We start from the raw sequence: 57,671 nt of genomic DNA, 5'->3' as shown, positions 1-57,671 counted from the left end.
GCCGGAGGCCGAGAGCAGGCGCTCATACTGCAGGGAGGTGATCACGTCGGGGTAGGCTCCGCCGCCGTATTCCTGATAGACGGTCCAGTCCATGAGGTCATACCCTGTGGCGGCGACAATGCTGCCCACCTCCTCGGTGACGATCTCGTCCTCCATGTCATACCTGATGGCCCCGGTGGGGCAGATTTTGGCACACACGCCGCACTTGCCCTTGACAAACTGGCGGCAGTGCGCGGCGTTGATAACGGCCTTCTTGGGAATGGCCTGGGGAAAGGCAATGGTGATGGCCGTGGTGTTTCCGGTCAGTTCGTTGAAGGCATCGGGCGTTTTCTTGCTCGGGCATTTTTCGGTGCAGGCCCCGCAGCCCGTGCAGAGGCTCCAGTCCACATAAGACGCGCGCTTGCGTATCTTGACCTGAAAATTGCCCACATAGCCCGAAATGTCTTCCACTTCCGCATAGGCGTAGAGGGTGATGTTGGGATGCTGGGCCACGTCCACCATTTTGGGGCCCAGAATGCAGGCCGAGCAGTCCACGGTGGGAAAGGTTTTGTCCAGCTTCGCCATTTTGCCGCCGATGGTGGCATCCCGCTCCACCAGCACCACGGGCACGCCGCCGTCGGCGCAGTCCAGAGCGGCCTGAATACCGGCAACGCCCCCGCCGATAACCAGCACCCGCTTGGTCACGTCAAAGCTCTTGGCCTGCAGGGGCGCGTTGCGGCGCAGCTTTTCCACGGCCAGAAGCACCAGTTCCGCGGCCTTGTTGGTATTGGCCTCCATGTCTCTGCCGATCCACGAAACATGCTCGCGGATATTGGCCATTTCCAGCATGTAGCGGTTGAGCCCCGCCCGCTCCACCGTGCGGCGGAAGGTAGGCTCGTGCATGCGCGGCGAGCAGGAGGCCACTACCACGCCGTCCAGCTTGTGCTCGTGAATGGCGGCCTCAATGGCGGCCTGCCCCGGTTCGGCGCAGGTATACATGGGGTCGTCGGCATACACCACATCGGGGTAGGCGCGGGCGATTTCGGCCACAGCGCCGCAGTCCACGGTTCCGGCAATGTTGCTGCCGCAGTGGCAGACAAAGACGCCTATTCTCATGACCTGCCTCCTTCACCGGCCCTGTTTTTCGCCGTCTGCGTCACGGCATCGGCGCGGCGCAGGTCTTTCAGTTTCGCAATGAGGGGGTCGGCGCTGACGCAGAGTTTGTTCAGGCCGAGTTTTTCCCAGGGCAGATCAAAGGCCAGGCCCATCACCTGGGTGTAGTAGAGCACGGGCAGATGGAAAGCGGAGCCTGTTTCTTTGGCCGCCTGTTTCTGGCGCAGGTCAAGGTTCATCTGGCACAGCGGGCAGGCCACCACCACGGCGTCCACACCAAGGCGGGAGGCCAGTTCCAGAATACGGCCGGAGTTGCGCGCGGTCATGGGCCGTTCGGGAATGCCGAACGATGCGCCGCAGCAGGCGGTCTTGAGGGGAAAATCCACCATTTCCGCGCCACAGGCGCTCAGCAGGCTTTCCATGAGAGTGGGATTTTCCGGGTCGCCAAAGTCCATGACTTCGTGCGGGCGGCTCATGAGACAGCCGTAGTAGGCAGCCAGGCGCAGGCCCTTGAGGCTGATGCGTACCCGCTGCGTGATGGCCGGAATGTCCAGATGCTGGGCCATGCCCTGCATGACGGACATGACCTGGGGAAAGGCCGCGGCCGAAGGGCCGTCCAGCAGTTCGTCCACGCGTTGCCGGAATTCCGGATTTTCCATGCGTCTGGATGCCAGCCGCAGATTGGAAAGGCAGCTGGGGCAGGGGGTGAGCAGGCATTGGGCGTTCTGGCGGGCGGCAATGTCCAGATTGCGTGCGCAGAGCGCGGCAGAAAGCTCCGTGTCCACGGCGTGCGCCGGGGTCGAACCACAGCAGTTCCAGTCGGGAATATCTTCCAGAAGGATGCCGAGAGCCTTGCAGACGGCCTGGGTGGACATTTCGTAATCCGCCGAGGATCCGTGGGCGGAACAGCCCGGATAATAGGCAAATTTCATGGCCGCACCCCCTCGCGTCTGGCCCGCTCCCTGTAGCGGCGGAAGATGCGCGAAACCTGATCCGCCCCTCCGGGCAGCACATGCGGCTTGAGGCCCAGCTTGCCCTTGGCCAGCGCCTGGGGGGCCAGATCCAGATCCGTGAGAACACGCAGAGAGCGCATCATGTACAGGGCCATGGTGCCGATTTCGTGCGTCCGGCCGAAGGCGCGCACCGTGTCCAGAAAGGAGAACCAGAATTTTTCCACCTTGGGCACGGTCACCACGCCTTCCTTGCGGGCCATATGGCGCAATGTCTCCATGACTCCGGCCACGTCGATCCCGTTGGGACAGCGCAGGCTGCATGTGGAACAGGACAGGCACATCCAGATGGAGCGGGAATGCAGCACCTGATCTTTCAGGCCCAGTTGCACGGCGCGCATGATCTGGCTGACCTGGAGGTCGTAGGTGAAGCCCGCCGGACAGCCTGCCGTGCAGTTGCCGCACTGGTAGCAGGTGGACACGTTCTGGCCGCTCTTTTCCTCCACATGGGCGGTAAAGGCGGGTTCGCGCATCCGGTTCAGGAGAATGGCGTCGCTCATGGAGAATGCTCCGGGTTGCAGAAACTGGGGCATCGTTCCGGATACCGGACGCAGCACAGGCGGCGTCCCCGCGATGCTCCGAACAATGTAATGAAAGGCAGCGATATATCAGAACATGGAAAAAGTCCAGAGTGCCCCCTTGCGCCCGCCAATGGCGTGCTGCAGGGCTTTGCATCTGTTCCGTTCTGGCATAAGAAAGGGCGGTATGGCTTTGCGCGCCAACGCGCGCGGAGGTACTCCGTCTGCTCATCGAAACAGCGGACTGGAACGGACTGCGCGCCAACGCGCGCGGAGGTACTCCGTCTGCGAGGTAGACATGAAAAAATTTCTCCGCTTCCGTTTGTGGCTGTTTTTGTGCACCCTGCTTGGGGGAGCGTGCGTCATGGCTTCCGGCCCGCAGCAGGCGCTCAACCGGATGGCCGATGCTCTGACCCAAAAAGACAGCGCGTCCTTTCTGGAACACATGGACATGAAAGCCTTTGCCGTCAATGCCGTCAAAAACATGACCAGGGAGGATCAGGCCCTGGGCGTCCTGGACTCTGTGGGAAAACTGCTGGGGCTGGGGAGCATGGAAAAGCTGCTGGGCAATGTTATTGACATGGAGGCACGCCAGCACGCGCAGTTTGTGCGCGGCGTATCAACAGGAGAGCTTGTGGCGCACTGCACCAAGGCCGATACTCCGGATTGTCCGTGGGTGCCGGAAAGCCTGCGCAAGGCAAAAATTGTGGAAGTGGATGCCGATGCCGCCGTGGCCCGCGTTACCACACCGGCCAACATGGCAAGCTGGCTGGCCCTGCGCAGGGTGGACGGGCACTGGCGCGTGGTGGGGCAGGCAGCGATGGAGAGCGCGGCCAGGGAGTATGCCGGGCAAAAAAATGTTCCCAACCCTGGGGAGTCGGGGGCAGGACAGCCCAAGGCCGCCCCTGTTCCGGAGAAAAGGCAAAGCCCTCCGGGCGCAACAACAATCTGAGGGCAGGCTCACTGCCGGGGCATGGCGTTTGTCGGGCAGGAAATCTTGCGGGGAAGGAGCAATTGTTCCAGTTCTTCCAGCAGCGCCTTGCAGCCTTCACCTGTTGTGGCTGAAAGGGGCAATGCCGCAGGAAAGGTATCAGCCAGTTCGGCGCGGGCATGCACGGCAAGCAGATCCCATTTGTTGAGGATGAGAAGGCGCGGCAAATGCGCCAGTTCCATGTCTTCCAGAATATTTTCCACCGCGCTGATCTGCAGCAAAACATCGGGGTGGGAGGCATCGGCCACATGCAGCAGAATGTCGGCGGCCTCCAGTTCTTCCAGCGTTGCCCGAAAAGCCTCGGCAAGCTCCCTGGGCAGATTGCGGATGAATCCCACAGTGTCAGCCAGGATGATTTCCCTTACCGCGGGAAAGCGCAGCCTCCGGGTGGTGGGATCCAGAGTGGCAAAAAGCCTGTCCTGCGCGAGCACTTCGGAGTGGGTGAGGGTATTGAGCAGGCTGGATTTTCCTGCATTGGTATAGCCGACCAGCGCGGCCAGGGGGATTCCCTGACGCGAGCGGCGGGCACGGGTGGCGGAACGCTGCCTGCGCAGCAGATCCAGATCCTTGCGCAGGCGGGTCACGCGCTCGCGAACCTTGCGCCGGTCTGTTTCCAGCTTGTTTTCGCCGGGGCCGCGTCCGCCGATTCCGCCCATCAGGCGGTCCATGGCGCGGTTTTTTCCCACCAGGCGCGGCTGGGTATAGCGCAACTGGGCAAGCTCCACCTGAAGTTTGCCCGCGCGGCTGACCGCGTGCTGGGCGAAAATATCAAGAATAAGCTGGGTGCGGTCAATGACCTTGCGCTCGGTGATGTCCGCAAGATTGTGCAACTGGGCGGGGGAAAGCTCGCCGTCAAAAACAAGCATGTCGGCCCGTGTCTGCAGGGCCAAGACTTCCAGTTCGGCCATTTTGCCCTTGCCCAGAATGAAACGGGGGTCTGCCCGGGAAAGCCGCTGGGTCATGTGCCCGACCACGGTCAGGCCCGCTGTCCGGGCCAGTTCCGCCAGTTCTCCGATATTGCGTTCCTGCACGGCGGCGGGCAGCATGCTTGCGGAAACCAGCAAGGCCCGCGGGGCATCGCCCGCGTCGCGGGCAGCCCCGGCAAGGGCGTCCATCTCGTCTTCCAGAGCTTTTGCCGTGGCGGCAAGCTGCGCCTGAGTGTGGTTCCAGGGGCGGAGTTCCCCCACATGGCAGTGCTGCCCGTTGACGTTTTCGGGCAGGAGGTGCGCCGCCTGCCACTGCACAGGTTCTCCTGCGGGGCTGACCGTGAGTGCGATGACGGCATCCAGGCGCAGAAAGAGCATGTCCATCAGGTCTTCCTGGCTCAAGCCGTCTGCGGTCAGGTGCGTGTGCACAAGGCGCAGGCCCCGCAGCCGCCCCGCGCCGCCGCGCATGCGCGGCAGTTCCGGAATCAGCAGGCCGCCCGTCTCTCCCACAATGACCGTCTGTACCCGGCCCTTGCGGTCCACAAGAAGCCCGATCTGCCTTCCCACAGCGCGGGAAAGCTGCGCGATTTCCCGCGCCTGCTCCAGGGTATAGACGTCTTCCGCAGGAAAACGCCGGTTGAAAAGCCTGGTGAGCGCAGCGAGCTGGCTTGGCTTCAGCCCCTGCAAATTGCCTTCGGGTTTTGGAATGGCCGCCTCCGAAAAAGACAGTCGTGCGTATCGCGGCCCGTTTTCACGGGCGCAGGTAGGAGGTGATCAGCGCGTCATACCTGGAAGTGGCCTCAAAAGCCCGGGAGGCCATGGCCTGACGGAATTGCAGGCTGACGCTCATGGCATTGCCGCTCATTTCGGAAATGGCCGTGGCGTACCACTGGGGAGAGGGCAGCACCAGAACGCTGTGGAAATTCTTGGCCGCAGCGCGGAGCATGCAGGGGCCGCCGATGTCGATTTCTTCCACGGCCTGCTCCAGAGAGAGCTTTCTTTCCACTGCTCCGGCAAAGTCGTACAGGTTCACGCATACGAGATCAAAAGGAAGAATGCCCGCATCCTCCAGTGTGCGCATGTGCTCGGGATCGTCCTTGCTGGCCAGTATCCCCGCGTGGATTTTGGGGTGCAGGGTTTTGACGCGGCCTCCGAGAATTTCGGGAAAGCCCGTAACCTCGCTGACGGCGGTCACCGGCAGCCCGGCTTCCTTCAGCGTTTTCCATGTGCCGCCGGTGGAAACCAGTTCAACGCCGTTTTCCACAAGAAAGGCGGCAAAATCCGTCAGGCCGCTTTTGTCCGTGACGCTGAGAATGGCGCGACGAATGGGCAGGTTTTCCATATGGGGCTCTCCTCAAGGTGTGAGCTGTAGCGTTGCTGTGCGGGTGCACTGTTTTTGTAGCCCAGAATGCCCGTTCAGGCAATGTGCGGCTTGCCCTGAACCTCCGGGAAGGCTATGCTTTTTTCGGTTGATGGCGGGGTTTTGCCGTGCGGGCGGTGCGCCCGCGAAAAACCGCTGCAACGGCGCGGTAGGGCTGTATCCCGGTTCTGGTGTTTTTCGCGGCAACCGTGTGCCGTGACGGGGAAGGTCGTGCCGCCCTGCGGGAGGATCTGTGCTGTTCAAATGTGTTTCGTGGAATGTTAACGGCCTGCGGGCTGTTTCCGGCAAGCCGGAATGGGAGTGGTTTGCGCGTACGGACGCGCAGGTGGTGGCCCTGCAGGAAACCAAGGCCCACCCGGAACAACTGAACGAGAGTGTTCGCAACCCCGGGGGATGGGAGGCGCACTGGTCATGGAGCACCGGAAAAAAAGGGTATTCCGGGGTTGCCGTGTTCAGCAAAGCGCCCGCACTGCACGTGCAGGCCGAACTGCCGCAGGAGGAATTTCAGGGAGAAGGCAGGCTGCTGCACCTGGAGTATCCGCAATTCCATTTTTTCAACGGCTACTTTCCCAACGGCGGCGCGGAAATTCTGGACGAAAACGGCAAGCCCACGGGAAAATTCAAACGTGTCCCGTACAAAATGGGATACTTCGAGGCTTTTCTGGCCTACGCCGAAAAGTGCCGCAAGACAAAGCCGATAGTGGTCTGCGGCGACTTCAATATCGCGCACAGGCCCATAGACCTTGCCCGCCCCAGGCAAAATGAAAAATATACCGGGTTCCTGCCGGAGGAGAGGGCATTTCTGGATCGCTTCACGGCCATGGGCTATGCGGACACCTTCCGGCATGTCCATGGCGAAACGCCGGGGCACTATTCCTGGTGGTCCTACAAGAGCCGGGCGCGGGAAAAGAATCTTGGCTGGCGTATCGACTATTTTTTCGTTTCACAGGAGTTATTGCCCGCCGTGCGGGATGCCTGGATCGAAAGCGATGTCTACGGATCAGACCATTGCCCGGTGGGCCTGAGCCTGGAACTGTAACCCTGTTCCCCGCATCCCGTTGGCGAAAGCGAGCCGGAAACCGTGTTTTGGGATTCAGCGATCCTCATCAACCGCAATGACCGGGTGATGTACTGCGCGTTAGTCCAGCAACCCCAGAAGCCGGGCAATCCTCTGCTCGTTCAGGCCCGAGTGCGCCAGAATCATTTCCTGACTGTGCTGGGCGGCTTCGGCTTCAACCTGGGCGAGAGCCTGCTGCATTTCTTCGGTATTGAGCATGCGCGGCGTTGCGGGGGGGGACTGCTCCAGAACGGGCGCTGCGGCTGATGCGGTTTTGTCTGCAGGGGCCGCGGGTGCCGCGGGCGCGGCCGCCGCACGGTTGGCCGGCAGCATGGCGTTGACCCTTTCCTGAAATGTGGGCAAAAGCGGGCCTCTGTCATTGTTGCGGAAGCGGAATTCCAGTTCCATATTGTTTCTCCTTGCCCTTCGTGCGCTTGGCGCACGGAAAAAAGCCCTGCGGAAAATTTGGCCTTCGTGTCTTGCTGTGCAGAGAACAAGCAAAAAAAGTGCCATACCTTTCGGTTTGCGCGCGTCCTTTTTGGGGGAAATGCCGGTTCTTTACTTTTTTGCGCGCATGGCGCATGCTGCCATAATTTGCAAACAGGGGGCAGGCAGTTCGCTCATGATCCAGACCGTCGGGCTCGGCAAGTCGTACGGAAACCATCCCGTCCTGCATGACATTGATCTGCATGTGCACGAAGGAGAAATTTTCGGCATCGTGGGGCATTCCGGTGCCGGAAAATCAACCCTTCTGCGCTGCTTCAACGGTCTTGAGCCGTACCAGCGGGGCAGCGTGCGGGTGATGGGCGTGGAAGTGTCCTCTCTTGGCGGGCGCCGCCTGCGCGAACTCCAGAGCTCCATGGGCATGATTTTCCAGACTTTCAACCTGATGGCCCGCAAAAATGTCTTTGACAATGTGGCCTTTCCTCTGGATTTGTGGGGGAGTGCGCGGCGGCGGGAAAGAGTGATGGAACTTCTGGAACTGGTGGGCCTTGCCGACAAGGCCGGGCAGCGGGTCCAGAGTCTGAGCGGCGGCCAGAAGCAGCGTGTGGGCATTGCCCGCGCCCTGGCCCTGAATCCCAGAGTGTTGCTCTGTGACGAGGCAACATCCGCTCTGGACCCCAAAACCACATCCTCCATTCTCGACCTCCTGGAAGACATCAACAAAAGGCTCAACCTGACCATCGTGATGGTCACCCACCAGATGGAAGTGGTCAAACGCCTCTGCCACAGTCTGCTTTTGCTTGACGGTGGCAGAACTGTGGCGCAGGGCAGGACAGAGGATCTTTTTCTTGCTCCCACCAAGGCCATGCAGGCCATGGTGGAAAACGAATACACGCTTCTGCCGGGGGGAACCAACATCCGCCTCATGTTTCCGCGCGAGATCTCGCAGCAGAGCGTCATCACGCGCATGGCCAGGGCGCTGGACCGCGATTTTTCCATTGTCGGCGGAAAACTGGAACGCTATCTGGACGACGTGTTCGGCTTTCTGATCATCAATGTTCCCGACCCGGATATGGATGCCGTGCTGCGCTACCTGAAAGAACAGCGCCTGTTCTGGGAAATTCTGGAGTATGCTCCGCAAGCTACGGATGTGCGCCATGAGTGAAGCTTGGGGAGGGGTTGATGCCTTTCTGCCGTTGTGGGAGCGCCTGCAGGACAAGCTGCCCGAAATTCTTGCCGCCACTTGGGAAACCACCCATATGGTGCTGCTTTCCACGCTTTTTTCGCTGCTGATCGGCTTTTTTCTGGCCATCCTGATGATCGTGACCAACCCCATAGGCCTGCGGCCGTGGCGCGCGGTCTATCAGGTTGTGGACTTTGTGGTGAACTTGGGGCGCTCGTTTCCGTTCATCATTCTGCTTATTGCCATCATCCCCTTCACCCGTTTTGTGGTGGGCACGTCCATTGGCAGTGCGGCGGCCATTGTGCCGCTGACCGTGGCTGCGGCTCCTTTTGTGGCCCGGCTCATCGAAACCTGTTTTCTCGAGGTGGACAGGGGCGTGGTGGAAGCCGCCAGATCCTTCGGGGCCAGCAATGTGCAGATCATTTTCCGGGTGCTCATTCCCGAAGCTTTGCCGTCCATCATTCTGAACGTGGCGGTCATTGCCATCACGCTGCTGGGCTATTCGGCCATGGCCGGAACCGTGGGCGGGGGCGGACTGGGAGACTTGGCCGTAAAATACGGATACAACCGTTTTCAGGTTGATATCATGGTCTATTCCGTCATCATTCTCTGTGCCATGGTGCTGCTGATTCAGGGTATCTGCAACTTTTTGTACAAAATCCTGCGGTAGGTTCCGCCATACCGGCGAACCCCGCGCACATGTCAGAAGGAGTCCATCCATGAAACGTCTGTTCCTGTCGCTGGTCATGATTCTTGCCCTTGCCACACAAGCCTTTGCCGCCGAAGACCTGGTCGTGGGCGTGACGCCCTTTCCCCACAAGGACATCATGCTTGTGGCCAAGCCCCTTCTGGCGAAAGACGGCTACAATCTGGTCATCAGGGAGTTCACCGATTATGTGCAGCCCAACATGGCCCTTGCGGGCAAGCAGTTGTTTGCCAATTTTTTCCAGCACGAGCCGTATCTGGACAACATGAACACGGAAAAAAATCTCGGACTGGTATCCATCGGCAAGGTGCACATTGAGCCACTGGGCATTTATTCCAAAAAAATCAAAAAGCTTTCGGACCTCAAAAAGGGCGACACGGTTTCCGTGCCCAATGACCCCACCAATGAGGCCCGCGCCCTGCGCCTGCTGGAGGCCAACGGCGTCATTGCCGTCAAGCCCGGCGCTCTGGTGACGGTGGCCGATATCATTTCCAATCCGCTCGACCTGAAGATTCACGAGCTTGACGCGGCGCAGTTGCCCCGCACGTTGGCGGACGTGACGTGCGCTGTCATCAACACCAATTTTGCGGGAGAAGCCGGCCTTGTGCCTGCCAAAGACGCCCTGACGCTGGAAGGCAAGGACTCGCCCTATGCCAATATTGTTGCTGTGCGCGCGGACGACAAGGACAGCCCCCAGGCCAAGGCCCTGATGAAGGCCGTGCAGTCTGCGGAGGTCAAGGCCTATATTGAGGAACATCTGATTCCCAAGGGGATCATGCCCGCTTTTTAGACGCGGCTCCTGACACGCTGCTGTCTGCCAAAGCCGTTTTTTCGCAGGGGGGGCCGGGTTTCGTTTCCGAACCTGGCTCTGCCTTTTCTCCCGTTGCTTTTCGTCCATGCGGGGGCCGTGCTCCCGGCGGACGCTGAAAAAAATCAGAGGAAGTACATGTTGGTACGCATCTTTTTGCTGCTTGTGGCACTGACCGGCCTGCTTGTGGACGGTACGCAGGCCGCGCCCGCCGAACAGAAAGTCCTGACGCGCCTGCCCAACGGGCTGCGGGTGGTCATTGTCAGGGACAGCCGTTTTCCGCTGGTTGCCACACGCCTTTATGTGGGCGCTGGCTCCGCCAATGAGCAGGCTGCGCAGGCGGGTATCAGCCATCTGTTGGAGCACATGGTTTTCAAGGGCACAGAATCCCGTCCCAGAGGGGAGGCTGCCCGTCAGGTGGAATCTCTGGGCGGGTATCTCAATGCGGCCACCAGTTTTGACAAGACCTGGTACATAACCGACATGCCCGCTGCCCATTGGCGTATCGGCATGGAAATTGTCAAGGACATGGCTTTCCATCCCTCGCTGGATCCCGAAGAACTGGAGTCGGAAAAAAAGGTTGTCATCTCCGAACTGGAGCGCGGGCAGGATTCGCCCATGAACCGGCTTTTTGAGAGCCTCCAGACATCCGCCCTGCAAAACACCGTATACAGTCGGCCCATCATCGGCTTCAGGGAAAGCGTGCTGTCCATCACCGCCGAGGATTTGCGCGCCTATGTGCGGCGCTGGTACCAGCCACAGAACATGCTGCTGCTGGTGGCGGGAGATATTGAGCCGGCGGCGGTGCTGGCCCATGCCCAAACCCTGTTCGGATCTCTTTCCAATACCGCCGACATGCCTCTCCCGCAGCCTGCGGACATGGCGCTTGCGCCCGGCGGGTCGCGCGTGGAGGTCATCCGGGGGCCCTGGAACAAGGCATACCTCGGCCTGGCTTTTCCCGCGCCGGACCAGCGCGACCTGCGCTCTGTCGACCTTGACGTGCTCTGCTATCTGCTGGGAGGGGACGACTCCTCGCTGTTGCAGCGCCGCTACCAATATGAAAAAAGGCTGGCGGACACCGTGGATATGGGCAACATGAGTCTGGCGCGGGGGGGGATCGCCTACCTTACCATCCAGACGGATGCCGACAAGCTGGAGGCACTCTGGCAAGGACTGACAGCCGACTTCGCCGCGCTCCGTTCAGCAGAGTTCAGCCCTGAAGCACTGCACCGGGCCCGCCTGAATCTGGAAGACAGCATGGACCGTTCTGCCGAAACGCTCAACGGCCTTGCCTCCTGGCTGGGAACCGTGCACTTTGCTCTGGGCGGAGAGGCGGCATTGCAAAACGTCCGTTTTGCCCAGCAAAAGGCAGGCATGCCCGAAGTGCGGCAGGCTGCCGCTGCGTGGCTTGATCCGGAGCGCATGCGTGTGCGCCTGCTTGTTCCGGAAGATGCTGCCGTGCCGGATCTGGAGGGCATTCTGCAGAAAAACTGGCCTTCTTCCGCCTCTGCTGATCCCAAAAACGCGAATCAGGCACAGGCCGGAAAGCGGGAAACCGTGGACCTGGGACAGGGGCGTATTCTTGAACTTCTGCCCGATCCCACCGTGCCCTATCTGGCGCTGGAATTCAAAATGCCCGGCGGCAACGCCCTGCTCACAGAGCAGGAGCAGGGGCTGGCCGCCCTTGTTGCGGGCAGCCTGACTTCCGGAAGCGGAGATCTGGACGCGCAGGGCGTCAAACGCTTTTTTTCCGACAGGGCGGCATCTCTGGAGGCCGAGGCGGGCCTGCAAACCTTCACCCTGTCTTTGAGCGGCCCCAAGCGTTTCAGCGCGGACTATTTTTCCGCGCTTTCCGATATTGTGCAAAAGCCGCGCTTTGCTCCGGAAGATGTCCGGCGGGAAGCGGAAAACCTGAAGGCCTCCATCGGGCGGCGTGCTGACAGGCCCACGGCTTTTCTGTTTGCCCGCCTGAACGGATTCCTTTTTCTGGGCGGCCATCCCTACGGGCATGACCGCCTGGGCAGCGTGGAAAATCATGACCGCTTCCGGGCGGAGGATGTTCGCGCTTTTTGGGAAAAGCAGGCTCGTCAGCCTTGGGTTCTTTCTGTCGCGGGAGATTTTGACCGTGATGAGGTTTTGGCCTTTGCCCGCTCCCTGCCCCTTCCCCGTGACGTTGCGCACAAGACTGTGCCGCCCATATGGACCCGGGAAAAAAAGCTTGACCTGCACCTTCCGGGCCGCAGTCAGGCCCATGTCTTGCAGGTGTACAGGGCTGTACCCCCTGCCCATGCCGATGCGCCCGCCATGCTGCTGTTGCAGGCAGTGCTTTCCGGGCAGAGCGGGCCGCTTTTCGCACGCCTCAGGGATGAACAGGGGCTGGGCTATAGTGTGAATGCCCTTTACCGCGCTTTCCCGGAGGCAGGTTTTCTGGCCTTGTACATCGGCACAACGCCGGACAAGGTGGAAGCGGCGCAACAGGGTTTTGCCGGAGTCATTGCGGATATCGCGGCCAAGCCCCTGCCTCCGGCTCTGCTGGAGGCCGCGATCAACCGTCTGTGGGGAGAGTATTACCGTGAGCGGCAGAGCCTTGCCTCGCGGGCAGAGGAGGCTGCCGTCAATGCCGTGCTGGGACGCGTGCAGGATTTCGACAGAAGCCTCATCGAACAAGCCGCCCGCGTCACTCCCGTCCAACTGCAAGACGCTGTGCGCAGGTATCTGGTTGCTGACAATCTGTACAGCCTGACGCTGTTGCCCTGACACCGCGCTCCGCTGTGCCGCGTGTGCTCCCGATGGGGCGGGGCACGGCGGAGCGCCGCTTCCTGAAACCGGGCCGCAACGGCCCGCAAAAAACAGGCGCACGACCATGCACAGCCCCGCCGGTTTTTCGTCTCTGCCCGTGATGGACTATGCTTATGTTCACGAGCAGACAGAGGCCACCACCGGCTATTTTTCCTGCGTTCCGCCCCAGTCCCTGGACTTTGATGCGGCTCTGGCCCGTCTGGAAGCCGCTCCCATGGACGATTTTCTGCATCTGCATCTTTTGCGGCAGATTGGCGCGCGCGCAACAGAAGAACTGGACAGTCTGGCCGCAACGTGCCGTGACCCCACCGACGGGCGCATTGTCCGCCCTGTGCTGGCGGCTCTTCTGGCGGAATGTTCCCTGTTGCTTCCGGCCCACCGCAAGGACGGCAATATTTTTTTTGCCGGGGCCACAAAAGATCTGGCCGCTTACAGCCCGGCAGTCTGCCTGCGGGCGGCCAGCAGGCCGGATCACAGGGTAGCGGCGGCATGGAGTGCGCTGTTTCGCGCCAATATCTGCGACCACCGCGCCCTGCCCCGCCCGGAAGATGTTGATATTGCCCCCCTGTTTTCTCCCGAGGCCATTACGGACTCCGCCAGACACATGGCCTCCCGCGCGGGCGCTCTGCACCACTGGCACCAGCGCCTTCTGGCGGAAAATCCGCCCCGCTGGGAGCGTCCGCCCCCGCAGGAAACCTTTTTGCGCGCTCTGGACGCCCTGCTGGAGGCGGGTCTGGTGAGCGGGCCGGAGATGCGGCACGAGGCTTCGCTCTCGCCTGTTGCGCTTCTCCGGGAATGGCGCGTGGATCTCAGCGTGCGCAACGGAGCCCTTGCGCATACTTTGCGCGGTACGGCCAGAGCCTACGGGCGCGGTCTTTCCCTGGCTGCCGCCAGGGCATCGTATGCCATGGAAATTGTGGAGCGGGCCAGCGCCTATGCCAGTGTGGAGGCGGAGCCCTGCGGTGGGGGCGAAGTTGGCCAGGTGCTGGATCGCAAATATCCCCTGCCCCTGATCAGGGCGTGTTTTGCGGATCTGCGGGAGCAGGGCAGGGCGGCGCTGGCTCCGGACTCTCTGCCTCTGGAAGCTCCTTTCCCCGATGTGCCCCTGCACTGGCTTCCGGCACAGGATCCTGCGGGAGGGGAAGTGCTGGTTCCGGCTCAGGCTGTGTTCCTGTTCTGCAATCTTGACGAGCCGTCTCTCTTTCTGGCTGCTTCGTCCACAGGGCTTGCTTCGGGCAATACTGTGGAAGAAGCCCGGTTGGCGGCCCTGACCGAAATTGTGGAACGTGATGCGGAAGCTACCACACCCTACAAGCGCAACCGCTGTTTTGTGTTGCGCAGTCGTGACGCGCGCATCCAGTCTTTGCTGGACGATTATGCGGCCTGCGGCATCCATGTCCAGTTTCTTGACCTGACCACAGAACTGGGCGTGCCCGTGTACCAGTGCTTTGTTCACAGCAGAGACGGCTCTGTGGCGCGGGCCACAGGGGCCGGCCTTTGCGGCCCGCGTGCCGCTCTGGCTGCGCTCACGGAAACACCCTGGCCCTATTCGCTGGCGCAGGGGCATCGCCCCCGGCCTTCGGGCGCGGGGCTGGGCGGTTTGCCAGTGCGCTTTCTCGAGGACCTGCCGGACTACAGCCTGCCTTCTCCCCAGGCTTGCTGTCGCCTTTTGGAAAATACGCTGGCCGAACACGGAATCCCCCCCCTCTATGTCAACCTCACCCGCAAGGATCTGGACATACCCGTGGTACGGGCGCTGGTTCCCGGCTTGTGCCTGGCGTCGGACTGGGACAATTTTTCGCTCCCGGCTCTGCGCCTTTTTGCCCGCTACTGGGCATCCGTTGAAGTGTAGGACCGCGGCTTTTCGCATTCCTGCGGCGTGGCTGCTTTTGCCCCTGCCGTACAGTGGCTCCGGTTTTTTTGGCATATTCAGAATTGCAGCCGGAGCTCATGTTGTTTATACTGTCTGCTTGCAGGTCGGCCACACACAGAATGGCCCCTGCCAAACCCACAATCCCTGGAGGGTCACGGATGAAACTGAAAAAAATTTTTGTTGCTCTGGCCGGACTGGCGTTGGCCTTTGGCGCTGCCGGGCAGGCTTTTGCCGCTGAGGATGGTCCCGTCAAGATCGGCGTGTATTTGCCCCTGACCGGGCAAAATGCCTTTGGCGGCCAGTTGGAACTGGAAGGTGTGCGCCTTGCGCACAAGGAAATGCCCTCTGTTCTGAACCGCCCTGTGGAACTGGTTGTGGTGGACAACAAGTCCGACAAGGTGGAAGCCGCCAACGCGGTGAAACGCCTGGTGGAGCGTGACAAGGTCGTGGCCCTCATCGGCACCTACGGTTCCTCCCTGGCCATGGCCGGAGCGGAGGTTGCCGAAAAGGCCGCTGTTCCCGGCGTGGGCACCTCCTGCACCAATCCTCTGGTGACCCAGGGCAAAAAATACTACTTCCGCGCCTGCTTCATTGATCCCTATCAGGGTGCGGCTGCGGCCACCTACGCCTTCGAGAACCTCGGGTTCAAGAAAGCGGCGGTTCTCATGGACATGACCAATGACTACGCCGTGGGGCTTTCCAGCTTTTTCAGCCGCTCTTTCAAGAAACTGGGCGGCGAGGTGACGAGCACCCTCAAGTACAGCTCCGGCGATCAGGACTTTACCGCCCAGCTTACGGAACTCATCTCCCAGAAGCCTGACATTGTCTTCATGCCCGCCTATTTTGCGGAAGGCGCCATCATCATGAAGCAGGCCCGCGAGTTGGGTGCCAAGTTCCGCCTGATGGGTGCCGATGCCATGGACAATCCCGATACCCTCAAGCTGGGGGGCAAGGCTGCGGAAGGTTTTTTGCACACCACCTTTCCCTATGATCCGGCCATGCCCAACATGAGCCCTGCCGCCAAGCGGTTTACCGAAGCCTGGAAGGCCGCCTACCCCGACAAGGAAACCAACGTCAACGGGGCGCTGGGCTACAACACCTACTTCCTGATCATTGATGCCATCAAGCGCGCCGGAACCGCGGAATCCAAGGCCATTGCCGCGGCCCTCGCGGAAACCAAAGATCTGCCGACGGCACTGGGAATGCTGACCATCAACGAGTCCCATGATGCGGAAATGCCTGTGGGCATTATCGAATACAAGGACGGCAAGCGCGTTTATGTGGGTGAAGTCACACCCAAGTAAGGGTTTGTGCCCCGCAGTCACAAGACCTGCGGGGCACTTTTTCCCTCTTTCGTTGCAGGGACGGTCAAGGTCCTTTTTTTGACCGTCATGAGGTGTTCATGAACCCCGACATGTTTTTGCAGCACTGCTTCAACGCCCTGACTCTGGGCTCTCTGTACGCCCTGATCGCCATTGGCTACACCATGGTCTACGGCATTTTGCGCCTGATCAATTTCGCGCATGGCGACATCCTGATGGTGGGCGCGTATTTTGTTTTCTTCGGCACATTCGCCTTTGGCTGGCCCTGGGGTGTGGCGGCGGTGATTGCCGTGCTCGGCGCAAGCGTTCTCGGGGTGGCTGTGGAAAAAATCGCCTATCGCCCCCTGCGGGATGCACCGCGCATATCGGCCCTGATCAGCGCCATTGCCGTATCGTTTTTCATCGAAAGTCTGGCGGTGGTCGTTTTTACCGGGCAGCCCCGGCCTGTGCTCCAGCCCGAATGGCTGGTTTCGGAGTGGCAGGTGGGCGGTGTGCGCATTCTGCCCCTGACGGCCTTTGTGCCGGTCATGACCATCGTTCTTGTGGGGCTTTTGCTCTACACCGTATACCGCACCAAGCCCGGCCTGGCCATGCGGGCGATATCCAAGGATATTGAAACCACGCGCCTGCTGGGCGTGCGGGTTGACAATATCATTGCCCTGACCTTTTGCATCGGTTCGGCGCTGGCGGCCGCATCGGGCATCATGTGGGCTCTGCGCTATCCGCAGGTGCATCCCTATATGGGCATCATGCCCGGCCTCAAGGCTTTTATTGCGGCGGTATTCGGCGGCATCGGCTCGATTCAGGGCGCGGTGATCGGCGGTGTGGCCCTGGGCTTTGTGGAAATCATGACCGTGGCTTTCATGCCGGATCTCTCGGGCTATCGCGATGCCTTTGCCTTTGTGCTGCTGGTGCTGGTGCTGCTCTTTAAACCCACCGGTCTGCTGGGCGAGAAGATGGAGGAAAAAATCTGATGCGTCTGAACGGCAGCAATCTCCTGAACATCCTGCTCATGGGACTCGGCGGCCTGGCGCTTTTTTATGCCGAGGCGTTTTTGGGAGATTACCAGATCTATATCGCCAAGCTGATTTTCATCAATATCATTCTGGCGCTCTCCCTCAACCTGATCTACGGCTTTACCGGACTTTTTTCTCTGGGGCATGCGGGCTTCATTGCCATCGGGGCCTATGTGTCGGCCTTGTGCATCCTCACGCCGGAGCAAAAGGAAATCATGTGGATTCTGGAGCCGATCATCTGGCCGGTTTCGGAACTCTTCACGCCCTTCTGGGTGTCTGTTCTGGCCGGGGGGCTGGTGGCCGCGCTGCTCGCTGTGCTGATCGCCGTGCCCGTCCTGCGCCTTGGCGACGATTACCTGGGCATCGCCACCTTGGGCTTTGCGGAAATCATCCGGGTACTCATTGTCAACGCCACGCCCATCACCAACGGTTCTCTGGGCATCAAGGGTATCCCGGCGCACGCCACGCTGCTTTCCTGCTACGCCTGGATGCTGTTCACTCTTGTGGTTCTGGTCAGGATTGTTTTCAGCAATTACGGCAATGTGCTGCGCTGCATCCGCGATAATGAGATTGCCGCGCGCGTCATGGGCATCAATGTGTTTCGCTACAAGGTGCTCTCGTTCTGCCTCGGCGCGTTTTTCGCAGGTGTGGGCGGTGCCCTGCTGGGCAGCCATCTGTCCACCATTGACCCCAAGATGTTCAACTTTCTGCTGACATTCAATGTCCTGATGTTTGTTGTGGCCGGGGGGCTTGGCTCCTTTACGGGCAGCATTCTGGGGGCCACTGTTATCACTATCCTTCTGGAATGGCTGCGCGCCATCGAGGAACCCATGAATCTGGGATTTGTGGAACTGCCCGGAATTCCCGGCATGCGCATGGTGGTTTTTTCTCTGGTGCTGCTGGCCATCATTTTGTACCGGCGTGAAGGCATCATGGGCACACGGGAACTGACCTGGAAGGGAATCCGTGCTTTGGCGCAGAGGGGGAGAGCATGAGCCGCTGCCTGCCCCTGACTCCGGACAGCGGGGACGTGCTGCTGTCGGCCAGGGATGTGAACATGCGCTTCGGGGGCATCACCGCGGTCAGCGACCTGAGCCTGTCGTTGCCCAGAGGTTGTATCGCCGGTATCATTGGCCCCAACGGAGCAGGAAAAACAACCCTGTTCAACGTATTGAGCGGTTTTTACACTCCGCAGGAAGGTGAAGTGGTTTTTGACGGCAGGAGCATCAAAAATCTGCCTCCCTCGGAGATATGCGCTCTGGGCATGGCCCGGACGTTCCAGAATATCCGCCTTTCCCAGCAGATGACGGTTCTTGAAAATATCACCGTGGGCTGTCATGTACGCCGCCAGTGCCCGTGGTGGCTGGCCCCGCTGGGGCTCCCCGTCTTTTACCGGGAAGAGGCAGCCATTGTGGAAAAAAGTCGGCAGCTTGCAGAACGCGTACAGTTGAGCGCCTATCTGAACGATCAGGCGGGCAGTTTGCCCTACGGCGCGCAACGGCGGCTGGAAATCGCGCGCGCACTGGCCACGGAGCCGCGCCTGCTTTTGCTGGACGAGCCTGCGGCGGGCATGAATCCTCAGGAAAGCCTGGAGCTCATGCATTTCATCGGGCATATCCGGGACGAATTTGACCTGACGATTCTGCTCATCGAGCACGACATGAAGGTCGTCATGGGCGTATGCCAGTACATCTGGGTCATGGAATACGGTGCCCTGATTGCCGAAGGCCTGCCTGCCGATGTGCGCAGCAATCCTGTGGTGATTCGCGCCTATCTGGGCGAGGATGCTTCGTGTGAACATGTGTGAGGCGCGCGACGGGAAAAGCGGCGTGCCCGGCCCGCAGGGGAGCAGTATGCTTGAAATTCGAGATCTTCATGTGCGCTACGGCGGCATCCAGGCTGTACAGGGCGTGAGCCTGAACATTCCGCGCGGCAGTATTGTAACCCTTATCGGTGCCAACGGCGCGGGAAAGAGCAGTATCATCCGCTCCATAGCCGGTTTGAACAAAACCGTGAGCGGAGAAATTCTGCTGACGCGCCAGCAGGGAGAAAAACCCGTTTCGCTCATGGGCCTGAATCCCGAAGACATGGTCTTGCAGGGCATTTCCCTTTCGCCCGAAGGGCGGCGCATCCTGCCGCACCTGACGGTGGAGGAAAACCTGCGTCTGGGTGCGTACACCCGCTCGGATCAGGATGCCATCGACAAGGATATTCAGCATGTGTACAGCCTTTTTCCCCGGCTTATGGAGCGGCACTGGCAAAAGGGCGGCACCCTCTCCGGCGGCGAACAGCAGATGCTGGCTGTGGGGCGCGCGCTCATGAGCCGACCGGAGATGCTCATGCTGGACGAGCCTTCTCTGGGGCTGGCGCCTCTGCTTGTGCGGGAGATTTTTGAAATCATCAAGCGTATCAATGCGGAGGGCCGGACTGTTCTTTTGGTGGAGCAGAATGCCTTTGCCGCCCTTTCTGTGGCGGACTATGCCTATATTCTGGAAGTGGGGCGCATTGTTCTTGAAGGTCCCGGCAAGGAACTTCTGGCAAACCCCAAGGTGAAGGAAGCCTATCTTGGCGGGTAATGTTTTTCTGATGTGCCACTTTGCCAAACATTTTTGTTCCGTACCATTTGGTACGGACTTTTTTTTTCGCCTGAACTAATTTTTGCACACACAATGAAGGAGGCAGCATGAACGCCATCATCAAAAATCTGGAACAGGCCGCACCCCTGCCACTGGCCGCGCAGGTGAACTGCCAGCCCGGGCAGATTGCAAGCAAAACCCTTGTGCAGAATTCCGCCGTGAGCGTAACCCTTTTTGCCTTTGATCAAGGGGAGGAAATCAGCGCGCACACGTCCCCTGGCGATGCCTTGGTGTATGTTCTCGAAGGCCGGGCAGAAGTGCTCATTGAAAACGCAAGCCATACCGTGCACGCCGGAGAGGCCATTGTCATGCCTTCCGGGCGGCCTCATGCCGTGCGTGCCCCGGAGCCTTTCAAGATGCTGCTGACAGTGGCTTTTGCCACGAAATAATCCCTGCCCCTGCTTGCGCAAGAGCAGGGGCACAACCTCCGCCACGCGGAGAAGAAAGGACAAAAAAATGAGTACCGCCATGTTTTGCTATCAGTGTCAGGAAACCGCGGGCAACAAGGGCTGCACCCAGGTGGGTGTTTGCGGCAAAAAGCCGGAAACCGCTGCCTTGCAGGATCTTCTCCTGTATGTGACCAAGGGACTTGGGCAGGTGACCACGCGCCTGCGCGCCGAAGGCAAAAGTGTTGACCACAGTGTGGACCGCATGGTCACGGCCAATCTTTTTGCCACCATTACCAACGCCAACTTTGACGACGATATTCTGGCCGAGCGCGTTCGCCTGACCTGTGCCGCCACGCGCGACCTGAAAGACAAGCTCGGCTCCACCCAGGGGCTGACCGATGCCGCCATGTGGGGAGCCGACAGCAGGGACGCCATGTTGGCCAAGGCGGCCACTGTGGGCGTACTGTCCACGGCGGACGAGGATGTGCGCTCCTTGCGCTCCATCATCACCCTGGGGCTCAAGGGCATGGCCGCCTATGTCAAGCATGCCGATGTACTGGGCAAGCACGATCCCGCTGTTGACGCCTTTTTGCAGGAAACCCTGGCCAAAACTCTGGACGACAGCCTGGGGGTGGCCGATCTTGTGGCCTTGACGCTGGAAACAGGCAGCAAGGGCGTAGCCGCCATGGCCCTGCTGGATGCGGCCAATACCGAAGCTTATGGCCATCCCGAAATCACCAAGGTCAATATTGGCGTGAGCAAAAATCCGGCTATCCTTATTTCCGGGCACGATCTGCGCGATCTGGAAATGCTGCTGGAGCAGACCAGGGACACGGGTGTGGACGTGTATACCCACTCTGAAATGCTGCCCGCGCATTATTATCCGGCTTTCAAAAAATATCCCCACCTCAGGGGCAACTACGGCAATGCGTGGTGGCGGCAGAGAGAGGAATTTGAAAGCTTCAACGGCCCCATCCTCCTGACCACCAACTGCCTTGTGCCCCCCAAGGACAGCTACAAAGGCAACATCTTCACTACGGGTGTGGCGGGATTTCCGGGGTGCGACCACATTCCCGGAGAGCCGGGCGAGCACAAGGATTTTTCTCCGATCATCGAACATGCCCTGACCTGTCGCGTGCCCAAGCAGATCGAAAGCGGCGAGATTGTGGGCGGCTTTGCCCACAATCAGGTACTGGCCCTGGCCGACAAGGTGGTGGAAGCCGTCAAGTCCGGCGCCATCAAGAAATTCATTGTCATGGCCGGGTGCGACGGACGCCAGAAATCTCGCCAGTATTACACCGATTTTGCCCAGGGTCTCCCCAAGGATACGGTCATCCTGACGGCGGGTTGCGCCAAATACCGGTACAACAAGCTCGCCTTGGGCGACATCGGCGGCATTCCGCGTGTGCTGGACGCCGGACAGTGCAATGACTCCTATTCGCTGGCGCTCATTGCCCTCAAGCTCAAGGAAGTTTTCGGGCTGGAAGATATCAATGACCTGCCCATTGTCTACAATATCGGCTGGTATGAACAGAAAGCCGTTATCGTTCTGTTGGCCCTGCTCTCGCTGGGCGTCAAGAACATCCACCTCGGCCCCACCCTGCCCGCCTTTCTCTCTCCGGCGGTAGCCAATGTGCTGGTGGAGCAGTTCGGAATCGGCGGTGTGGGTGACGTGGCCGAAGACCTCAAGGCTTTTGTGGGCTGAACTTTTGCATGACTGCCTGCCACGCAGGCGCAAAACCGAAACCTTGCTGCGAGCGGGCTGTGCCCGCTCGCAGCTTTCACTGTGTGTGGCGGGAATGCGCGGACAGGCGCAACAGGCGGCCACATTTTGCCACAACAAGGCCCGGACGCGAAAAATCACGTCCGGGCCTTGTTGTGGCTTTTGGGTTGCGCGGCTTATTCCAGCGCGCTGTCCATATCGACCATCTGCCCGATGTTGCCGGACAAAAATCCGGTAAGAAGCACGTTGGCCAATTCGTGATCGTAGAGGTTCTGGCTTCCGGCCAGTTCCTTGGCAGCGACAACAATGTCCTTGCCCTTGCGGTACGGCCTTTCACAGATCATGGCGGCAAAGGAGTCCGCAACAGCGGTGATGCGCCCCACACGGCTGATCTGGGAACCCTTGAGGCGCTGCGGATAGCCGGAGCCGTCCATGCGCTCCTGATGCTCGAAACAGGCGCGCAAAAGTTCTTCAAAGGCAACATCCATCTTTTGCATGAGCTTCACGCCCACAATGGGGTGGGGCAAGATTTTTTCCCGCTCGTCCGGTTTGAGGGGGCCGGTTTTGTTGAGCAGAAAGGCGGGCACCTTGAGCATGCCCACATCATGCAGCAACAGGGCCAAGGCCATGCGATCCAGGTCTTTGGGGCGCACTTCACTGGTGGTCTGGAGCCAGAGCCACAGGCCCGTGATCATGGTATTGATGGCATGGCGCGCCGCGTCATTCTTGCGGAACAGGCGGCGCATGAAGGTATTGATGCGGTATTTGTCGCCCCGGAGATATTCGGTGACTACCATGACGTCGCGGTACAGGGGGTCCAGCACCGCCTTGACGGGCTGCTCGCCGAACTCGCAATACCGCATGTGCAGAGCACGGATGCAGATGTCCGCGATTTCCGAATCCTTGAGGTTGCTGTCCTGCAGGACCAGGTCAAGCTGTTTGACGATATGGCGCGAGTAGATGTGGTGGTCCGAGCGGGAGACAAAGAGATTGCCCTCCGCACACAGGGCGGCCACTTCTTCCACCTGTTCGTTGGTCAGCCGCATTTCTTTTCTGCAGTAGGGGGCCAGAACCAGAATGTCTTCACGAAAGCGGAAAAGATCCACCGGCGGCCGGTACTTGGGAAAGCTTGAAAGAATTTCCGCGCTGATCTGGTAGTATTCTTCATCAATGTTCTGGGGGCGATTGCCCTCGGTGCGCGCTGTACCGGCCATGATTACTTCCAGTAAATTTTGACGAGGTTTGTTCCCCTGGGGGTGGAGGACGAGTTTTGTACCTGGCCGGCAGTGATGACCGCGCATTCGTCGAGCGCGATCATGGGACAGTCCTGAATGAATTTTTCCGCACGGTTGAGGTGGCTCGGATCTTCATCGGGATTTTCCACAAAGACGGGTTCGACCCCCCAGACGAAATTGAGGGCCTTGATGCTCACCGGATCGGGAGTGAGGGCGTAAATGGGCTGGGGAGGACGCCGGGAGGATACCTGCCGGGCCGAACTGCCGGAAACGCTGTGGGAAACAATGGCCTTGGCGTCCGTCTTGTTGGCCAGCAAACATGCGGAGTAGGCCAGAAAGCCGGGAATGCCCTTGTCGCTGTCCGGTTCTTCAAATTTGTGGTTGAGCAGGAGAAGGCGCTCGGCTTCCCCTGTAATCATGCGCATATAGCGCACAGTTTCTACCGGAAAATTGCCCATGGCGGTTTCTTCCGAAAGCATGACGCAATCGGCTCCGTCCAGCACGGCATTGGCCACGTCCGTTGTTTCCGCGCGGGTGGGCGCCGGACTGTTGACCATGGAAAGCAGCATCTGGGTGGCAACAATCACCGGCTTTGACACCTTGTTGCACGCGCTGATGATGTGCTTTTGCAGGGCAGGCAGATGGGGCAGCGGGCACTCCACGCCCAGATCGCCGCGCGCGACCATGACCACATCTGTTTCTTCCAGAATTTCCTGCAAATTGTCCACAGCGCTCTGCCGCTCCAGTTTGACCACCACGGGAACACGCTTGCCGGCGGCGGCAATAAGCTCCTTGGCTTCGCGCACATCCTGCGCGGTCTGCACATAGGAGATGGCCACCGCGTCCACGCCCAGTCTGAGGCCGTCAGCAAGGTCCTTTTTGTCCTTGTCCGTCAGGGCGCTCACTTTGGTCGCCTTGCCGGGCAGGGCCAGGCCCTTGCGCGAAGTGACAATGCCCGCATTGTCCGCCTCCAGCAGCACCAGACCATCGGACCGGCGCTCGCGCACAACAAACTGCAGGCCGCCATCGGCCAGCACCATCCTGTCGCCCGGTTCCAGACTTTCCAGAATGACGCTGTGGTCAAAGGGCAGGTAGGGCATGGTGCTTGTGTGTTTGTCGCTGGGGCCCAGCAGGAGGTGCATCCCCTTGCTCACGCTGATGGTGGTTTCCCGCAGGACTCCCAACCGGATTTTCGGCCCCGAAAGATCCTGCATGATGGTGATGGGGCGCTTCAGCGTTGCTTCAATCTCGCGGATATGCCGGATGATGGTGACAAAATCTGCAGCGCCGCCGTGGGAAAAATTCAACCGGAAAACGCTGACTCCGGCCTCGGCCAGTTGCTCAAGCTTTTCCTTGCTGTTGGAGGCAGGGCCGATGGTCGCGACGATTTTTGTTTTCATGTCCGGAGTCCTTGCAGGCTGTTGCGGACGGACGTGCCATCGGCAAAGCGCCGTTGATTTGCCCTGTGTGCGGAAAGACCGCACGGCGGGACCTGATGGTGTCTGTCATCCACGGGAATAGGGAATAATCTCCGCAAACTATTCCTGATTTTCTCCGCTGTTGTCAAGCTGGCAATGTGTCCCCGCCCTTTTTCTTGGGCAGGCAGCGCGCGCGGAGAATCAGCGTCCGCTCCGCCACAGGGGAATGATGGAGGGGCAGCAAGAGCTTGTGGAGCGCACTGCGCTTGACAGGGGTGGCCCTGTGGGGCATAAGTGGAAAAAAGTGGTAAAAATACGTCAAAAAGTGGTAATCTGTGCAAAAGCTCTTCAGCAAAAGCCTTTCCCGCAGCCTTGATCCCAAGGGGCGCCTCATGTTGCCGCCGGAATACCGCGAAAGTCTGCTGGCGCACAGCGAAACAGGGAGTTTCTGGCTCACGGCTTTTTATGGCCGCCTTGTGGCCTATCTGCCTGACCAGTGGGCGCATGTGGCAGAGCAGTTGGGCAGCATCGCCCTGCCGTCTCCCCGGCTTGCGCATTTCAAGACAAAGGTCATGGGGCTGGCGCAGGAGCTTGTGCCCGATGCCCAGGGGCGCGTGCGCATTCCGCAATCTCTGATGCGGGAGGCGGGACTGAAAAAAGACGTCATGCTCGTGGGCATGCTCAGCAAGTTCGAGATTTGGGATCAGGAGCGCTTTGACGGCCTGGAGCTTGAGGATGTTTCCGCCGAGCTCGCCGCCAGTGGTGTGGAGATCAGCCTGTAGGTCGTGCGTATGCTTGAGGCCCAAGACAAAACGGCACGCCATATTCCCGTTTTGCCGGAAGAAACACTTCAGGCCCTGGCGCCCCGTGCTGGGGGGCGCTATCTTGACGGGACTCTGGGCTTGGGCGGTCATGCGCTGTCTGTGCTCGAAGCTGCCCCAGACGCCCAGTTGTGCGGCCTTGACCGCGATGCCGAAGCTCTTGGGCTTGCCCGGCAAAAGTTGGCCCCTTTTGGCGACAGGGTTCATTTTTTTCACAGCAGGTATAGCCGATTTTTCGATGCGTTGGGCGAACTCGGCTGGAATTGTGTGGACGGTGCGTTGCTGGATATCGGGGTTTCTTCTCTCCAACTGGACGAAGCTCGGCGCGGTTTCAGCTTTTTGGGGGATGGCCCTCTGGACATGCGCATGGATCGGGATTCTGGTCAGCCCTCGGCTTGGCACTGGGTCAACAGGGAAAGTTTTGCCAGACTGAAGGAATGCATAGGCGTTTTGGGGGAAGATCCGCAGGCCGGGCGTATCGCCCGCCGCATTGTGGATGAGCGGCAGAAGGGCAGCATTGATACAACAGCGCAACTGGCCGCGCTGGTGGAGAGAGCCTATCCGGCGGAATGGCGGCGCAAAGCGCGGCGTCACCCCGCAACGCGTACCTTTCAGGCCCTGCGCATGGCGGTCAATGATGAATTGGGAGAATTGCAGACTTTTCTGGAGCGCATCCTGACATACCTGTCTGTGGGAGGAAGGCTGGTTGTCATCACCTTCCACTCGCTGGAAGACCGGATGGTCAAGCAGGCCATGCGCCGCTGGGCAGAGGGTTGCCGGTGTCCTCGCCATGTGCCGGTGTGCGTTTGCGGGCATACACCGGAAGTGCGCATTCTGCATAAAAAACCGGTGCAGGCCGGGCCTGGGGAACTGGCGGTCAACACGCGTGCGGGCAGCGCCAAGCTGCGCGCTGTGGAAAAAATTTCCGGAGGCAGCGCATGAAGCGTTCTTCCGGGGCGGGGCAGGCGCGCGGCAAGGGATGGCTTTTGGCTCTGGCGCTCGGGCTTTTATCGTGGGTAGTCATGGGGCTTGTGCTTGTGTGGAGCAATATCGAGCGCATGGACACCACATATTTTATCAATATTGCACAGAACACCCTGCGGGAAAGAAAAGCCCTCAAGGCAAAGCTGGAAGTGGAGCGTGAACGTCTGATTTCGCCCTACGAACTGCGGCGCAAGGCAGAGGAATTCGGCATGCGCGAGGCCAAGCCCGGGCAGATCCGGCGCATGAGTTCCCGCTGAAGTGCGAGGTTTTTGGGGGGCGTGCCTGCTTTGGTGGCGCGGCTGATGTGCAACAAAATGTTTTTTGTCGGGAACCGCCATGCTCAAACTGAATTCTCGCCGGAACGGAAAATCCGCCTCCACCGGACGGCGCAAATCGCCGGGGAACAGCTATCGCTCCGGGGGAACATCAAACTCCCCCCTGGGCTGGCTCAAGGGTTTGGACTGGAGCCGGGTGCGCATCAGGATGGTGGTGTGCATCTTTTGCCTGCTGTGGGTCGGGTTGTGGGGCCGCGCCTGGTATCTTCAGATGATCGAAGGCCCGCGGCTGGCCGAGCGTGCCCAGAGGCAGCACATGGCTTCGGAACTGGTCGCCGGACGCAGGGGCATGATTCTCGACCGCAACGGGCAGGTGCTGGCGCGCAGTGTGGAAGCCCGCTCCGTCTATGCCCGCCCTCAGGAAATCACGGATTTTCAGGCGGCAGCCGCTGTTTTGGCCCCGCTGCTGGGGCTGGATGCGCAGGCGCTACACACGGAACTTGCGCAAACAAAGAGGCGTTTTGTCTGGCTCAAACGCAAGGTGGACGACTATACCGCAGAGGCCGTGCGCAAGACCGGTCTTGCCGGTATTGGCCTGAGCAAGGAATACGACCGTTTTTATCCTTTCAAACATCTGGCCGGGCAATTGCTGGGCTTTGTGGGCGTGGACGACAAGGGTCTGGAAGGGGTTGAGCGCTCCATGGACGCGCGCCTCGGCTGCGTCCCCACCCGGCAGATCGTCCAGCGTGACGCCATGGGGCGGCGTTTTTACCTGCACGAGGAAGGGCAGAGCGAACCTGTGGGGGAAGACCTGACGCTGACCATAGACGTGCAGATGCAGTTCACCGTGGAGGAGGCCATTGCCAAGGCCGTGCGGGAAAACGATGCCCGCTGGGGAGGCGCGCTGGTTGTGGACGTGTTGTCCGGCGAGATTCATGCCTGGGCCCAATACCCTTTTTTCAATCCCAACAACTACAAGGACTCCGGCCCGCTCATATACCGCAATCGCTTGGCGGCCGATGCGCTGGAGCCGGGGTCTACGTTCAAGCCCTTTGTGATCGCGGCCGCCCTGCAGGAGCGCAAGGTCACGCCGTCCACAGCCATTGACTGCGAGGGCGGGAAATGGGTGAAGAAAAACTTCACCATACGTGACACTTCCAGCCAGGGAGTGCTGCCGGTGGACAAGGTGCTGCGCTATTCCTCCAATATCGGCATGGCCAAGATTGGCCTGTCCATGGGTGCAGGCACGCTCCACAAATACCTGCACGCTCTGGGGTTTGGCCAGCATACCGCGGTTCCCGTGGCGGACAGCAAGGGAATCTTGCGCAGCCCGCGCGGCTGGAGCGAGGTGGATATCATGTCCGCGGCCTTTGGGCAGAGCATTTCCGTGACGGGGCTGCAAATGGCCCAGGCCTACCTGACCTTGCTCAACAACGGCGTACACAAACCGTTGCGCCTGATACGGGAAGACAGCAGAGTTGAAGAAGCGCATCCCAGAGTTTTCAGGGAAAGTGCTGTGCGCGAAGTCATGCGCATGATGCGCGATGTGGTGGAAGAAAAAGACGGAACCGGCAGGCGCGCCCGTGTGGAGGGCATCGAGGTGGCCGGAAAAACCGGAACGGCGCAGAAAGCCGATCACCGCTCGGGTACTTACGGCAGCAAAAGGCTGGCTTCTTTTGTGGGGTTTTTCCCGGCGTCCAGGCCGCGCTACCTTGTTCTTGTCATGGTGGACGAGCCTGTGCGCAGTCAGTACGGCGGGCTTGTGGCGGCCCCTGTTTTTCAGGAGATCGCCAGTCGCGTCCTGACCAACAGCGGCATGCTGCACGAAGCCGAAGCAGGTGCTGCGGCAAAACATGCTTCCGGACGATCTGCCGGAGGGCGGCAACGTGGGCTGAAGTTGGCGGGGCTGGATGTTCCGGGCTTTTCCGCTTCCCGAAATCTTGATGCCACTCCAGCGCCGGACAAGGGCATGCGCCTGCCGGGGCATCTGGCCACAGCGGGCAGCCGTGTGCCTGATGTTCTGGGAAAGTCCGTGCGCAACGCTGTGGAGCTTTTCGCGCGGGCGGGGGTGGTACCCGAATTGAAAGGCACAGGCAGCCGGGTAGTGAGGCAAAGCCCTCCCCCCGGCGTCACATGGCCCGAGAACGGCAAGCCCGCGGAATATATTCTCTGGCTTTCCGAACGGTAGGCGGTGTGCGGGGGCGTGCTTTTTCGCGGGAGCGGGAGGCAGAGGGCGCGCGCCGGGAGGCTGGCAGCCGGATTCTCTGGTGCCGCTTCCGTGTCAGGGGTTGCGCATGCCGCAAAAATTCCTTGCCGGGACTGATTTTTCGGCGCTTTTGAAAGAGGCAGGTCAGCGATGGAACGGCAGTTTGCAGCACTTCTTGAGCAGTGCAGGCGCGGCGGCCTTGAAGTTCGGGCCGATTCCCGTCAGGTTGCGCCCGGCGATATTTTTGTTGCCGTGGCCGGACACAGCGAGGACGGCAGCCGCTTTATCCCCGCTGCGGTGGAAGCTGGCGCGGGAGTGGTGGTGTGCCGTCCCGGCAGCGCGGAAGAATTCTTTGCTGCGAATGCCGGTTGCGCTGTTGTGCACCACGCCGACCCACGAGAAGCTCTCTGGTTTCTGGCCGAAGCCCGGTGGCATACGGACCAACTGCCCCTGAAGGTGATCGGCATCACCGGAACCAACGGAAAAACCACCTGCGCCTATCTGGTGGAACGCCTGTTTGCGGGTGCGGGATGCCGGGTGGGAGTTCTGGGCACTGTGAGCTACCGCTGGCCCGGCCACACGGAGGCCGCCCCCCTGACCACGCCCGATGTTCTGCGCGTTCATGCCATGCTGTCCCAGATGGCGCAAGACGGCGTGGACGTTGTCGTCATGGAGGTTTCCTCCCATGCCGTAGAGCAGCGGCGTATTTGCGGAGTGCGTTTTTCCGGCTGCATTTTTACCAATCTGACGCAGGATCACCTGGACTACCACGAGAATATGGAGAGTTATTTTCGTGCCAAGGCAAGACTTTTTCTGGAAATGCCCCGCAGCGACAAGGCCATGGCCGTCAATTCCGACGATCCGTGGGGGCGGCGTCTGCTGGAATTGTGCCCCACAGCGCTTTCTTTCGGCCTGCAAAAGGGCGCTCCCCACCGCAAGCATCTTTGGGGCGAACTTCTTTCTTCCGGAACAAACGGCTGCCATCTTCGCATGAGTTGCGGCGACGAGCGGTGGGAGTTGCGTTCGCCGCTTGTGGGAGCTTTCAATGCCTCCAATCTGCTTGCCGTTCAGGCTCTCGGGCTGGATCTGGGGCTTTCGCCCGGCGACTTTGCGGCGCTGGAAAAGTTTTCCGGCGTCTGTGGCAGGTTGGAACGCGTGGAAAATCCGCAAGGGCTGAGCGTATTTGTGGACTACGCCCACACGCCCGATGCGCTGGAAAACGTGCTCAAGGCCCTGCGCGGAGCGGGGTTTCGGCGTATCATTACGGTTTTCGGCTGTGGTGGAAACCGCGACCGCAGCAAACGCCCCCTCATGGGCGAAGCAGTGGCCCGCTGGTCGGATGTGGCTGTGCTCACATCCGACAATCCGCGCTTTGAAGAGCCTGAGGCCATTTTGCAGGATGTTTTGCCCGGCCTTGCGCGTGCGCCGGAGCTTGTTGTCAGGGTTGACCGCCGTGAAGCTACTGCTGCGGCCCTGGACATGCTGGGCAAGGACGATGCCCTGCTCATTGCGGGCAAAGGGCATGAGGACTATCAGATCATTCAGGGCGTCAGACACCATTACAGTGACCAGGAAGTGGTCAGGGAGCTTTTGCATTGCGCCTGAGCTACAATGAAATTGCGGAATGTCTGGGATTGCTGCCGTGTGCGGACAATCCGGAACTGACGTGCGCCGTCACGGACAGCCGCCAAACCTTCCCCGGCTCTCTTTTTGTCTGTATTCCCGGCAGCCGTGCGGACGGGCATGCCTTTGCCAGCATGGCTGTAGACAGGGGCGCGGCCGCACTGCTTGTTTCCGCGGATGTGGCGGAAAGCCGCGTGCCTGTGCTGCGGGTTGCGGATACGGTTCGGGCGCTCGGGCGTATCGCCGCCCTGTGGCGGACCAGAACCCGTGCGCGCGTGGTGGGCGTCACGGGCACAGCGGGCAAAACCACTGTCAAGGAAGTGTTGTCCGGCGTTCTGTCCGTACGGGGCAGGACTGCCCAGAACGCCATGAACTACAATAACCAGATCGGCATGCCCCGCTCCGTGCTGGAGGCGGACGGGCAGGAAGATTTCTGGGTCATGGAACTGGGCATCAGCCATGACGGGGACATGGATGAACTGGCATCCGTACTGCGGCCGGACATGGGACTGATTGTCAATGCCGGTACAGGGCATGCCGAAGGGCTGGGGGCAAAGGGTGTTGCTTGGCACAAGGCGCGCTTGCTGGCCCATCTTGCGGATTGCGGGGAAGGACTGGTTTGCGCCGACTACCCCGACCTTGTGCGGGAAGCGCAGGCCACAGGGGCAAAGCTGCATTTGTTCAGTGCTGCGGGACAGGAAGCCGCGTACTGCGCCTCGTATATCGGGCCGGTCGGGGGAGAGGATGATCCGGATGCCCCTGAAAGCCCGAAAGGCCGCTATGCTCTTTGGCTGGGCGGAACACGGCATGAGGTAGTCGCGCCCTTCAGGGGAGCGTACGGCGCGGAAAATGTTGCGGCAACAGGCGCTGCGGCCTTCCTGCTGGGGCTTTCGCCGGAGGAGATCGCAACCGGTTTTCGGCAGGCGCACCTTCCGCCCCAGAGGTTCTCCCAACGGCGTTGGGGCGCATGGCTGCTCATGGACGATACCTACAATGCCAATCCCCTGTCCATGAGGCGCATGTTGGCGGCTGCCGCAGAAATGGCGGGCGGGCGTCATTTCGTGGCGGTATTGGGCGAGATGCTCGAACTGGGCTGCCAGACGGAAAGCGAGCACTATCTTCTCGGACGCAACCTGGCGGAACTGAAACCTTCTGCGGTGTTCTGGAAGGGAGGGCAGGGTGCTGCCGTGCGGCTTGGCCTTTCGGAAGGCGGCTATCAGGGGCCGTGGATGGAAGTGACTGCAGCACCGGATTTTCTGCATGCCTGGTCGGAGATGCAGGGGAGCGTCTTGTCCGGTTCGGGGGGGGTTGTGCTGTTCAAGGGGTCGAGAAGTACCAGAGTGGAGGATTTTCTGGAAATTTTCAGGGCATAACGCTCTGGCGCGTCGTGTTGCGATACGCCCGGCGCGATGCGGCTATGGCCCGGCATGGCGCGTCGGGGCTGATTGGGTAAAAATACTGCGGACGGACTGCACAGCATGTTGTATCATCTTCTTGTTCCTCTTTCCTCCGATTGGATATTTTTCAATGTTTTCCGTTATCTCAGCTTTCGCTCCCTTGCCGCGCTGATTACGGCCCTGCTTCTTTCCATTCTTCTTGGGCCGCGGTGCATTGCATGGTTACGCCGCCTCAAGTGCGGCCAGTATATCCATGAGGACGTGTCCGGCCATGCTTCCAAGGCGGGCACCCCCACCATGGGCGGCCTGATGATTCTTTGCGTGTTTGCTGTCAGCATACTGCTCTGGTCGGATTTGACCAACAGATATGTCTGGCAGACGTTCTTTGTTTTTGCGGGTTTCGGCGCTGTGGGGCTCTGGGATGATATGGTCAAACTGCGCAACCAGAAAAACCGCGGCATTTCCGGGCGGCGCAAGATGGCGGGGCAGATCTGTGTGGCCGGGATCGCCATGGTGCAACTGTACCTGAATCCGGATTACGGCAGCCAGTTGACCATTCCCTTTTTCAAGGAGGTGACCATTGATCTCGGGCTGTTCTATGTGCCTTTCGGGATTTTTGTCATGGTGGCCGCATCCAACGCCGTGAACCTGACAGACGGGCTGGACGGCCTGGCCATCGGCCCGGTCATTGTTGCCTGCCTTGTTTTTTCCATTTTCATTTATATCACCGGCAATGCGCGCCTTTCCTCATATCTTCTTGTTCCGTACATGCAGGGCGTGGGCGAGGTGACGGTGGTCTGCGCAGCCCTGGTGGGAGCGGGCCTCGGATTTTTGTGGTTCAATGCCTATCCCGCGCAGATTTTCATGGGGGATGTGGGCTCGCTCTCTCTGGGGGGAGTGCTGGGCTATCTGGCCCTGCTCTGCAAGCAGGAGCTGGTGCTTTCTGTCGTGGGGGGGCTGTTTGTTGCGGAAACTCTTTCGGTCATCCTGCAGGTCAGCTATTTCCGCTGGACCGGAGGAAAAAGGATTTTCCGCATGGCGCCGCTGCACCACCATTTTGAACTGAAAGGGGTGCCGGAATCCAAAATCATCATCCGTTTCTGGATCACCTCCATTTTGTTGGGGCTTGTGGCTCTTTCGGTCTTGAAGCTGCGTTGAGGGGGCGGCATGGCTTTGCAAAAAAATCGGGGCAGAAAAATTCAGCCCGGCGAGTTGGCGGTCGTTGTGGGGGCAGGCCGCTCCGGCCTTGCTGCTGCACGCCTTTTGCGGCGAGAGGGAGCACGGGTGCGTCTGCTGGACAGCAATCCCGGCGCATTTCGCGGCCGCGAAGATCTGCTTGCGGAACTGGGCAATCTGGGCATCGAAACGTTGGCAGGGGCGCATCAGCCGGAGCATTTTTCCCACGCCGCCCTTGTTGTGCCCAGTCCGGGCATACCGGTGGCAAGCCTGGAAGAATTTCTCCTCGCCGGGGACGTGGAAGTTCTGGCAGAGATGGAACTGGCCTGGCGCTATCTGGACAATGAGCCGGTTCTTGCCGTGACCGGAACGAGCGGCAAGACCACAGTGGCTTCTCTGGCGGCAGCCATGCTTCATGAGCAGGGCTACAGCGTTTTTCTGGGGGGCAATATCGGCACGCCCCTGTCTGAATATGTGCTGGCCGGGCGCAGTGCGGACGTTCTTGTGCTGGAGGTTTCCAGCTTTCAGTTGCAACTTTGCCTCACGTTTTGTCCCCGTGTGGGGGTTTTGCTGAACATCACGCCCAACCATCTGGACTATCACAAGGATATTGCGGAATACAGGGCCGCGAAATTTCGCCTTTTCCGCTGTCAGGACGCGGGAGATCTGGCCGTTCTGGGACAGAGCCTGCGGGACTGTGGAGAACTGGAAAGCATGGGGGCGCGCAAGGTTTTTGTGCAGGCGTCTGCCCGTTTTTCCCAAAGCCACCTGCTGGGCGCGCATAACCGCGATAATGAGGAAGCCGCATGGCAGGCCTGCCGTTTTTTCGGCGTCAGCGAGGCCAATGCCGCAAAGGCTGTGGCGCGCTTTGCGCCTTTGCCCCACCGCCTGGAGCGTGTGGCCGAGCGCAGGGGCGTTTTGTACGTCAATGACTCCAAATGTACGACGGTTTCTTCGCTTCAAGTGGCTCTGGAGGCATTTTCGCGCCCTGTGCGCCTGCTGTGCGGCGGCAAGTTCAAGGGGGGAGATTTGGGCGCTCTGGTTCCTCTGGTGCGGGAAAAAGTTCGCGAAGTCGCTCTGTTTGGCGCGGGGCGCGAGCATTTTGAAAAAGCCTGGCAGGGAATTGTGCCCATGACCTGGCATGAAAGTCTTGAACCGGCGGTGCGTTTTGCATCGGCCAACGCGCGGTCCGGCGAGGTGCTGCTTTTGTCGCCCGGCACGGCCAGCTACGATCTGTACAGGAATTACGAGGAGCGCGGCGAAGATTTCAAACGCATTGTGGGCGGGCTGTCATGAAAAATTCTTTTTCTCCCAAAAACAGGGCGTCCGGAACCGGCAGCGGGGCGCACGCCGCACAGGGAGTCTTGGTGGGCTCCTTTGACTGGTGGCTCTTCACCATCATGCTGGTCATTCTGTCCATCGGCCTTGTGATGGTACTCTCGGCCAGCGGCATCGTGGCCGAGCAGTCCAACGGGGACAAGTACTTTTTTTTCAAGCGGCAGGTTCTGTTTGCCCTGGCGGGCGGGCTGGCCCTGTGGGCTGCGGCTCTGCTGCCCCGCCGCTGGCTTTACAGCATCCAGTATCCCGCGCTCTTTTTTTCCCTTCTGCTTTTGCTGGTGACGCTTTCTCCGCTTGCACCTGCCATCAACGGAGCCAAACGCTGGATTCCCGTTGGCCCTTTTTCCGTGCAACCCATGGAATTTGTCAAAATTTCCCTGGCGCTCTATCTGGCGTATTTCATGAGCTCCAAGCAGGACATCATCAAGACGTTCAGCCGCGGTGTCATTCCGCCTTTTGCCGTCACGGCCCTGTTCTGCTTTCTGCTGCTGCTGCAACCGGATTTCGGCAGTGCCGTCGTGCTGGCCGGAATCCTTTTTTTCATGTGCGTGGCAGGGGGAACGCGCTTCATCTATCTCTTTTTTTCCGTGGCTCTGGCGCTGGCGGGTGCTCTGGCTCTGGCCATTTCTTCTCCCTACCGTCTGCGCAGGTTGATGGCCTTCATGGATCCTTTTCAGGACGCGCACAATACCGGATACCAGTTGGTGCAATCCCTGCTGGCCATCGGTTCGGGGAGTTTTTTCGGCGTTGGCGTGGGAGCCAGCAAGCAGAAAATGTTCTACCTGCCTGAGGCCCATAACGACTTTATCATGGCCGTGTTGGCCGAAGAATTGGGGTTTGTGGGCATGAGCATTGTCATGCTTCTTTTTGCCATGCTGTTCTGGCGTTGCTACCGTATTGTTATGGGGCAGAGCGAACTGCGCGACCGCCTGACTTCTTTCGGCCTCACCGTCATCCTTGCCATGGGCGCAGTCATGAATCTTGCCGTGGTCATGGGGGTAGCCCCGCCCAAGGGGGTTCCCATGCCGCTCATGAGTTACGGCGGCAGCAGTCTGGTGAGCACCATGCTCTGCGTGGGGCTGCTCATGAACTTTTCACGCACGGCCAAAGCATGCGCTCCGTCCTCCTGACCACCGGCGGAACCGGCGGGCATATCTTTCCGGCTCTGGCTGTGGCGGAAGAGCTCGAAAGGCGACACCCCGGAGCACGATTGCTTTTTGTCGGCTCTCTCTACGGGCCTGAAGCCGGTTTGGCCCGGCAGGCAGGGGTGGATTTTGAGGGTTTGCCGGTGCGCGGCGTAATGGGGCGGGGTGTGCGTGCCCTTGATGCCCTGCTGCGCATGGGCTGGGCTGTGGGTAAGGCAGTGCGCATTCTTGGGCGTTTTCGCCCGCAGGTCGTGGTCGGCTTTGGCGGCTATGCAGCCGCAGCACCGTTGGCCGCAGCGTATTGCACGGGCGTGCCCTGTGTGCTCCATGAGCAGAATGCCGTTGCAGGCACAGGCAACCGCCTTTTGTCCCGTGTGGCGCGGCGGGTATGTCTTTCCCTGCCGGGAACAGCGGGCTTTGCTGCGGAAAAATGCGTCGTTACGGGCAATCCGGTGCGGTCGTCCGTCAGCGCTGTGGGCAGGCACAAACGACAACGGACAACACGGCGGCTTCTGGTCATGGGGGGATCGCAGGGAGCGCGCGCTCTGAATGAATTCATGCTGGACAATCTGGGCAGCTTTTGCGCTGCGGGTCTGGAAATCCGCCACCAGACCGGAGCGGCCGATGAAGCCCGGGTGCGCACCGCCTATGTGAACGTCGGGTATGCGCCGGAGTGCGTCAGCGCCTTTATCGGTGACATGGCAGAAGCCTATGCCTGGGCAGACATGGCGCTGTGCCGGGCAGGGGCAAGCACTGTGGCGGAACTGTGCGCGGCGGGATTGCCTGCGGTGCTGGTGCCTTTTCCGCACGCCGTCCATGACCATCAGACAAAAAATGCGGAAGTTCTTGAGCGCTGCGGTGCCGCACGCCTGATTGCAGAGGGTGCCCTGGACAGCCGGATTGCGGGCATGCTGGTGAGCATGCTGGAAGATCCTTCGGTGCGGGAAAGCATGAGCGCCGCCGCAGTGGCTGCGGCGCGGTTTGATGCGGCCGCCCGTGTTGTTGCGGTTCTTGAAGATGTGTGCGGCGGCATTTGACGATCCGCAATGTTCGGAAGCAGTGGCGAAACAGGAAAAAAGCGGGCAGAGAATGAACAGCAAGATACGGAATATCCATATGGTCGGAATCGGGGGGTCGGGCATGAGCGGCATTGCCGAAGTTTTGCTCAGCCTGGGGTACGGCGTTTTCGGTTCCGACATGGGCGAATCGGCGGTGACGCGCCGTCTGTGTGATCTGGGAGCGCGCATCACCATCGGTCACTCCGCAAAAAATGTGGGCGAAGTGCAGGTTCTGGTCAAATCCACGGCCATTGGAGAAGACAATCCGGAACTGGCGGAAGCCCGGCGGCGGGGTATTGCCATCATACCCCGCGCGGAAATGCTGGCGGAATTGATGCGCCTGCGCCAGGGCGTGGCCATTGCCGGAACGCACGGCAAAACCACCACCACGTCTCTGACCGCTTCCATATTTGACGCCGCCGGCCTGGACCCTACGGTCATCATTGGCGGGCGTCTCAATGCCTACGGTACCAATGCCCATTTGGGCAAAGGGGAATACCTGATCGCCGAGGCGGACGAGTCCGACGGGTCTTTTCTGTGCCTTTTGCCCATCATCAACGTTGTGACCAACGTGGACGACGACCATCTGGATTACTACAAAAGTCGCGAAAAAATAGACGAGGCTTTTGTCCAGTTCATGAACAATGTTCCCTTTTACGGGGTCAACATTGTCTGCGGCGATGACGCCGGGGTACGCGCCCTTTTGCCCCGGATCAAGCGGCCCGTGTGCACATACGGCTTTGCAAAAGAGTGCTCCCTGCGTGCGGTTTTGCTGGAAAACGGCATCAAAAGTCGCTTTGAGGTTTGGCGTGAGGAAGAAAGGCTCGGAGAGGTTCTTCTGCCGCATCCGGGGCTGCACAATGTGCTCAATGCCCTGGCTGCCATCGGCGCGGCCATGGCGGCGGACATAGATTTTGAAACCTGTGTGGAGGGGCTGCGCACTTTTGGCGGAGTAGGGCGGCGCTTTGAATTCAAGGGCGAAAGGGAGGGGGTGACTGTGGTGGACGACTACGGCCACCATCCCGCAGAAATTGCGGCAACGCTGAAAACTGCCCGTCAGATTTTTTCTGACAGACGCGTTGTTGTGGCCTTTCAGCCGCACCGCTTCAGCCGGACGGAAGCCCATTTCGGAGAGTTTTGCAATGTTTTTCATGAAACAGACCTTTTGCTGCTCACAGAAATTTATGCGGCCTCTGAAAAGCCCATTCCCGGAGTTTCCGGGCAGAGCCTTGCGCAGGGCATACGGCAGGTATGCGCGACTCCCGTTGAGTATTTTCAGACTGTTGACGAAATGGCCAACGCTCTGCCGGGCATTTTGCGGGAGGGAGACGTGCTGCTGACTCTCGGCGCGGGCAGCATCACGCGCCTCGGCCCCTTGTGGATCGAGGGCAAAGACCGTGCGTGAAACAGCATCCCCTTCCCTTGCGCAGCGCACGACCCTGCGTATCGGCGGCCAGGCCATTGCCGAGCTTGTGCTTGAACATGAGGACGATCTGGAGCGGCTGCCCCTGCGCCTGAGGGAGCTTGGAGGCGATCCGCTGGTGATGGGCGCGGGCAGCAATATTTTGGCGGCTGACGGTGACCTGCCTCTGGTATTGGTGCGCCCGGCTCTGGTTCACGGTCCGGTCATTGTCGGTCGGGAGGGTGATCTGACTTTGGTGCGCGCCGGGGCCGGTATCCCCATGCCCCGACTGTTGCGTTTTTGTGCAGCCAACGGTCTTTCCGGGCTGGAGGGGCTTGTGGGCATACCGGGGAGCGTTGGCGGGGCCGTGGTCATGAACGCCGGATCTTTTGGCACGGAAACATGTAACCATATCACTGCATTGCTGGTTTTTCAGGACGGTGTGGTCAGCACTGTTTCGCGGGATGCGCTGCGCTGCGGCTACAGAAGTATGGGCATTGGTGAGAAAAAAAGCAGATTTGTTGTGCTGGAAGCCATATTTGGCTTGACCAGAGCCGAAAGGAATGGCATCAGTTATCGCATGCGTCACAACTTTTTTGAGAAAAAGTCTAAACAACCTGTGACAGCGTGGAGCGCGGGCTGCGTATACAAAAATCCCGCGCCGGACATGCCTGCCGGAAAGCTTCTGGATATGGCCGGGTTTCGGGGCAAAAAACTGGGCGGCATGGCATTTTCATCCCGGCATGCCAATTTTTTGGTCAACGAGGGCAAGGGCAGTGCCGATGCAGCCTTGGCCCTGATGCAAGAGGCGCAGACTGCTGTGCGGCAACGGTTCGGCATGGAGCTTGAGCCGGAGGTCAGGATAGTGCCGTGCCCCTTGCCCTGAAAAAAAAAGGCCGCGTTGCCCGCAATGCCTATACCAGGGCCGCGCTGTCAGGAAAAACGGAACAGAAGCGCGCGGACAAGGGGGCCCGCCTTGTGGCCACAATCTGGCGCAAGCTCGGAAATGTGGGGCGGCTGAAAAATGTGGCATTGCTGGTGGGGCTTCTGCTGGCAGGAGGCATGCTGCTGGGTGGACTGTGCGTTGCGTCCCTCTGGCTCTACAACAAGGCCGTGACGAGCGATTTTTTTCTTACGCGGCATGTGGATGTGACAGGCAATGTTCGTCTTTCACGCGAAATGGTCTTGCAGTACGGCGGCATTGTTGAGGGCGGCAACAGTCTCGCGGTGAGCATTGCCCAGGTTGAAAGGGGCTTGAGGCAGACCCCTTGGGTGGAAGAAGTTTCTGTCAAGCGCCTCTTGCCGGACAGATTTGTCATCAGGCTCAAGGAGCGCATGCCTTCTTTCTGGGTGCACAGAGACGGTGTGCTGTACTACGCCAATGAGCGGGGCGAGATCATCGCTCCTGTGGAGAGCCGGAACTTTCTTTCCCTGCCGACCTTGAGCACGGAAAGCGGAGCAGAAGATGCCCTTGCCTATCTGCCGCGCCTGCTGAAGGCTTTGCAGGGCGGGGCCCTCCCGGTGGAAGCGGGAGCCTTGGCAGCGGTGACGCTGAGCCCCGGACGGGGGATTGAGCTGTATCTGGAAGACCGCGAGATGCGGCTTTCCATTGCCACTGACGATTGGGACGGCAATCTTGCGCGTCTGGGGCTGGCTCTGGGGGATCTGGCCCGCAGACACGAATTGCGTAGCGTGCGTGAGGTCCGCGCAGTCAACGGCAGCGTGTGGGTTGTGCTCAATCAGCCCGCCTGACTGGGCAAAGAGCGTCCGGCGCGCCGGAACGACAGGTTTTTGAGGAGATATGGCATGAACAAGTCCGAACTCATCGTAGGTCTCGACATCGGCACCACCAAGATATGCGCGGTGGTGGGCGAACTTTCGGAAACGGGAGTGGTCGATGTGGTGGGTATCGGAACCAGCGTTTCCACAGGACTGCGCAAGGGAGTCGTGGTCAATATCGAACAGACGGTGCAGTCTATCCGCAAAGCCATTGAAGACGCGGAGCTCATGGCCGGATGCGAGATCAATTCCGTCTATGTGGGCATTGCGGGCAGCCACATCATGGGCATCAACAGCCATGGCGTCATTGCGGTCAAGGGGGGCGAAGTGGGGCAGCGCGATGTGGAACGCGCGCTGGATGCGGCCAAGGCTGTGGCTATTCCTGCGGATCGCGAGGTCATCCACATTCTGCCCCAGGAGTATATTGTGGACAACCAGCGCGGGATCATGGACCCTCTGGGCATGGCTGGTGTGCGCCTTGAGGTGAAGGTGCACATTGTCACCGGGGCAGTGTCTTCCGCGCAGAATATTGTCCGCTCCTGCCATCGCAGCCAGTTGGAAGTTTCGGATATCGCCCTGGAGTCCCTTGCTTCTGCCAAGGCCGTGCTCACCGAAGAAGAGCGGGAAATCGGCGTGGCTCTGGTGGATCTGGGCGGAGGCACCACGGACATTGCCGTTTTTGCCAACGATGCCATCAAACATACGGCTGTGCTGGCTCTGGGCGGGCAAAACCTCTCCAACGACATTGCTTTCGGCCTGCGCACCCCCATCGCCTCCGCAGAAAAAATCAAGGTCAAATACGGATGCGCTCTGGCCGATATGGTGCGCTCCGATGAGTTTATCGAAGTGCCCAGCGTGGGCGGGCGCGAACACCGTCGGCTTTCGCGTCAGGTCTTGGCAGAAATCTGCGAACCCCGCATGGAAGAAATCCTTTTTCTGGTTGACCAGACGCTGACCCGCTCTGGCTACAAGGACATGATCGGTGCCGGGGTCGTCCTGACCGGCGGTACATCGCTCATTGAAGGCTGCCAGGAGCTTGGCGAGCAGATTTTCAATCTACCGACGCGCATTGGCTACCCCCGCAACGTGGGCGGGCTGAAGGATGTTGTCAACAATCCCAAGTTCGCTACTGCAGTAGGGCTGTTGCGCTACGGGGCGGAAAAAGAGGTTTCCGGGCAGAAAAAATTTACCGCGCACAATGAGAGCCGCATTTGGGACGGTCTTTTGGCGCGGATGAAAAATTGGTTTTCCGACGTCACCTAAAGCATCTCCAGCGGGCAATTGGAGGCTGAAAAAAGAGGAGAGGAGCCTATGTCTGAGTCAATCGTTGACGCCATCGACACGTCCCTGGCCAGAAACGCCAAAATCAAAGTCATTGGCGTGGGCGGCGGCGGCGGCAATGCCGTGGAGCACATGATTGCTTCCGGTTTGCGGGGGGTGCAGTTTGTTTGTGCCAACACCGATCTGCAGGCCCTGAACAGAAGCGGAGCTTCGGTAAAGGTGCAGTTGGGGGAAAAGCTGACGGAGGGGCTTGGCGCCGGAGCCAACCCCGAGATCGGCCGCGATGCTGCCCTTGAAAGTGTTGCCTCCATCCGTGACGCCATCGGCGATGCCAATATGGTCTTTGTCACGGCGGGCATGGGCGGCGGTACCGGCACCGGAGCCGCCCCGGTAGTGGCTCAGGCCGCGCGGGAACTGGGCGCGCTAACTGTGGGGGTTGTCACCAAGCCTTTCAGCTTTGAAGGCGCCAAACGCATGCGGGCCGCAGAAGGCGGGCTGGAGGAGTTCAGGCAGCATGTGGATTGCCTGATTACCATACCCAACGACCGCCTGCGGGCCTTTGCTCCCAAAAAGACTCCCTTTCTTGAGATGTTTCAGAAGGCCAACGATGTTCTGTACCATGCGGTCAAGGGCATTTCTGACATCATTGTGGGCGAAGGCATCATCAATCTTGATTTTGCCGATGTGCGCACCACCATGTCTGCGGCTGGGCTGGCTTTGATGGGTACGGGTGTGGCTTCGGGGGAAAACCGCGCCCGCGAAGCAGCCCAGCGGGCCATTGTCAGCCCCCTGCTGGAAGACGTGTCGCTGGAGAGCGCCAAGGCCGTTCTCTACAACATCACCGGCCCCATGGACATGACGTCCGAGGAAATCGGCGAAATAGGCGACACCATTGACAACGCTACTCCGGAAAACACCAATATTATTTTTGGCGTGGTCTTTGATGACAGCATTGGCGACGAAATCCGTCTGACAGTCATCGCCACGGGCATTGAGCCGCGTCAGGATTTTCAGTCCATTGCGGTACAGCCTGCCAAGGTGACGGATTTTCGCAAGCCCGGCCCCGGAGCCGTGCTGGCAGAGCCGCGCCGCGGGGGAAATCGTCTGCCGATGCAGGAAATGGCCGATGTGGATGAGGCGAAGGTGCGTTTGCCCAATCCGTCACGCCGCGCCCAAGTTGAGGGCTGGTATGATGAAAACAGCGACCGGCTTCCTTTTCAACTGAAGCGTGAAGCCTTGGGGCATGAGCGCCGCAACGCGCACAAACCCGGCCATGAAGACTTTATGTACGATGAGGATGATCTGGAAATCCCGACATTTATCCGTACTCAGGCCGACTAGTGCCCCTTGTGAAAAAGGCATGCCGCTGGTGCTGCCGCATTTTGTGCCAAAATTGTGCAGAACAAAAATTTCAGGGCTTGCCTCTTCGGTCCTGAAATGCCCGCCGGGAGGCCCATCGGGGGCCTCCCCGAGCGGGGCGTAAAAGTTCGCGAAAGTCCGTGAAGTTTCGGCTTCACGGATTTTTTTTGCAGGGAAAATTTGTTTCGCTGTGCGCCGCGCTTGAAAAAAATGCTCCACATGAGTCCGTTTTTTGCTCGCGGGACTCAGGGGCGGCACGGTTGCCATTCCCTGAAGCGCCGTTTGGCGCGGCCTCATGCGATATGAGGAAAGCTGCGAGGAAAGTCAACCTCTGAAGATCCGTCCGGCTCGGTGCCACGGCAGCATTGGCAATGCGGACGGCCTTTGGCGCTACTCGTTGGAAATGGTCAGATAGAGATCCCCCTGCCAGGGGCCGACACGTTTGCCCAGACCTCGCAGACGTATGGGTTTGCCCACGGCGAAGTCCGGCGGCAGGGTAATTTCCACGGTCTTGAGTTCGCCCGAGAAGGCCTGCCGTATCTGAAGGCGGATACGCTTGCCGGGGGAGAGATTGGCTGCGGGCAGGGTCAGGCTCTGCTCCTCGTCAATCTGTCGCCGCAACCAGCCCTTGACTACGCCCCCCACGCCCTTTGCCTCTTCCTTTGCGGTTTTGGGCACAGATCCGGCGGGCTTGCGCGGGGGCGCAGGCTTTTTGTCTTCTTTCTTGTCTTCCCGCTTGTTTGGGCGCGCCGGTTTTTCTTGCTGCGGGGGGGGATCCGCCTTCTGCGTGCCCTGCTGTTTGTTCAGCTCGCTGTAAATGTCTTCAAATACACGGCGTGCAAAGGGGTCGTTGAGCAGGTCACGCAAGACATCGTGCTCGGCATATGCAGCGCGAGCCTGTTTTGCTGCTCCCGTGTCCTGCGGGCCCGTGGCAGCCCCTGCCAGCCCTTCCTGCGCGGCATCGGCCTGTTCCCCGGCAGGGGCATCGTCCGTTTTTTCTTGAGAAGATTCTTGTTTTGGGCTCTCCTCTTTTTTGCTCTCTCTGGCCGCTTCTTCCGCAGCCCGCTTGGCTGCGGCGTTCTTGTACAGGTTTTTTTCGTGCTCAAGAACACCCGAAAGGAGGACATAGGCCTCGTTGAGCGTCTGAAAGTTGCGGCTGGCATCGGGATTGTCTGGGTTCAGATCCGGATGCAGCTCGAATGCACGCTTGCGGTAGGCCCGCTTGACTGCATCCATGTCCGCATTTTTTTCAATGCCCAGGATCTCGTAGCATTCTTTGAGGGATATTTGGCGGGAGTTGCGTCGCATGGCAGTCAGTGGATCACTTCAGGATGAGGGCGTTGGCTTCGCACTGGCTGTTGCTGGCCAGCAGGCCGTTTTCGCGCAGATAGCGTCTGCCCGCATCGGAAAACGTCGCATGGTCGGCCGCAGGTTCGATGCCCGGGCAGAATTCCTTGGCCATTTCAAGGCTCAAGGGGTCTTCCAGATTGCCCCGAAAAAACGGCCATGCCCTGCAAATGGCAGGCTTTCCGTCATGCACCAGACAGCCTCTGCCGGAGCGGAAAAACAGGCAATATCCGTCGTCGCCTGTGCGTATCTTGAGCTTGCCCCCGGAGTTTTCGCAGTAGTCCCGTGCGGCAGTCGCAGGAGAAACGCGCAGGCAGGCCGCAAGCCGTGTGAGATCCGCCGGGCTCACCACAATGCCGCCCTTGCCTTCGCAGCAGTGCCCGCACATGCGGCAGTCAAAGAGGGAGGTTTCAGCTTCCATGCGCGCATCCCTGGTCTTTGTTTCCCATCAGCCGGGCGTGTTCCACCATGATGCAGGCATCTTCCACAACCATGATGTTGCTGTTGGAGAGAATCCGCCTGGACTCGGGAGAGCGTATGCCCGTCTGCATCCAGAAAATGCTTGGCGGCGTGCCCAAATCTGCCACTTCTGCGGCATGCGCCGGGCAAAAGTGGGAGGCGCGAAAAAGGACGACAATGTCTATGGGCTCCTGAATTTCTGTGACAGTCGCAAACACGGGGAGGCCCCAAACCTGAGTCCGCACAGGATGCACGGGAAAAAGCCTGTATCCCTGCTCCAGCAGGTAGCGTCCCACCCTGTCCACGGGCTGTTCCGGTTTGTCTTTGGCACCGATGACGGCAATGGTGCGGGCTTGCCGCAATATGAGACGCAGCGCCTTGTCGTCTTGCATCCGTTCTCCTGAAAACGCTTTGGGGGAGCTTTCGCTCTGCCAGAAGTTTGCGTCCCCGGCGGCCAGGCAAAAAAATGTTGCTCAGGATGCCTGGCTGGTATGGACAAATCTTTCCCATGATATGCGTCAACGGCAAAATGCGCAAGCTTTGGGCCGCAAAACAGGGCCTTCGCCATTATTGACATGTTGTTCTCCACATGCTTTTCTGAAATATTGTATGCGGGCGTGCTGCTGCACGCAGAACAATGTACGCAAAACTTTTTCCTTTCAAAGCGGAGTGCTTATGCCTGCAAAGAACGGCGATACGGTGCGTGTGCATTATACGGGAACTCTGGACGACGGAACGGTTTTTGATTCTTCGCGTGAGCGCGATCCTCTGGAGTTTGTACTGGGGCAGGGATCGTTGATTCCGGGATTCGAGTCTGCGGTGGAGGGGCGCGAGGCCGGAGAAAAGGTCTGTGTCACGCTGCCTCCTGACAAGGCGTACGGCGATGTTGACCGTGAGCTGATTTTCACTGTGCCGCGTGCCCAGGTTCCGGATCATATTCCCCTCAATGTGGGAGTGCCTTTGCAGCTTTCCAACGAGCAGGGGCAGATGGATGTGACCATTACCGAGGTCGGGGCGGACGAGGTAACGCTTGACGCCAACCACCCTCTGGCCGGGAAAACCCTGACCTTTGAAATCGAGATCGTTGAAATTCGCTGAGCGTCATCCCCGGCGTTGCAGCGCAGTCGTCCCCACTCTTTGCGGACAGGAGTTTCCATGAGCAGCAAGACAGCCCGGCACAGCGCCGTTCAGGCAATCACAACCTACAGGCCGGAAGCCGCGCCGCTGAATTTTGTGGACACCAGGCCGATGGATATTTTCGGCTGCAATGTTTTCAATGACCGTGTCATGCGTGAGCGTCTGCCCAAGAGCGTATACAGGGCTTTGCGCAAAACCATTGAATTCGGCGAGCGCATGGATCCCGCCATTGCGGACACCGTTGCTGCGGTGATGAAGGACTGGGCCATAGAAAAGGGCGCAACCCACTTCACCCACGTCTTTTATCCGCTCACCGGGCAGACGGCGGAAAAGCACGACAGCTTCCTCATGCCGGACGGGGTGGGGGGGGTGGTGGCCGAGTTTTCCGGCTCCATGCTCATCAGGGGCGAGCCGGACGCCTCCTCCTTTCCTTCCGGTGGCTTGCGCTCAACCTTCGAGGCGCGGGGATATACGGCATGGGATGTGACCAGCCCTGCCTATATCATGGAAAATCCCAACGGCACTTTTTTGTGCATTCCCACCATGTTTTTGTCCTGGACAGGTGTGGCCTTGGACAAAAAAACGCCGCTCCTGCGCTCGGGACAGGCGCTCAATCGCGAGGCTCACCGCGTGCTGCGTCTGTTCGGCGAAGACACGGCCCTGCCCATTGTTTCCTATGCCGGTCTGGAGCAGGAATATTTCTGCATTGACCACAACTTCAACTTTGCGCGTCCGGACATTCAGCTTTCCGGGCGATCCCTGTTCGGCGCGCGCCCGGCCAAGGGGCAGGAATTCAGCGATCAGTATTTTGGCGTTATTCCCCAGCGCGTTCTTTCCTACATGATGGAGGTGGAACGCGAGTTGTACAAGCTGGGCGTTCCGGTACGCACCCGCCACAACGAGGCGGCGCCAAGCCAGTATGAGATCGCCCCCCTGTACGAGGTCAGCAACCTGGCTGTGGACCACAACCACATCATCATGTCCATGCTGCGCAATGTGGCCAAACGCTACGGCCTCAAATGCCTTCTGCACGAAAAACCTTTTGCCGGAGTCAACGGTTCGGGCAAACATGTCAACTATTCCGTTGGCAACGCGCAGCTTGGTTCCGTGTTTGATCCGGGCGAAACCCCCCATGCCAATGCCAAGTTTCTGGTTTTTTGCGCGGCCATGATCCGCGCGGTGCACAAATTTGGCGGCCTGCTGCGCGCCACGGTGGCCAGCGCCAGCAACGACCACCGCCTCGGGGCCAATGAAGCGCCGCCTGCCATCATGTCCATTTTTCTGGGCGACCAGCTTACCGAAATTTTTGAGGCTTTCCGTGCGGGCCGCGTTGAGGGCGCTGCCAACGGAAAAAAAAGCCGGGCACTCAATCTGGGAGTGGACACCCTGCCCACCCTGCCCACGGATCCCGGCGACCGCAACCGCACCAGCCCCATCGCCTTTACCGGAAACCGTTTCGAGTTTCGCGCCTTGGGGGCCAGTCAGTCCGCTGCCGGTTCCATAACAGCCCTCAATGTCATCATGGCCGATTCGTTGGACTTTGCTGCAACATGGCTGGAAGAAAAGCTGGCGCAGGGCAAAAATTTTGCCGAGGCTCTGGAATCTTTCATCAGCCATGTGATTGACGAGCACAGTGCCGTGATCTTCAACGGCGATGGCTATTCGGATGTCTGGCACAGGGAGGCCGTGCGGCGGGGCTTGCCCAATCTGCGCACCACGCCGGAGGCTCTTCCGTACCTGACGCGGCCTGAAGTCGTGGAACTGTACGAGAGATACGGCGTGCTCAACCGGGCGGAGCTCAAGGCGCGGCAGGAAATCTATCTTGAACAGTACTGCAAGACGGTGCGCACAGAAGCGTATCTGGTAATCCGTATGGCCCGCACCATCATTTTCCCCGCAGCCATGCGCTACCAGGGGGAATTGGCCGCGACAGCGGCGGGCATGCAAAAAATCGGCAAGGAAGTCAGAACGCACACACTTGACGAGGTTACCGCCCATCTGCGCCGGATGCAGGATGCTGTGGACTGCCTGGATCGTATGCTCGCGGAAGTTGAGGCGCAGGGCCTTGGCCTGGAGGCTGCCCACAGCTATTGCGTCCGTGTTTTGCCGCAACTGTGCGAAGTGCGCCAGCATGCGGATGCGCTGGAAACCCGTGTGGCTGATGACCTTTGGGCTTTGCCGAACTATCAGGAAATCTTGTTCGGCAAATAGGCCGCTCGGCGGCTTCTCCGATACAAAAACACCCGCCTGTGCGCGGGTGTTTTTGTATCGGAGGAGGGCGGAGAATCCGGATCAGTTGCCCAGTTCCACCAGAATGGGGTTTTCTTCCAGTTCTTCCAGGAATTTGTCCGGGCGTTCTTTCTGCTCCGGCACCACAATGTCGCCGTTGACGTACTCGCGGTATCCTGTTCCGGCGGGGATGAGGCGCCCCACAATGACGTTTTCTTTCAGGCCGCGCAGATAGTCCATCTTGCCCTTGAGCGAGGCTTCGGTGAGTACCTTGGTGGTTTCCTGAAAGGATGCGGCCGAAATGAACGACGACGTGGTCAGGGACGCCTGGGTGATGCCCAGCACCAGAGGTTCCGCTGTGGCCGGAGAGCGTCCTTCGCTCAGGGCTTTCTGGTTTTCAAGCCGGAATTCGGCCTTGTCCACCTGTTCGCCCACCAGGAAGCTGGTGCCGCCGGAATCAAGGATGGTCACCTTCTTGAGCATCTGGCGCACAATGACTTCAATGTGTTTGTCGTCAATGCCCACACCCTGGAAGCGATAAACTTCCTGAATTTCGTCCACAAGATAACGGGCCAGATATTTTTCGCCCTTGGTCCGCAGGATGTCGTGCAATTCCGGATAGCCTTCGGTCAGCGGATCGCCGGCTTCCACAAAATCGCCATCGGCGGCAGTGATGTGCTTTCCCTTGGGTACAAGGTATTCTTTTGCCTCGCCGATTTCCGGCGTGACCACGAGCCTGCGTTTTCCCTTGGATTCCCCTGTGTGGGAAACAGTGCCGGAAATTTCCGTAACCACCGCCATATCCTTGGGCTTGCGCACCTCAAAGAGCTCGGCCACACGCGGCAGACCACCCACGATATCCTTTGTTTTGGACGTTTCGCGCGGTTTGCGGGCAATGATGTCGCCGGCCTGAATGTTTTCGCCGTCCTTGACCATGATGATGGAGCCCACCGGCAGATTGTAGATGGCTGCGGTGCCCCCATGGCTGCGTTTTTTTACATTGCCCGTTTCGTCGCAGATGGAGATGGCGGGGCGGAAGTTCGTCGTGCGGTATTCCATGATCGTCAGGGACGCCTGGCGCGTGATGTCGTCAATCTTTTCCTGCACGGTCTTTCCGTCAATAATGTCCGTAAAGCGCAGAATGCCTTCTTCCTCGCAGACAAAAGGCTCGTTGAAGGGATCCCATTCCGCGAGAACGGTCCCCTTGGAAACCTCCTGCCCGTTGGTGACCAGAAGTCGCGCTCCGTTGGGGAGAATATATTTTTCCCTTTCCCGTCCCTGGGCGTCCACAATGGTGAGTTGCCCGCTCTTTCCCAGCACCAGTTCGACGCCGTCGCGGTTGGTGACGGCTTTCACCCGGTTGAGGATGACCCGGCCAGCGTTGAGGGCTTCAAACCTGTTTCTTTCAATGGTGCTTGAGGCCGTGCCGCCGATATGGAATGTCCGCATGGTCAACTGTGTTCCCGGCTCCCCGATGGACTGGGCAGCGATGATGCCCACAGTTTCTCCTGTGTTGACCAAGTGCCCGCGCGCCAGGTCACGCCCGTAGCACAGGGCGCAGATGCCGCGTTCTGCCTGGCAGGTGAGGGGGGAGCGCACAGTGGCTGAGGATATGCCTTTGTCGTTGATGAGATTGGCTTCCGCTTCCGTGATGAGGGTATTCTCGGGCAGAAGGATGACGTCCGGATTGTCGGGATCGTGTATGGGATACAGCAGAACGCGGCCGATAATGCGTTCGGCCAGCGGGGTCTTGATGTCGCCGCCATCCCTGAGGTGGGTCAGCTCGATGCCGTCCACCGTGCCGCAGTCCTGCTCGGCAACAATGACATCCTGCACCACATCCACCAGACGGCGGGTGAGGTACCCGGAGTTGGCTGTTTTGAGTGCCGTGTCTGCCAGACCCTTGCGGGCGCCGTGGGTGGACGTGAAGTACTGCAACACGGAAAGGCCTTCGCGGAAGGATGACGTGATGGGGGTTTCGATGATCTCCCCCGACGGTTTGGCCATCAGCCCGCGCATTCCGGCCAACTGGCGCATCTGATCCTGGTTGCCTCGCGCGCCCGAGTTGGACATCATGAAGATGGGATTGAAGCTCTGGTTCTGATCTTGCTTGCCGGTTTTGGGATCCGTGACCGTGTCGTGCGAAATCTCCTTGATCATTTCCATGGAGATGTCCTGTGTGGCTTTTGTCCACACGTCCACGACCTTGTTGTATTTCTCCGTGCGGGTGATGATGCCGTCACGGTACTGGTGCTCGATGTCGTCCACAACGGCCTGTGAAGCCGTCAGAATATCCTTTTTCCGGGACGGGATGGTCAGGTCCCTGACGCCGATGGTCACACCGGCGCGCGTGGCGAACTCATAGCCCATGTCCTTGAGGCGGTCGCACAGAATGACCGTGGCCTTGATGCCGCACTGGCGGTAGGCCGCGCCCACAAGGCGGGCAATGGTTTTTTTGGTCAGAACGCAGTTCACAAGCTCAAAGGGCAGCTGCTCCGGCAGGATGTCGCTGATCAGCACGCGGCCCGGGGTTGTCTCGTGAATGACGCCATCAGCCATGCGCACTTTGATGCGCGCGTGCAAGGCAACCTCACCGGCGTCGTAGGCGGTTTCCACTTCCCACGGGGCGCAGAAGGACATGCCTTCGCCTTTTTCAAAGCTGCGCTCCACGGTCATGTAGTAGAGGCCCAGCACAATGTCCTGCGAAGGCACAATGACAGGGCCGCCGTTGGCCGGTGAAAGAATGTTGTTGGTGCTCATCATCAGCACACGGCATTCGATCTGCGCCTCCACTGAAAGGGGAATGTGCACGGCCATCTGGTCGCCGTCAAAGTCGGCGTTGTAGGCGGAGCAGACGAGGGGGTGCAGGCGAATGGCCTTGCCCTCCACAAGCAGCGGTTCAAAAGCCTGGATGCCCAGCCGGTGCAGTGTGGGGGCACGGTTCAGCAGAATGGGATATTCGCGCACAACTTCGGAGAGGATATCCCATACCACAAGGTCTTCCCGCTCCACCATTTTTTTTGCGCTTTTGATGGTGGAGGCATGCCCGCGTTTTTCCAGCTCCGAATAGATGAAGGGCTTGAAAAGCTCCAGAGCCATTTTTTTGGGCAGGCCGCACTGGTGCAGCTTGAGATAGGGGCCGACGGTAATGACGGACCGGCCGGAGTAGTCAACGCGCTTGCCCAGAAGGTTCTGGCGAAAGCGCCCCTGTTTGCCCTTGATCATGTCGGAAAGAGACTTGAGTGGACGTCCGTTGGTGCCGGCAATGGCCCGTCCCCGGCGTCCGTTGTCGAACAGGGCATCCACGGCTTCCTGCAGCATGCGCTTTTCGTTGCGGATGATGATTTCCGGCGCGCCCAGTTCAATAAGGCGTTTGAGACGGTTGTTTCTGTTGATGACGCGGCGGTACAGATCATTGAGATCTGAAGTGGCAAAGCGGCCTCCGTCCAGCGGAACAAGGGGGCGCAATTCCGGCGGAATGACCGGAATGACCTCCATGATCATCCATTGGGGCTTGTTGGCGGACTCAAGAAAGGCTTCAACAATCTTGAGGCGCTTGGTCAGCTTTTTCTTCTTGGTCTGGCTCTTGGTGGCTTCGCCTTCTTCCCGAAGCTCCGTGCGCAATTTTTCCAGATCCAGTTCTTCCAGAAGCCCGCGCACCGCCTCGGCGCCCATGCCCACGGTGAGCACGTCATCGCTGCCATAGTGCTCCAGGATTTGCAGGTACTGGTCTTCCGAGATGACTTGGCGCTTCTGCAAATTTGTCTGTCCGGGGTCAAGAACGATGTACGAATCGAAATAGAGCACCTTTTCCAGATCGGCCATGGTCATGTCGAGCAGGGTGCCGATTTTGGAAGGCAGGGTCTTGAGAAACCAGATATGCGCAACAGGGGCCGCGAGTTCGATATGCCCCATGCGCTCGCGCCGCACCTTGGAGGCAATGACCTCAACGCCGCACTTTTCGCACACAATGCCCCGGTGCTTCATGCGTTTGTACTTGCCGCAGTTGCACTCGTAGTCTTTGACCGGGCCAAAAATCTTGGCACAGAAAAGACCGTCCCTTTCGGGCTTGAAAGTCCGGTAATTGATGGTTTCCGGTTTTTTTACCTCTCCATAGGACCATTCGCGGATGGCCTCGGGAGAGGCTATGGAAATCTGTATGGCCTTCAGATTGCGGATGTTCGTCATGTTGACGGAAGTGCCGCGCGCAGTGAAAAGATCGTCCAGGCTCATAGCGTACCTTGCTTTGTAATAAGGCTGTTTGAAAGCGTCTTTCGTGACCGGGCCGGATGCACTCAGATATCGTCTTCGCGTTCCCGCACAAACCCGATGCGTTTGGGCTTTTTCCCTTCTTCCTGGTGCAGGGTCACATTCAGGCCCAGGCTCATCAGCTCCTTGACCAGAACATTGAAGGACTCGGGAAGACCTGCCTCAAGGAAGTTGTCGCCCTTGACAACTTTTTCATACATTTTGACGCGTCCCGTGACGTCGTCGGATTTGACCGTAAGGAATTCCTGCAAGAGATAGGCGGCTCCGTAGGCTTCCAGAGCCCAGACCTCCATTTCGCCCAGGCGCTGGCCGCCGAACTGGGCCTTGCCGCCCAGGGGTTGCTGCGTGACCAGCGAGTAGGGGCCGGTGGAGCGGGCATGGATTTTCTCGTCCACTAGGTGATGAAGCTTGAGCATGTACATCACGCCGGTAGTCACACGGTTTTTGAAGGGGACTCCGGTGCGGCCGTCATAGAGGGTGGTCTTGCCGTCATCGGCAAGACCTGCCTTGCCCATCCACTCCCAGATTTCTTCTTCCGTTGCTCCGTCGAAAACCGGAGTCTTGGTCACAATGCCGTTGCGCAGTTTTTCCACCGAATCCTTGAATTCGTCGTCGCTCATGGAGTCCACCAGCGCACTGATGGTCGGGGAGTCAAAAACGTTTTTGATCTCGTTGCGCAAGACCTTCATGCCTGTTCCCGAGTCAAGCAACTCGGCCATCTGGCGGCCGAGTTCCTTGGCCGCCCAACCCAGGTGGGTTTCCATGATCTGACCGATGTTCATGCGCGAAGGCACGCCCAACGGGTTGAGCACAATATCCACCGGGCGTCCGTCGGCAAAAAAGGGCATGTCCTCTTCGGGCAGAATGCAGGAAACAACACCCTTGTTGCCGTGGCGTCCGGCCATTTTGTCGCCCACAGAAAGCTTGCGCTTGATGGCCACATGCACCTTGACCATCTTGATGACGCCGGGAGGCAGATCATCGCCTTCCGTGGCCTTTTCGCGTTTGGAGTCGTAAATGGCCTTCAGGTAGTCGACCTGCTGGTCGTAGGTCTTGAGCAGGCCGCCAACAACGTCATTGACCTCCTTGCTCTTGAAGAGGCCGGAGAGCTTTTTGACAGGTATGGCATGGAGAATGTCTTCGGTCAGGGCCGTGCCCGCTTCTGCCAGAATTTCTCCCTTTTTCTTGCCGGGCAGGGATGCGGAGATCTGTTTGCCCAGCACATGGGGGGCCAGCAGAGAGCGGGTGCGCTCTGTCAGCGCACGCATATGGTCCGCTTCTTTCTGGTCAAGCACGGCAATATCGTGCTTTTCAATGGCAAGGGTCCGTTCGTCCTTTTCGCCAGACCGGCGATTGAACACCTTGACGTCAATGATGATGCCCTCCACACCCGGCGGAACCTTGAGGGAGGTGTTTTTTACATCACGGGCCTTTTCGCCGAAGATGGCCCGCAGGAGTTTTTCTTCCGGCGTGAGCTGCGTTTCTCCCTTGGGAGTGATTTTTCCCACCAGGATGTCGTCAGGCTTGACAGCCGCTCCGATGCGGATGATGCCGCTTTCGTCAAGATTGCGCAGCATTTCTTCGCTGACATTGGGAATGTCGCGGGTGATTTCTTCCGGGCCGAGCTTTGTGTCGCGGGCGACAACCTCAAACTCTTCAATATGGATGGACGTGAAAATGTCTTCCTTGACGGCACGTTCGGAAATGAGGATGGAGTCTTCATAGTTGTAGCCGCACCACGGCATGAAGGCGACCACAAGGTTCTTTCCCAGGGCCAGTTCTCCGTCGTCAATGCCGGGGCCGTCAGCAAGGATCTGGCCCTTGCGCACAATCTGGCCCGGATGGCAGGACGGCTTTTGGCCGAAGCAGGAATTCTGGTTGGACTTGTGGTACTTCAGCAGATCATGGACGCACACGCCGCCCTGTTTGGGATGCACATCGCCGTCGTAGGCGACCACAATGCGATCCGCATCCACATACTGCACAACTCCGTCAGCCGGAGCCACAAGGCATGCCCCCGAGTCGTGGGCGACATCGACTTCCATGCCCGTGCCCACCAGGGGTTTTTCCGAGCGCAACAGCGGCACAGCCTGGCGCTGCATGTTGGATCCCATAAGGGCGCGGTTCGCGTCATCGTGCTCAAGGAAAGGAATGAGAGCCGCAGAAATGGACACCATCTGGCTGGGCGAAATATCCATGAGCGTGACTTCGTCCCGATGGCGGATTTCGACTTCACCCTTGACCCGGACGGTCACAAATTCGTCAACCAGCATGCCCTGTTCGTCCAGAGCGGCATTGGCCTGGGCCACGATTTGATCCCCTTCGCGCGATGCGTCGAGGTGCATGACTTCGTTGGTAAGGCGGCCATTGCGCACAACGCGGTACGGCGTTTCGATGAAGCCGAAATCGTTCACCTTGGCAAAGGTCGTCAGGGAAACGATCAGGCCGATGTTCGGTCCTTCCGGCGTTTCGATGGGGCAGATGCGCCCGTAGTGGGAGGTATGCACGTCGCGCACCTCAAAGCCCGCCCGCTCGCGGGTCAGCCCGCCGGGGCCCAGAGCCGACAAACGCCGCTTGTGCGTCACCTCCGAAAGAGAGTTGGTCTGGTCCATGAACTGCGACAGCTGGGATGTGCCAAAAAACTCCTTGAGCACAGCTGCCACAGGCTTGGGATTGATCAGGTCGTGCGGCATGAGCGTGGAAATTTCCTGCAGGCTCATGCGTTCCTTGATGGCCCTTTCCATGCGCACAAGGCCGATGCGATACTGGTTTTCCACCAGTTCCCCCACAAGGCGCACACGGCGGTTGCCGAGGTGGTCAATATCGTCTGCGGGGCCGTGGCTGTCCTTCAGTTGCACGAGCACCTTGATGGCCGTGAGAATATCCTGGTCGGTCAGGGTGCGCACGTTTTCGGGCTCGCTCAGGGCAAGGCGCTGGTTGAGCTTGTAGCGGCCCACGGGGGAGAGGTCGTAATAGTCGGGATTGCGGAACAGATTGTCAAAAAAGTTGGCCGCAACCTCGGCAGTCGGGGGAGAGGAGGGGCGCAGACGGCGGTAGATTTCTTCCTGGGCCTTCTGCTGGTCGGGGATGCGGTCCTGCATCAGGGTGTCGCGGATGGAGGCGGAAACATCAGCCCCCTTGGTGTGCAGCACGGCCACGCGCTCAATGCCCGCCTCGCGCATGCGCTCCAGCAGGCCCTGAGTGATTTCGTCGGCGGCTTCCGCCAGAATTTCTCCGCTTTTGGGGTCGGCAATGTCTTCGCCCAGAAACATGCCGTCCAGTATGTCCGGACGCATGGCAATGGCCTCAATGCCTGCCTCGCAGATGAGCCGCCAGGCACGCTTGGTGATGGGCTTGCCGGCCTTGACGATGATGTTCCCGGCGGCATCGGCGATATCCGCGTAGGCATTGTCCTTGCGGTACAGCTCTTTGCGCACTTCCCAGAGAATGTCCGTTCCGGAGCCGAGGCGGTAGTGCTCCCGTGTATAGAAGTAGTCGAGAATCTGCTCCTTGCTCATGCCCATGGCTTTGAACAGGATGGTGGCCGGCATTTTGCGGCGCCGGTCTATGCGGACATAGAGGATGTCCTTGTGGTCAAAATCAAAATCCAGCCAGGAGCCGCGCATGGGGATAACGCGGCACGAATAGAGAACCTTGCGGCTGGTGTGCGTCTTGCCGCCATCGTGCTCGAAAATGATGCCCGGCGAGCGTTGCAACTGGTTGACGATAACACGTTCCGTGCCGTTGATGATGAATGTGCCTTTTTCCGTCATCAGGGGCAGGGTGCCAAAATAGATATCCTGCTCCTTGATGTCGCGGAGGGTACGGTTGCCGGAGTTTTCATCGGTATCGTAAACTGCAAGGCGCACCTTGATGCGCATGGGGGCTTCATAGGTCAGGCCCTTGGAAATACATTCGGCCTGATCGTACTTGGGGGGCTGTATTTCGTATCCGGCAAACTCTAGGCTGGCCGTCTTGCTGAAATCTTCAATGGGAAAAACCGTGCGAAAAACGCCTTCAAGGCCAACGTCGGGCGCGCGCTTCTCTGGGGCAACGCCTTCCTGAAGAAAAGCCTCGTACGAATCGATCTGCAGATTCAGCAGATGGGGGATGGGGAGAGAAACCTTGATCTTGCCGAACTGTTTGGTGATCTGGACCATGGGTACCTCATAGGTGGCGGTTGCGCCCCGGTTGCCCGGCTGAGCTCAAACGATGCGAAAGTTCTGTTCGCGCCCTCCGGATTCGGCGTGCGACCCGGTGAGGGGGGGGGCGGGCTTGCCAACGCGCGGTTTGCGCGCAGACACCCGGCTGCCGTGCCTTTTTCAGGCGCGACCATATGTTCCGGCGGATCCGCTGCGGGTGCGAAAAGACTTTGCTGCGCACAAGGCATAAAAAACCCATCCCTGCTCAAAGGAACAGGGCAAGGGCTTCGTCAGTGAAGAGCTTTGTGTGCGGCAGCAAGCCAATCGCAGTACAGGGATGCCTCCTCAGCATCGTCAAAAAAATATATGTATATGTTTTTCAAAAAAAAGGCAAGCTTGTTGCACAGGAGAAAAAGAGCAGGGCGGAACCCGAAAGGTCCCGCCCTGAAAACAGAAGATCTGTCAGCCCTACTTGATTTCCACAGTAGCGCCGGCTTCGGCAAGCTGCTTTTTCGCTTCTTCGGCTTCTTCCTTGGAAACGCCTTCCTTGATGGTGGCGGGGCAGCCATCAACCTTTTCCTTGGCCTCCTTGAGGCCGAGGTTGGTCAGAGCGCGCACGGCCTTGATAACGCCGATCTTGTTGGCGCCCGCTTCCTTGAGCACCACATCAAATTCGGTCTTTTCCTCGGCGGCGTCGGCATCGGGGGCGCTGCCAGCGGGGGCGGCCATCATCATGGCAGCCGGAGCCGCGGCGGACACGCCAAATTTGTCTTCAAGTTCCTTGATGAACTCGGAGAGTTCGAGAACCGTCATATTGGAAATGAATTCCACAACATCTGCTTTGGTAACTGCCATGATGGTCTCCTGATCTTTTGGCTTGAAATTCGGATGAATGTTGCTGCTGCGCGCTAGGCGGCCTTGGACTTCTGCTCTTCAATGCCCTTGAGAGCATACAGCAGGCCGCGAAGCATGTTGGCGAACAACGAAACAAAGTTGGTGGGCACGGCGGTCATGGTGCCGAGCAACTGGCCGAGAAGCTGTTCCCTGCCGGGCAGCTTGGCCAGAGCGTCAATCTGGGCAACGTCAAGGCTCTTGCCGTCCAGACTGGCGCCGCGCAACGCAAAAAGCTTGCTTTGCTTGGCAAAATCGCTGAGCGCTTTGGCCACCGCCACCGGGTCATCGAATCCAAAGGCCACGCCACAGTTTTCGCGGAACTGATCCTTGATGCTGTGGTGCGCGCCGTCGGTCAGAGCAATACGGGCCAGCGTGTTTTTGACGACAACATATTCGCCTCCAGCCTTGCGCAGGCTGACACGCAGGTTCGTCAGCTCTTCCACCGACATGCCCTTGAAGTCCGTCAGCACAGCAAAGGAAGCCTTGTCCGCCTTGGCTTTCAGGGCTTCAATAACTGCGGCTTTTTCAGACCTGTTCACGTGATACCTCTCACGTTTGGGGGTGCCTGGTGGAATGCCGAGCCAAAGAAAAGGGTCTGGGCAGGAATATTAAGGGGCATGCCCGCCTGCCGTCTTCGACTCGAAATTCCGTTTCCCTAGACAAGTGACGCCGGGCACAGTGTCCGACGCCCATCCCGAAGGATTTATCCTTCAAGAAATTTTTTGACCTGCGTCATGTCGATCTTGAAGCCCGGCCCCATGGTGGTGGAAACAGCCATGGAACGCAGATAGGTTCCTTTGGCCGCAGACGGCTTCAGGCGATT

At 59.4% G+C, this 57,671-nt stretch carries 47 protein-coding genes (2 of these 47 only partly in view); 31 read left to right on the top strand and 16 right to left on the bottom strand.

Annotated features, from left to right (window positions below; translation table 11 throughout):
• The 3 genes in view from EII23_RS00505 to EII23_RS00495 are tightly spaced (each overlapping or abutting the next) and all read right to left on the bottom strand, a layout consistent with a single transcriptional unit that may run on beyond the window.
• Window positions 1-1,095, bottom strand: partial view of a CoB--CoM heterodisulfide reductase iron-sulfur subunit A family protein gene (locus EII23_RS00505; RefSeq protein ID WP_124791114.1) — the 5' portion only. 867 nt of this gene lie to the left of the window's left edge; 1,095 of the gene's 1,962 nt are visible here — the first part of the coding sequence; the start codon lies at window positions 1,093-1,095; its stop codon lies beyond the left edge, outside the window.
• Window positions 1,092-2,024, bottom strand: a complete 933-nt coding sequence (locus tag EII23_RS00500) for a CoB--CoM heterodisulfide reductase iron-sulfur subunit B family protein (RefSeq protein WP_124791113.1) — start codon at window positions 2,022-2,024, stop codon at window positions 1,092-1,094. Before EII23_RS00500 ends, EII23_RS00505 begins: the two co-directional genes overlap by 4 nt.
• A complete protein-coding gene (locus EII23_RS00495) occupies window positions 2,021-2,602 on the bottom strand; it encodes a 4Fe-4S dicluster domain-containing protein (RefSeq protein WP_124791112.1) in 582 nt (193 codons plus the stop codon). The genes EII23_RS00500 and EII23_RS00495 overlap by 4 nt, the downstream gene beginning before the upstream one ends.
• 316 nt (window positions 2,603-2,918) lie before the next feature.
• Between EII23_RS00495 and EII23_RS00490 the strand changes: the two genes are divergently transcribed.
• Entirely contained in the window at window positions 2,919-3,572 is a 654-nt protein-coding gene (locus tag EII23_RS00490; RefSeq protein ID WP_124791111.1) for a hypothetical protein, read from the top strand.
• An 8-nt stretch (window positions 3,573-3,580) separates the two neighbouring features.
• Here EII23_RS00490 and hflX read toward each other — a convergent pair whose 3' ends face one another.
• Both hflX and EII23_RS00480 read right to left on the bottom strand, forming a co-directional pair.
• Window positions 3,581-5,224 carry a GTPase HflX gene (hflX, locus tag EII23_RS00485; RefSeq protein WP_124791110.1) on the bottom strand — a complete coding sequence of 548 codons (1,644 nt, stop codon included), beginning with the start codon at window positions 5,222-5,224 and terminating at the stop codon, window positions 3,581-3,583.
• 64 nt (window positions 5,225-5,288) lie between these two features.
• Window positions 5,289-5,879 carry an IMP cyclohydrolase gene (locus EII23_RS00480; RefSeq protein ID WP_124791109.1) on the bottom strand — a complete coding sequence of 197 codons (591 nt, stop codon included), beginning with the start codon at window positions 5,877-5,879 and terminating at the stop codon, window positions 5,289-5,291.
• Between the two features lie 271 nt (window positions 5,880-6,150).
• Here EII23_RS00480 and EII23_RS00475 point away from each other — a divergent pair, with 271 nt between their 5' ends.
• The gene (locus EII23_RS00475; protein WP_124791108.1) at window positions 6,151-6,957 is read left to right on the top strand and encodes an exodeoxyribonuclease III; all 807 of its coding nucleotides are present in this window, start codon (window positions 6,151-6,153) and stop codon (window positions 6,955-6,957) included.
• 99 nt (window positions 6,958-7,056) lie between these two features.
• Here EII23_RS00475 and EII23_RS00470 read toward each other — a convergent pair whose 3' ends face one another.
• A complete protein-coding gene (locus EII23_RS00470) occupies window positions 7,057-7,383 on the bottom strand; it encodes a pseudouridine synthase (protein ID WP_124791107.1) in 327 nt (108 codons plus the stop codon).
• 214 nt (window positions 7,384-7,597) lie between these two features.
• On the opposite strand from EII23_RS00470, the gene EII23_RS00465 reads away from it, so the two are divergent.
• The 12 genes from EII23_RS00465 to hcp all read left to right on the top strand — a co-directional run bounded on the left by EII23_RS00465 (window position 7,598) and on the right by hcp (window position 21,856).
• The gene (locus EII23_RS00465) at window positions 7,598-8,584 is read left to right on the top strand and encodes a methionine ABC transporter ATP-binding protein (protein WP_124791106.1); all 987 of its coding nucleotides are present in this window, start codon (window positions 7,598-7,600) and stop codon (window positions 8,582-8,584) included.
• The gene (locus EII23_RS00460) at window positions 8,577-9,272 is read left to right on the top strand and encodes a methionine ABC transporter permease (protein WP_185702252.1); all 696 of its coding nucleotides are present in this window, start codon (window positions 8,577-8,579) and stop codon (window positions 9,270-9,272) included. Before EII23_RS00465 ends, EII23_RS00460 begins: the two co-directional genes overlap by 8 nt.
• Window positions 9,273-9,321: 49 nt before the next feature.
• Complete coding sequence (locus EII23_RS00455; RefSeq protein ID WP_124791105.1) at window positions 9,322-10,098, top strand: MetQ/NlpA family ABC transporter substrate-binding protein; 777 nt, start codon at window positions 9,322-9,324, stop codon at window positions 10,096-10,098.
• A 156-nt stretch (window positions 10,099-10,254) separates the two neighbouring features.
• Complete coding sequence (locus EII23_RS00450) at window positions 10,255-12,873, top strand: pitrilysin family protein (RefSeq protein ID WP_124791104.1); 2,619 nt, start codon at window positions 10,255-10,257, stop codon at window positions 12,871-12,873.
• 106 nt (window positions 12,874-12,979) lie between these two features.
• Window positions 12,980-14,767 (top strand): YcaO-like family protein, encoded by a 1,788-nt coding sequence (locus EII23_RS00445; protein ID WP_124791103.1) that lies wholly within the window; start codon window positions 12,980-12,982, stop codon window positions 14,765-14,767.
• A gap of 179 nt (window positions 14,768-14,946) precedes the next feature.
• On the top strand, window positions 14,947-16,092 hold the full coding sequence (locus EII23_RS00440; RefSeq protein ID WP_124791102.1) for an ABC transporter substrate-binding protein: 1,146 nt from the start codon (window positions 14,947-14,949) through the stop codon (window positions 16,090-16,092).
• A 98-nt stretch (window positions 16,093-16,190) separates the two neighbouring features.
• The gene (locus tag EII23_RS00435; RefSeq protein WP_124791101.1) at window positions 16,191-17,084 is read left to right on the top strand and encodes a branched-chain amino acid ABC transporter permease; all 894 of its coding nucleotides are present in this window, start codon (window positions 16,191-16,193) and stop codon (window positions 17,082-17,084) included.
• Window positions 17,084-18,121: a branched-chain amino acid ABC transporter permease gene (locus tag EII23_RS00430; RefSeq protein WP_124791100.1), complete on the top strand. Its 1,038-nt coding sequence runs from the start codon at window positions 17,084-17,086 to the stop codon at window positions 18,119-18,121. Before EII23_RS00435 ends, EII23_RS00430 begins: the two co-directional genes overlap by 1 nt.
• A complete protein-coding gene (locus EII23_RS00425; protein WP_124791099.1) occupies window positions 18,118-18,933 on the top strand; it encodes an ABC transporter ATP-binding protein in 816 nt (271 codons plus the stop codon). The genes EII23_RS00430 and EII23_RS00425 overlap by 4 nt, the downstream gene beginning before the upstream one ends.
• A 46-nt stretch (window positions 18,934-18,979) precedes the next feature.
• Window positions 18,980-19,702, top strand: a complete 723-nt coding sequence (locus tag EII23_RS00420) for an ABC transporter ATP-binding protein (protein WP_124791098.1) — start codon at window positions 18,980-18,982, stop codon at window positions 19,700-19,702.
• 107 nt (window positions 19,703-19,809) lie between these two features.
• Entirely contained in the window at window positions 19,810-20,151 is a 342-nt protein-coding gene (locus EII23_RS00415; RefSeq protein ID WP_124791097.1) for a cupin domain-containing protein, read from the top strand.
• A 79-nt stretch (window positions 20,152-20,230) separates the two neighbouring features.
• Window positions 20,231-21,856, top strand: coding sequence for a hydroxylamine reductase (gene hcp, locus EII23_RS00410; RefSeq protein WP_221620348.1), 1,626 nt, complete (start codon window positions 20,231-20,233; stop codon window positions 21,854-21,856).
• Between the two features lie 194 nt (window positions 21,857-22,050).
• Here hcp and EII23_RS00405 read toward each other — a convergent pair whose 3' ends face one another.
• On the bottom strand, window positions 22,051-23,088 hold the full coding sequence (locus EII23_RS00405) for an HD-GYP domain-containing protein (protein ID WP_124791095.1): 1,038 nt from the start codon (window positions 23,086-23,088) through the stop codon (window positions 22,051-22,053).
• A 2-nt stretch (window positions 23,089-23,090) separates the two neighbouring features.
• Window positions 23,091-24,509 (bottom strand): pyruvate kinase, encoded by a 1,419-nt coding sequence (gene pyk / locus EII23_RS00400; RefSeq protein ID WP_124791094.1) that lies wholly within the window; start codon window positions 24,507-24,509, stop codon window positions 23,091-23,093.
• Between the two features lie 353 nt (window positions 24,510-24,862).
• Between pyk and EII23_RS00395 the strand changes: the two genes are divergently transcribed.
• The 15 genes from EII23_RS00395 to ftsZ all read left to right on the top strand — a co-directional run bounded on the left by EII23_RS00395 (window position 24,863) and on the right by ftsZ (window position 42,353).
• Window positions 24,863-25,309: a division/cell wall cluster transcriptional repressor MraZ gene (locus EII23_RS00395; protein ID WP_124791093.1), complete on the top strand. Its 447-nt coding sequence runs from the start codon at window positions 24,863-24,865 to the stop codon at window positions 25,307-25,309.
• Window positions 25,310-25,318: 9 nt separating this feature from the next.
• Window positions 25,319-26,290 (top strand): 16S rRNA (cytosine(1402)-N(4))-methyltransferase RsmH, encoded by a 972-nt coding sequence (gene rsmH / locus EII23_RS00390; protein WP_124791092.1) that lies wholly within the window; start codon window positions 25,319-25,321, stop codon window positions 26,288-26,290.
• Window positions 26,287-26,589, top strand: coding sequence for a hypothetical protein (locus EII23_RS00385; protein WP_124791091.1), 303 nt, complete (start codon window positions 26,287-26,289; stop codon window positions 26,587-26,589). Before rsmH ends, EII23_RS00385 begins: the two co-directional genes overlap by 4 nt.
• A 79-nt stretch (window positions 26,590-26,668) precedes the next feature.
• Entirely contained in the window at window positions 26,669-28,795 is a 2,127-nt protein-coding gene (locus tag EII23_RS00380) for a penicillin-binding transpeptidase domain-containing protein (protein ID WP_124791090.1), read from the top strand.
• 168 nt (window positions 28,796-28,963) lie between these two features.
• Complete coding sequence (locus tag EII23_RS00375; RefSeq protein WP_124791089.1) at window positions 28,964-30,418, top strand: UDP-N-acetylmuramoyl-L-alanyl-D-glutamate--2,6-diaminopimelate ligase; 1,455 nt, start codon at window positions 28,964-28,966, stop codon at window positions 30,416-30,418.
• Window positions 30,409-31,809 carry a UDP-N-acetylmuramoyl-tripeptide--D-alanyl-D-alanine ligase gene (gene murF / locus EII23_RS00370; RefSeq protein ID WP_124791088.1) on the top strand — a complete coding sequence of 467 codons (1,401 nt, stop codon included), beginning with the start codon at window positions 30,409-30,411 and terminating at the stop codon, window positions 31,807-31,809. The genes EII23_RS00375 and murF overlap by 10 nt, the downstream gene beginning before the upstream one ends.
• 105 nt (window positions 31,810-31,914) lie before the next feature.
• Entirely contained in the window at window positions 31,915-32,991 is a 1,077-nt protein-coding gene (gene mraY, locus EII23_RS00365) for a phospho-N-acetylmuramoyl-pentapeptide-transferase (RefSeq protein ID WP_124791087.1), read from the top strand.
• Window positions 32,992-33,000: 9 nt separating this feature from the next.
• Window positions 33,001-34,305 carry a UDP-N-acetylmuramoyl-L-alanine--D-glutamate ligase gene (gene murD / locus EII23_RS00360; RefSeq protein WP_124791086.1) on the top strand — a complete coding sequence of 435 codons (1,305 nt, stop codon included), beginning with the start codon at window positions 33,001-33,003 and terminating at the stop codon, window positions 34,303-34,305.
• Window positions 34,302-35,477: a putative lipid II flippase FtsW gene (ftsW, locus tag EII23_RS00355; protein WP_124791085.1), complete on the top strand. Its 1,176-nt coding sequence runs from the start codon at window positions 34,302-34,304 to the stop codon at window positions 35,475-35,477. The genes murD and ftsW overlap by 4 nt, the downstream gene beginning before the upstream one ends.
• Complete coding sequence (gene murG / locus EII23_RS00350; RefSeq protein WP_124791084.1) at window positions 35,459-36,529, top strand: undecaprenyldiphospho-muramoylpentapeptide beta-N-acetylglucosaminyltransferase; 1,071 nt, start codon at window positions 35,459-35,461, stop codon at window positions 36,527-36,529. Before ftsW ends, murG begins: the two co-directional genes overlap by 19 nt.
• Window positions 36,530-36,581: 52 nt before the next feature.
• A complete protein-coding gene (murC, locus tag EII23_RS00345; protein ID WP_124791083.1) occupies window positions 36,582-37,955 on the top strand; it encodes a UDP-N-acetylmuramate--L-alanine ligase in 1,374 nt (457 codons plus the stop codon).
• Entirely contained in the window at window positions 37,948-38,838 is an 891-nt protein-coding gene (gene murB, locus EII23_RS00340) for a UDP-N-acetylmuramate dehydrogenase (RefSeq protein ID WP_124791082.1), read from the top strand. The genes murC and murB overlap by 8 nt, the downstream gene beginning before the upstream one ends.
• Window positions 38,823-39,704 carry a cell division protein FtsQ/DivIB gene (locus EII23_RS00335; protein WP_124791081.1) on the top strand — a complete coding sequence of 294 codons (882 nt, stop codon included), beginning with the start codon at window positions 38,823-38,825 and terminating at the stop codon, window positions 39,702-39,704. Before murB ends, EII23_RS00335 begins: the two co-directional genes overlap by 16 nt.
• Window positions 39,705-39,758: 54 nt before the next feature.
• The gene (gene ftsA / locus EII23_RS00330; RefSeq protein ID WP_124791080.1) at window positions 39,759-40,994 is read left to right on the top strand and encodes a cell division protein FtsA; all 1,236 of its coding nucleotides are present in this window, start codon (window positions 39,759-39,761) and stop codon (window positions 40,992-40,994) included.
• A gap of 48 nt (window positions 40,995-41,042) precedes the next feature.
• A complete protein-coding gene (gene ftsZ, locus EII23_RS00325; protein WP_124791079.1) occupies window positions 41,043-42,353 on the top strand; it encodes a cell division protein FtsZ in 1,311 nt (436 codons plus the stop codon).
• Window positions 42,354-42,761: 408 nt separating this feature from the next.
• Here the strand turns inward: ftsZ and EII23_RS00320 are convergent, their stop codons facing one another.
• The 3 genes from EII23_RS00320 to EII23_RS00310 are packed head-to-tail and all read right to left on the bottom strand — an operon-like array spanning window position 42,762 to window position 44,569.
• A complete protein-coding gene (locus EII23_RS00320) occupies window positions 42,762-43,679 on the bottom strand; it encodes a J domain-containing protein (protein ID WP_124791078.1) in 918 nt (305 codons plus the stop codon).
• A gap of 13 nt (window positions 43,680-43,692) precedes the next feature.
• Window positions 43,693-44,139, bottom strand: a complete 447-nt coding sequence (locus EII23_RS00315; protein ID WP_124791077.1) for a YkgJ family cysteine cluster protein — start codon at window positions 44,137-44,139, stop codon at window positions 43,693-43,695.
• On the bottom strand, window positions 44,129-44,569 hold the full coding sequence (locus EII23_RS00310; RefSeq protein ID WP_124791076.1) for a CoA-binding protein: 441 nt from the start codon (window positions 44,567-44,569) through the stop codon (window positions 44,129-44,131). Before EII23_RS00310 ends, EII23_RS00315 begins: the two co-directional genes overlap by 11 nt.
• A gap of 283 nt (window positions 44,570-44,852) precedes the next feature.
• On the opposite strand from EII23_RS00310, the gene EII23_RS00305 reads away from it, so the two are divergent.
• Window positions 44,853-45,275, top strand: coding sequence for a peptidylprolyl isomerase (locus EII23_RS00305; RefSeq protein WP_124791075.1), 423 nt, complete (start codon window positions 44,853-44,855; stop codon window positions 45,273-45,275).
• 57 nt (window positions 45,276-45,332) lie between these two features.
• The gene (locus EII23_RS00300) at window positions 45,333-47,525 is read left to right on the top strand and encodes a glutamine synthetase III (RefSeq protein ID WP_124791074.1); all 2,193 of its coding nucleotides are present in this window, start codon (window positions 45,333-45,335) and stop codon (window positions 47,523-47,525) included.
• An 81-nt stretch (window positions 47,526-47,606) separates the two neighbouring features.
• Here EII23_RS00300 and rpoC read toward each other — a convergent pair whose 3' ends face one another.
• The 5 genes from rpoC to rplA all read right to left on the bottom strand — a co-directional run.
• Complete coding sequence (gene rpoC / locus EII23_RS00295; RefSeq protein ID WP_124791073.1) at window positions 47,607-51,776, bottom strand: DNA-directed RNA polymerase subunit beta'; 4,170 nt, start codon at window positions 51,774-51,776, stop codon at window positions 47,607-47,609.
• 62 nt (window positions 51,777-51,838) lie between these two features.
• Window positions 51,839-55,972 carry a DNA-directed RNA polymerase subunit beta gene (rpoB, locus tag EII23_RS00290; RefSeq protein ID WP_124791072.1) on the bottom strand — a complete coding sequence of 1,378 codons (4,134 nt, stop codon included), beginning with the start codon at window positions 55,970-55,972 and terminating at the stop codon, window positions 51,839-51,841.
• 450 nt (window positions 55,973-56,422) lie between these two features.
• On the bottom strand, window positions 56,423-56,809 hold the full coding sequence (rplL, locus tag EII23_RS00285) for a 50S ribosomal protein L7/L12 (protein WP_124791071.1): 387 nt from the start codon (window positions 56,807-56,809) through the stop codon (window positions 56,423-56,425).
• A gap of 53 nt (window positions 56,810-56,862) precedes the next feature.
• The gene (rplJ, locus tag EII23_RS00280) at window positions 56,863-57,387 is read right to left on the bottom strand and encodes a 50S ribosomal protein L10 (RefSeq protein WP_124791070.1); all 525 of its coding nucleotides are present in this window, start codon (window positions 57,385-57,387) and stop codon (window positions 56,863-56,865) included.
• A 164-nt stretch (window positions 57,388-57,551) separates the two neighbouring features.
• Window positions 57,552-57,671, bottom strand: partial view of a 50S ribosomal protein L1 gene (gene rplA / locus EII23_RS00275; protein ID WP_124791069.1) — the 3' portion only. Its footprint extends 588 nt past the window's final position; 120 of the gene's 708 nt are visible here — the last part of the coding sequence; its start codon lies beyond the right edge, outside the window; the stop codon is at window positions 57,552-57,554.

The sequence above is a fragment of the Desulfovibrio sp. OH1186_COT-070 genome, assembly GCF_003860215.1.
Lineage (GTDB): Bacteria > Desulfobacterota > Desulfovibrionia > Desulfovibrionales > Desulfovibrionaceae > Desulfovibrio.
Note: the sequence above shows the minus strand (reverse complement) of the source record. Positions and strands in the feature narration are given on the sequence as shown.

Excerpts from the sequence above, each read along its gene's own strand:
- EII23_RS00310 (WP_124791076.1), bottom strand. The coding sequence starts at position 44,569 with ATGCAAGACGACAAGGCGCTGCGTCTCATATTGCGGCAAGCCCGCACC.
- EII23_RS00430 (WP_124791100.1), top strand. The coding sequence starts at position 17,084 with ATGCGTCTGAACGGCAGCAATCTCCTGAACATCCTGCTCATGGGACTC.
- EII23_RS00500 (WP_124791113.1), bottom strand. The coding sequence starts at position 2,024 with ATGAAATTTGCCTATTATCCGGGCTGTTCCGCCCACGGATCCTCGGCG.
- EII23_RS00440 (WP_124791102.1), top strand. The coding sequence starts at position 14,947 with ATGAAACTGAAAAAAATTTTTGTTGCTCTGGCCGGACTGGCGTTGGCC.
- EII23_RS00405 (WP_124791095.1), bottom strand. The coding sequence starts at position 23,088 with ATGGCCGGTACAGCGCGCACCGAGGGCAATCGCCCCCAGAACATTGAT.
- EII23_RS00420 (WP_124791098.1), top strand. The coding sequence starts at position 18,980 with ATGCTTGAAATTCGAGATCTTCATGTGCGCTACGGCGGCATCCAGGCT.
- EII23_RS00480 (WP_124791109.1), bottom strand. The coding sequence starts at position 5,879 with ATGGAAAACCTGCCCATTCGTCGCGCCATTCTCAGCGTCACGGACAAA.
- EII23_RS00380 (WP_124791090.1), top strand. The coding sequence starts at position 26,669 with ATGCTCAAACTGAATTCTCGCCGGAACGGAAAATCCGCCTCCACCGGA.
- rpoB (WP_124791072.1), bottom strand. The coding sequence starts at position 55,972 with ATGGTCCAGATCACCAAACAGTTCGGCAAGATCAAGGTTTCTCTCCCC.
- EII23_RS00375 (WP_124791089.1), top strand. The coding sequence starts at position 28,964 with ATGGAACGGCAGTTTGCAGCACTTCTTGAGCAGTGCAGGCGCGGCGGC.
- EII23_RS00385 (WP_124791091.1), top strand. The coding sequence starts at position 26,287 with ATGAAGCGTTCTTCCGGGGCGGGGCAGGCGCGCGGCAAGGGATGGCTT.
- hcp (WP_221620348.1), top strand. The coding sequence starts at position 20,231 with ATGTTTTGCTATCAGTGTCAGGAAACCGCGGGCAACAAGGGCTGCACC.
- EII23_RS00495 (WP_124791112.1), bottom strand. The coding sequence starts at position 2,602 with ATGAGCGACGCCATTCTCCTGAACCGGATGCGCGAACCCGCCTTTACC.
- pyk (WP_124791094.1), bottom strand. The coding sequence starts at position 24,509 with ATGAAAACAAAAATCGTCGCGACCATCGGCCCTGCCTCCAACAGCAAG.
- EII23_RS00320 (WP_124791078.1), bottom strand. The coding sequence starts at position 43,679 with ATGCGACGCAACTCCCGCCAAATATCCCTCAAAGAATGCTACGAGATC.
- EII23_RS00415 (WP_124791097.1), top strand. The coding sequence starts at position 19,810 with ATGAACGCCATCATCAAAAATCTGGAACAGGCCGCACCCCTGCCACTG.
- EII23_RS00445 (WP_124791103.1), top strand. The coding sequence starts at position 12,980 with ATGCACAGCCCCGCCGGTTTTTCGTCTCTGCCCGTGATGGACTATGCT.
- ftsA (WP_124791080.1), top strand. The coding sequence starts at position 39,759 with ATGAACAAGTCCGAACTCATCGTAGGTCTCGACATCGGCACCACCAAG.
- EII23_RS00315 (WP_124791077.1), bottom strand. The coding sequence starts at position 44,139 with ATGGAAGCTGAAACCTCCCTCTTTGACTGCCGCATGTGCGGGCACTGC.
- rplL (WP_124791071.1), bottom strand. The coding sequence starts at position 56,809 with ATGGCAGTTACCAAAGCAGATGTTGTGGAATTCATTTCCAATATGACG.
- EII23_RS00305 (WP_124791075.1), top strand. The coding sequence starts at position 44,853 with ATGCCTGCAAAGAACGGCGATACGGTGCGTGTGCATTATACGGGAACT.
- EII23_RS00435 (WP_124791101.1), top strand. The coding sequence starts at position 16,191 with ATGAACCCCGACATGTTTTTGCAGCACTGCTTCAACGCCCTGACTCTG.
- murC (WP_124791083.1), top strand. The coding sequence starts at position 36,582 with ATGAACAGCAAGATACGGAATATCCATATGGTCGGAATCGGGGGGTCG.
- ftsW (WP_124791085.1), top strand. The coding sequence starts at position 34,302 with ATGAAAAATTCTTTTTCTCCCAAAAACAGGGCGTCCGGAACCGGCAGC.
- EII23_RS00425 (WP_124791099.1), top strand. The coding sequence starts at position 18,118 with ATGAGCCGCTGCCTGCCCCTGACTCCGGACAGCGGGGACGTGCTGCTG.
- EII23_RS00465 (WP_124791106.1), top strand. The coding sequence starts at position 7,598 with ATGATCCAGACCGTCGGGCTCGGCAAGTCGTACGGAAACCATCCCGTC.
- ftsZ (WP_124791079.1), top strand. The coding sequence starts at position 41,043 with ATGTCTGAGTCAATCGTTGACGCCATCGACACGTCCCTGGCCAGAAAC.
- murD (WP_124791086.1), top strand. The coding sequence starts at position 33,001 with ATGGCTTTGCAAAAAAATCGGGGCAGAAAAATTCAGCCCGGCGAGTTG.
- rsmH (WP_124791092.1), top strand. The coding sequence starts at position 25,319 with ATGCTTGAGGCCCAAGACAAAACGGCACGCCATATTCCCGTTTTGCCG.
- EII23_RS00300 (WP_124791074.1), top strand. The coding sequence starts at position 45,333 with ATGAGCAGCAAGACAGCCCGGCACAGCGCCGTTCAGGCAATCACAACC.
- EII23_RS00455 (WP_124791105.1), top strand. The coding sequence starts at position 9,322 with ATGAAACGTCTGTTCCTGTCGCTGGTCATGATTCTTGCCCTTGCCACA.
- mraY (WP_124791087.1), top strand. The coding sequence starts at position 31,915 with ATGTTGTATCATCTTCTTGTTCCTCTTTCCTCCGATTGGATATTTTTC.
- EII23_RS00460 (WP_185702252.1), top strand. The coding sequence starts at position 8,577 with ATGAGTGAAGCTTGGGGAGGGGTTGATGCCTTTCTGCCGTTGTGGGAG.
- rpoC (WP_124791073.1), bottom strand. The coding sequence starts at position 51,776 with ATGAGCCTGGACGATCTTTTCACTGCGCGCGGCACTTCCGTCAACATG.
- EII23_RS00470 (WP_124791107.1), bottom strand. The coding sequence starts at position 7,383 with ATGGAACTGGAATTCCGCTTCCGCAACAATGACAGAGGCCCGCTTTTG.
- murG (WP_124791084.1), top strand. The coding sequence starts at position 35,459 with ATGCGCTCCGTCCTCCTGACCACCGGCGGAACCGGCGGGCATATCTTT.
- EII23_RS00450 (WP_124791104.1), top strand. The coding sequence starts at position 10,255 with ATGTTGGTACGCATCTTTTTGCTGCTTGTGGCACTGACCGGCCTGCTT.
- EII23_RS00490 (WP_124791111.1), top strand. The coding sequence starts at position 2,919 with ATGAAAAAATTTCTCCGCTTCCGTTTGTGGCTGTTTTTGTGCACCCTG.